The sequence below is a fragment of the Corynebacterium sp. AOP36-E1-14 genome (assembly GCF_052377495.1).
Lineage (GTDB): Bacteria > Actinomycetota > Actinomycetes > Mycobacteriales > Mycobacteriaceae > Corynebacterium.
This window is the reverse complement of record NZ_JBQSWV010000008.1, coordinates 55,124-110,863: the sequence shown is the minus strand read 5'-3', so window position 1 is coordinate 110,863 and position 55,740 is coordinate 55,124. Positions and strand designations below refer to the sequence as shown.

The 55,740-nt window shown below is 70.7% G+C and carries 50 protein-coding genes (2 of these 50 only partly in view); 22 read left to right on the top strand and 28 right to left on the bottom strand.

Going from position 1 to position 55,740, the window contains the following annotated elements; translation table 11 throughout:
- A protein-coding gene (locus ACT3TD_RS05800; RefSeq protein ID WP_444637972.1) for an aminotransferase class V-fold PLP-dependent enzyme crosses the window boundary here: on the bottom strand, positions 1-718 show its 5' portion. Its footprint begins 461 nt before the window's first position; the window shows 718 of its 1,179 coding nt (coding positions 1-718); the start codon lies at positions 716-718; the stop codon falls past the left edge of the window.
- Between the two features lie 125 nt (positions 719-843).
- Between ACT3TD_RS05800 and ACT3TD_RS05795 the strand changes: the two genes are divergently transcribed.
- The gene (locus tag ACT3TD_RS05795) at positions 844-1,596 is read left to right on the top strand and encodes an IclR family transcriptional regulator (protein ID WP_441579755.1); all 753 of its coding nucleotides are present in this window, start codon (positions 844-846) and stop codon (positions 1,594-1,596) included.
- Positions 1,597-1,638: 42 nt separating this feature from the next.
- On the opposite strand, the gene ACT3TD_RS05790 is transcribed toward ACT3TD_RS05795, so the two are convergent.
- Positions 1,639-1,815, bottom strand: coding sequence for a hypothetical protein (locus tag ACT3TD_RS05790; protein ID WP_441579756.1), 177 nt, complete (start codon positions 1,813-1,815; stop codon positions 1,639-1,641).
- Positions 1,816-1,974: 159 nt separating this feature from the next.
- Here ACT3TD_RS05790 and ACT3TD_RS05785 point away from each other — a divergent pair, with 159 nt between their 5' ends.
- The 3 genes from ACT3TD_RS05785 (at position 1,975) to ACT3TD_RS05775 (ending at position 5,391) form a co-directional block, all read left to right on the top strand.
- Positions 1,975-2,913 (top strand): alpha/beta hydrolase, encoded by a 939-nt coding sequence (locus ACT3TD_RS05785; protein ID WP_441579757.1) that lies wholly within the window; start codon positions 1,975-1,977, stop codon positions 2,911-2,913.
- A 77-nt stretch (positions 2,914-2,990) separates the two neighbouring features.
- Positions 2,991-4,253, top strand: coding sequence for an SLC13 family permease (locus tag ACT3TD_RS05780; protein WP_444614899.1), 1,263 nt, complete (start codon positions 2,991-2,993; stop codon positions 4,251-4,253).
- A 19-nt stretch (positions 4,254-4,272) separates the two neighbouring features.
- Positions 4,273-5,391 carry a PrpF domain-containing protein gene (locus ACT3TD_RS05775; protein WP_444614900.1) on the top strand — a complete coding sequence of 373 codons (1,119 nt, stop codon included), beginning with the start codon at positions 4,273-4,275 and terminating at the stop codon, positions 5,389-5,391.
- A 12-nt stretch (positions 5,392-5,403) separates the two neighbouring features.
- Here the strand turns inward: ACT3TD_RS05775 and ACT3TD_RS05770 are convergent, their stop codons facing one another.
- The gene (locus ACT3TD_RS05770; RefSeq protein ID WP_441579760.1) at positions 5,404-6,108 is read right to left on the bottom strand and encodes a TetR/AcrR family transcriptional regulator; all 705 of its coding nucleotides are present in this window, start codon (positions 6,106-6,108) and stop codon (positions 5,404-5,406) included.
- Between the two features lie 109 nt (positions 6,109-6,217).
- Here ACT3TD_RS05770 and ACT3TD_RS05765 point away from each other — a divergent pair, with 109 nt between their 5' ends.
- Positions 6,218-6,973 (top strand): SDR family oxidoreductase, encoded by a 756-nt coding sequence (locus ACT3TD_RS05765; protein ID WP_444614901.1) that lies wholly within the window; start codon positions 6,218-6,220, stop codon positions 6,971-6,973.
- Positions 6,974-7,026: 53 nt separating this feature from the next.
- The gene (locus ACT3TD_RS05760) at positions 7,027-7,341 is read left to right on the top strand and encodes a nuclear transport factor 2 family protein (protein WP_301443905.1); all 315 of its coding nucleotides are present in this window, start codon (positions 7,027-7,029) and stop codon (positions 7,339-7,341) included.
- 22 nt (positions 7,342-7,363) lie between these two features.
- Here ACT3TD_RS05760 and ACT3TD_RS05755 read toward each other — a convergent pair whose 3' ends face one another.
- The 9 genes from ACT3TD_RS05755 to ACT3TD_RS05715 all read right to left on the bottom strand — a co-directional run bounded on the left by ACT3TD_RS05755 (position 7,364) and on the right by ACT3TD_RS05715 (position 20,227).
- Positions 7,364-8,758: an aldehyde dehydrogenase family protein gene (locus ACT3TD_RS05755; RefSeq protein WP_444637971.1), complete on the bottom strand. Its 1,395-nt coding sequence runs from the start codon at positions 8,756-8,758 to the stop codon at positions 7,364-7,366.
- Positions 8,759-8,858: 100 nt separating this feature from the next.
- A complete protein-coding gene (locus ACT3TD_RS05750) occupies positions 8,859-10,223 on the bottom strand; it encodes an APC family permease (RefSeq protein ID WP_441579598.1) in 1,365 nt (454 codons plus the stop codon).
- Positions 10,216-11,862: an amidohydrolase gene (locus ACT3TD_RS05745; protein WP_441579599.1), complete on the bottom strand. Its 1,647-nt coding sequence runs from the start codon at positions 11,860-11,862 to the stop codon at positions 10,216-10,218. The genes ACT3TD_RS05750 and ACT3TD_RS05745 overlap by 8 nt, the downstream gene beginning before the upstream one ends.
- A gap of 10 nt (positions 11,863-11,872) precedes the next feature.
- Positions 11,873-13,324, bottom strand: a complete 1,452-nt coding sequence (locus ACT3TD_RS05740; RefSeq protein WP_441579600.1) for a purine-cytosine permease family protein — start codon at positions 13,322-13,324, stop codon at positions 11,873-11,875.
- Positions 13,321-15,171 (bottom strand): amidase, encoded by a 1,851-nt coding sequence (locus tag ACT3TD_RS05735; protein ID WP_441579601.1) that lies wholly within the window; start codon positions 15,169-15,171, stop codon positions 13,321-13,323. The genes ACT3TD_RS05740 and ACT3TD_RS05735 overlap by 4 nt, the downstream gene beginning before the upstream one ends.
- A gap of 1 nt (position 15,172) precedes the next feature.
- Positions 15,173-16,234, bottom strand: coding sequence for an agmatine deiminase family protein (locus tag ACT3TD_RS05730; RefSeq protein ID WP_444614903.1), 1,062 nt, complete (start codon positions 16,232-16,234; stop codon positions 15,173-15,175).
- Positions 16,231-17,808 (bottom strand): APC family permease, encoded by a 1,578-nt coding sequence (locus ACT3TD_RS05725; RefSeq protein ID WP_444614904.1) that lies wholly within the window; start codon positions 17,806-17,808, stop codon positions 16,231-16,233. Before ACT3TD_RS05725 ends, ACT3TD_RS05730 begins: the two co-directional genes overlap by 4 nt.
- Positions 17,805-18,731 (bottom strand): universal stress protein, encoded by a 927-nt coding sequence (locus ACT3TD_RS05720; protein WP_444614906.1) that lies wholly within the window; start codon positions 18,729-18,731, stop codon positions 17,805-17,807. Before ACT3TD_RS05720 ends, ACT3TD_RS05725 begins: the two co-directional genes overlap by 4 nt.
- Positions 18,732-18,736: 5 nt before the next feature.
- A complete protein-coding gene (locus tag ACT3TD_RS05715) occupies positions 18,737-20,227 on the bottom strand; it encodes a flavin monoamine oxidase family protein (RefSeq protein WP_441579604.1) in 1,491 nt (496 codons plus the stop codon).
- Between the two features lie 242 nt (positions 20,228-20,469).
- Between ACT3TD_RS05715 and ACT3TD_RS05710 the strand changes: the two genes are divergently transcribed.
- The gene (locus ACT3TD_RS05710; RefSeq protein WP_441579605.1) at positions 20,470-21,216 is read left to right on the top strand and encodes a TetR/AcrR family transcriptional regulator; all 747 of its coding nucleotides are present in this window, start codon (positions 20,470-20,472) and stop codon (positions 21,214-21,216) included.
- Between the two features lie 92 nt (positions 21,217-21,308).
- Here ACT3TD_RS05710 and speB read toward each other — a convergent pair whose 3' ends face one another.
- Together speB and ACT3TD_RS05700 are read right to left on the bottom strand one after the other, a co-directional pair.
- Complete coding sequence (speB, locus tag ACT3TD_RS05705; protein WP_301443072.1) at positions 21,309-22,322, bottom strand: agmatinase; 1,014 nt, start codon at positions 22,320-22,322, stop codon at positions 21,309-21,311.
- A 48-nt stretch (positions 22,323-22,370) separates the two neighbouring features.
- Positions 22,371-22,937 carry a helix-turn-helix domain-containing protein gene (locus tag ACT3TD_RS05700; RefSeq protein WP_301443073.1) on the bottom strand — a complete coding sequence of 189 codons (567 nt, stop codon included), beginning with the start codon at positions 22,935-22,937 and terminating at the stop codon, positions 22,371-22,373.
- A gap of 269 nt (positions 22,938-23,206) precedes the next feature.
- On the opposite strand from ACT3TD_RS05700, the gene ACT3TD_RS05695 reads away from it, so the two are divergent.
- Genes ACT3TD_RS05695 through ACT3TD_RS05685 form a run of 3 tightly spaced genes read left to right on the top strand, consistent with a single transcriptional unit; the run spans position 23,207 to position 27,359 of the window.
- Complete coding sequence (locus ACT3TD_RS05695; RefSeq protein WP_441579210.1) at positions 23,207-24,691, top strand: sodium:solute symporter; 1,485 nt, start codon at positions 23,207-23,209, stop codon at positions 24,689-24,691.
- A gap of 2 nt (positions 24,692-24,693) precedes the next feature.
- The gene (locus ACT3TD_RS05690) at positions 24,694-26,418 is read left to right on the top strand and encodes a thiamine pyrophosphate-binding protein (protein WP_444614907.1); all 1,725 of its coding nucleotides are present in this window, start codon (positions 24,694-24,696) and stop codon (positions 26,416-26,418) included.
- Positions 26,415-27,359: a C-terminal binding protein gene (locus tag ACT3TD_RS05685; RefSeq protein WP_441579207.1), complete on the top strand. Its 945-nt coding sequence runs from the start codon at positions 26,415-26,417 to the stop codon at positions 27,357-27,359. Before ACT3TD_RS05690 ends, ACT3TD_RS05685 begins: the two co-directional genes overlap by 4 nt.
- Before the next feature lie 13 nt (positions 27,360-27,372).
- Here ACT3TD_RS05685 and ACT3TD_RS05680 read toward each other — a convergent pair whose 3' ends face one another.
- The gene (locus ACT3TD_RS05680) at positions 27,373-28,254 is read right to left on the bottom strand and encodes a helix-turn-helix domain-containing protein (protein WP_441579206.1); all 882 of its coding nucleotides are present in this window, start codon (positions 28,252-28,254) and stop codon (positions 27,373-27,375) included.
- Positions 28,255-28,390: 136 nt separating this feature from the next.
- Between ACT3TD_RS05680 and ACT3TD_RS05675 the strand changes: the two genes are divergently transcribed.
- Positions 28,391-29,239 carry an NAD(P)H-binding protein gene (locus ACT3TD_RS05675; RefSeq protein WP_441579205.1) on the top strand — a complete coding sequence of 283 codons (849 nt, stop codon included), beginning with the start codon at positions 28,391-28,393 and terminating at the stop codon, positions 29,237-29,239.
- A 34-nt stretch (positions 29,240-29,273) separates the two neighbouring features.
- Here the strand turns inward: ACT3TD_RS05675 and ACT3TD_RS05670 are convergent, their stop codons facing one another.
- A complete protein-coding gene (locus ACT3TD_RS05670) occupies positions 29,274-30,818 on the bottom strand; it encodes a PucR family transcriptional regulator (RefSeq protein WP_444614909.1) in 1,545 nt (514 codons plus the stop codon).
- Between the two features lie 128 nt (positions 30,819-30,946).
- Between ACT3TD_RS05670 and gabT the strand changes: the two genes are divergently transcribed.
- From gabT to aqpZ, 3 genes are all read left to right on the top strand, one after another.
- Complete coding sequence (gene gabT / locus ACT3TD_RS05665) at positions 30,947-32,293, top strand: 4-aminobutyrate--2-oxoglutarate transaminase (RefSeq protein ID WP_444614910.1); 1,347 nt, start codon at positions 30,947-30,949, stop codon at positions 32,291-32,293.
- A 26-nt stretch (positions 32,294-32,319) separates the two neighbouring features.
- Complete coding sequence (locus ACT3TD_RS05660) at positions 32,320-33,783, top strand: NAD-dependent succinate-semialdehyde dehydrogenase (RefSeq protein ID WP_441579203.1); 1,464 nt, start codon at positions 32,320-32,322, stop codon at positions 33,781-33,783.
- Positions 33,784-34,016: 233 nt separating this feature from the next.
- A complete protein-coding gene (gene aqpZ, locus ACT3TD_RS05655; protein ID WP_301444281.1) occupies positions 34,017-34,793 on the top strand; it encodes an aquaporin Z in 777 nt (258 codons plus the stop codon).
- 28 nt (positions 34,794-34,821) lie between these two features.
- Here the strand turns inward: aqpZ and phnE are convergent, their stop codons facing one another.
- Genes phnE through ACT3TD_RS05635 form a run of 4 tightly spaced genes read right to left on the bottom strand, consistent with a single transcriptional unit; the run spans position 34,822 to position 38,505 of the window.
- Complete coding sequence (phnE, locus tag ACT3TD_RS05650; RefSeq protein WP_441579202.1) at positions 34,822-35,673, bottom strand: phosphonate ABC transporter, permease protein PhnE; 852 nt, start codon at positions 35,671-35,673, stop codon at positions 34,822-34,824.
- Positions 35,670-36,458: a phosphonate ABC transporter ATP-binding protein gene (locus tag ACT3TD_RS05645; RefSeq protein ID WP_441579201.1), complete on the bottom strand. Its 789-nt coding sequence runs from the start codon at positions 36,456-36,458 to the stop codon at positions 35,670-35,672. Before ACT3TD_RS05645 ends, phnE begins: the two co-directional genes overlap by 4 nt.
- The gene (locus ACT3TD_RS05640) at positions 36,455-37,369 is read right to left on the bottom strand and encodes a phosphate/phosphite/phosphonate ABC transporter substrate-binding protein (RefSeq protein ID WP_441579200.1); all 915 of its coding nucleotides are present in this window, start codon (positions 37,367-37,369) and stop codon (positions 36,455-36,457) included. Before ACT3TD_RS05640 ends, ACT3TD_RS05645 begins: the two co-directional genes overlap by 4 nt.
- Before the next feature lie 11 nt (positions 37,370-37,380).
- Positions 37,381-38,505: a TIGR03364 family FAD-dependent oxidoreductase gene (locus tag ACT3TD_RS05635; RefSeq protein ID WP_441579199.1), complete on the bottom strand. Its 1,125-nt coding sequence runs from the start codon at positions 38,503-38,505 to the stop codon at positions 37,381-37,383.
- 157 nt (positions 38,506-38,662) lie between these two features.
- On the opposite strand from ACT3TD_RS05635, the gene ACT3TD_RS05630 reads away from it, so the two are divergent.
- The 3 genes from ACT3TD_RS05630 (at position 38,663) to ACT3TD_RS05620 (ending at position 40,534) form a co-directional block, all read left to right on the top strand.
- On the top strand, positions 38,663-39,433 hold the full coding sequence (locus ACT3TD_RS05630) for a GntR family transcriptional regulator (protein WP_441579198.1): 771 nt from the start codon (positions 38,663-38,665) through the stop codon (positions 39,431-39,433).
- On the top strand, positions 39,430-40,173 hold the full coding sequence (locus tag ACT3TD_RS05625; protein ID WP_441579197.1) for an HAD family hydrolase: 744 nt from the start codon (positions 39,430-39,432) through the stop codon (positions 40,171-40,173). Before ACT3TD_RS05630 ends, ACT3TD_RS05625 begins: the two co-directional genes overlap by 4 nt.
- Before the next feature lie 67 nt (positions 40,174-40,240).
- On the top strand, positions 40,241-40,534 hold the full coding sequence (locus ACT3TD_RS05620; RefSeq protein ID WP_441579196.1) for a hypothetical protein: 294 nt from the start codon (positions 40,241-40,243) through the stop codon (positions 40,532-40,534).
- Between the two features lie 41 nt (positions 40,535-40,575).
- On the opposite strand, the gene ACT3TD_RS05615 is transcribed toward ACT3TD_RS05620, so the two are convergent.
- The 6 genes from ACT3TD_RS05615 to ACT3TD_RS05590 form a co-directional block, all read right to left on the bottom strand.
- Positions 40,576-41,544: a TauD/TfdA dioxygenase family protein gene (locus tag ACT3TD_RS05615; protein ID WP_441579195.1), complete on the bottom strand. Its 969-nt coding sequence runs from the start codon at positions 41,542-41,544 to the stop codon at positions 40,576-40,578.
- Between the two features lie 335 nt (positions 41,545-41,879).
- Positions 41,880-44,216 (bottom strand): sulfatase-like hydrolase/transferase, encoded by a 2,337-nt coding sequence (locus ACT3TD_RS05610; RefSeq protein WP_441579194.1) that lies wholly within the window; start codon positions 44,214-44,216, stop codon positions 41,880-41,882.
- The gene (locus ACT3TD_RS05605; RefSeq protein WP_444614911.1) at positions 44,216-45,826 is read right to left on the bottom strand and encodes a dipeptide ABC transporter ATP-binding protein; all 1,611 of its coding nucleotides are present in this window, start codon (positions 45,824-45,826) and stop codon (positions 44,216-44,218) included. The genes ACT3TD_RS05610 and ACT3TD_RS05605 overlap by 1 nt, the downstream gene beginning before the upstream one ends.
- Positions 45,827-45,853: 27 nt before the next feature.
- A complete protein-coding gene (locus ACT3TD_RS05600; protein ID WP_441579192.1) occupies positions 45,854-46,774 on the bottom strand; it encodes an ABC transporter permease in 921 nt (306 codons plus the stop codon).
- Complete coding sequence (locus tag ACT3TD_RS05595; RefSeq protein WP_444614934.1) at positions 46,771-47,727, bottom strand: ABC transporter permease; 957 nt, start codon at positions 47,725-47,727, stop codon at positions 46,771-46,773. The genes ACT3TD_RS05600 and ACT3TD_RS05595 overlap by 4 nt, the downstream gene beginning before the upstream one ends.
- A gap of 76 nt (positions 47,728-47,803) precedes the next feature.
- Entirely contained in the window at positions 47,804-49,390 is a 1,587-nt protein-coding gene (locus tag ACT3TD_RS05590) for an ABC transporter substrate-binding protein (protein WP_444614912.1), read from the bottom strand.
- A gap of 446 nt (positions 49,391-49,836) precedes the next feature.
- Here ACT3TD_RS05590 and ACT3TD_RS05585 point away from each other — a divergent pair, with 446 nt between their 5' ends.
- Genes ACT3TD_RS05585 through guaD form a run of 4 tightly spaced genes read left to right on the top strand, consistent with a single transcriptional unit; the run spans position 49,837 to position 53,488 of the window.
- On the top strand, positions 49,837-50,397 hold the full coding sequence (locus ACT3TD_RS05585) for a 2-oxo-4-hydroxy-4-carboxy-5-ureidoimidazoline decarboxylase (RefSeq protein ID WP_441579421.1): 561 nt from the start codon (positions 49,837-49,839) through the stop codon (positions 50,395-50,397).
- On the top strand, positions 50,394-50,723 hold the full coding sequence (gene uraH / locus ACT3TD_RS05580) for a hydroxyisourate hydrolase (protein ID WP_301444141.1): 330 nt from the start codon (positions 50,394-50,396) through the stop codon (positions 50,721-50,723). The genes ACT3TD_RS05585 and uraH overlap by 4 nt, the downstream gene beginning before the upstream one ends.
- A gap of 8 nt (positions 50,724-50,731) precedes the next feature.
- The gene (locus ACT3TD_RS05575; protein WP_444614913.1) at positions 50,732-52,207 is read left to right on the top strand and encodes a nucleobase:cation symporter-2 family protein; all 1,476 of its coding nucleotides are present in this window, start codon (positions 50,732-50,734) and stop codon (positions 52,205-52,207) included.
- A gap of 3 nt (positions 52,208-52,210) precedes the next feature.
- Positions 52,211-53,488 carry a guanine deaminase gene (guaD, locus tag ACT3TD_RS05570; RefSeq protein ID WP_441579418.1) on the top strand — a complete coding sequence of 426 codons (1,278 nt, stop codon included), beginning with the start codon at positions 52,211-52,213 and terminating at the stop codon, positions 53,486-53,488.
- 19 nt (positions 53,489-53,507) lie between these two features.
- On the opposite strand, the gene ACT3TD_RS05565 is transcribed toward guaD, so the two are convergent.
- The gene (locus tag ACT3TD_RS05565) at positions 53,508-54,503 is read right to left on the bottom strand and encodes a hypothetical protein (RefSeq protein ID WP_444614914.1); all 996 of its coding nucleotides are present in this window, start codon (positions 54,501-54,503) and stop codon (positions 53,508-53,510) included.
- A gap of 75 nt (positions 54,504-54,578) precedes the next feature.
- On the opposite strand from ACT3TD_RS05565, the gene ACT3TD_RS05560 reads away from it, so the two are divergent.
- Positions 54,579-55,646, top strand: a complete 1,068-nt coding sequence (locus ACT3TD_RS05560; RefSeq protein ID WP_441579416.1) for an MBL fold metallo-hydrolase — start codon at positions 54,579-54,581, stop codon at positions 55,644-55,646.
- A 6-nt stretch (positions 55,647-55,652) separates the two neighbouring features.
- Here ACT3TD_RS05560 and ACT3TD_RS05555 read toward each other — a convergent pair whose 3' ends face one another.
- On the bottom strand, positions 55,653-55,740 hold the final stretch of the coding sequence (locus tag ACT3TD_RS05555) for a glutathione peroxidase (protein WP_301442786.1). Its footprint extends 401 nt past the window's final position; only the last 88 of its 489 coding nucleotides appear in the window; its start codon lies off the right edge, out of view; the stop codon is at positions 55,653-55,655.

The window sequence follows — 55,740 nt, the reverse complement described above, 5'->3', positions numbered from 1 at the left end:
ACCATCCGGCGAGCGTCGGCCGGAGTTGTTCCACGAGGGAGGAACGTACCGCGAGGACTCCCGACCCTTCGATGCCGCGTAGCCCCTTGCGGGTGCACGCGGAGATGAAGTCGCAACTCCAGTCGTCGAATCCCAGGGGGACGATGCCGAGCGACTGTGCGGCATCGACATGGGTGAGGACTCCGCGGGCGGCGGCGACCTCGCAGATGTCGCGGACAGGCTGGACGACACCGGTCACGTTCGACAGGGACGCGAAGGTGATCAGCCGGGTGCGGTCCGTGATCGCATCGGCGATCTGCCCGGGGTCGAGGACTCCGGTGGCCCCTGCTTCCACGGTGACGACCTTGATCCCGACCTCTTGCTCGAGAAGTCGCCAGATGGCAACGTTGCTCAGCATCTCGGTGTCGGGGACGATGATCTCGTCACCCTCGACCCACTGCAATCCGCGGGCTACGAGACAGATGGCCTCGGTGCCGTTGCGGGTGAAGGCAATTTCCTCAGGTTCGGCCTGGAAGAGGGTCGCGGTCTCGGCCCGGATCTCCTCCACCCGTGCATAGATCTCGCTCCTGAACTGGGGAAGGTAGGGGCCGACCTCCCCGGTTTTCCTGAGGTAGTCCACGGCTGCGTCGACAGCCCCCTGAACGGGCGGCGCTGCGGCGGCCGTGTCGAAGTACGCGTAGTCCGTGTACGGTTCGTCGGCTGAGTTCACGTCTGTCACGGAGAACTCCTTCCTTGGTGTTGTAGGTCTCTTCCGGTAGGTAATACCGGTCTGGATCACTTCATAGCCTCCGGTACCGGTTTCGTAAGGGCAATAGGTTTCCCGCTATACGGTAAGTTGGTTACATGACCGACACACTGAAGAGCGCGGAACGTGCCCTCGCGACACTTCTGTTGTTCGACGCCGACCGGCGCGAGGTCGGTGTCTCGGAGCTGGCACGTCACCTCGGGTGCTCGACATCGACGGCGATGAGGACGATTGACACGCTCACTGCGATGGACTTCCTGCGTCGAGATCCGAGACGGAGGACCTACAGACTCAGTGGACGGGTTCTGGGGCTCGCGCGGACCTGGCATGGAACGGCATCCCTGGCTAACCAGACCAGGGCGGTTGTCGCGAAGTTGGCGGAGGACACGGGGCTCACCGCGACTTTCGCCGTCGCCGACCATGCGCACATGAGGGCTGTGGTGGCGGTCGATGGAGTGGAGGGGCCGTTGCGGAACTATCCGATGACCGGTGAACTTTTCCCTGCCCATGTGGGGGCGATCTCGAAGGCCTACTACGCGTTTCTTCCTTCGATCATGCGAAACCAGCTCACCGGTAGCCGGCCGATGGCGCACTACACGGACAAGACCAGGACCGCAGTGACGGACATTGAGGAACAGTTCGCTGAGATCCGGAGGAACGGCTATTGCGCGACGAAAGGGGAGTACGACGCGGACGTGTCCGCGCTCGCGATGCCCATCAGGGCGGCGAAGGACCCGCTCGGGTCGGTGTCCGTGGCGACGAAAGGTGACCTTGAGATCACCGAGCAATTGCTCGGGCGGGTCGCTGAGTCGGCGAAGGAGATCGGGGGGCTGCTGGGGCGGCGACAGTGACCACCGAAAAGTGGTAACACTTCCGGCCGGTGGCCTAAGGCGTCAGCCTTGGCGCCCCATCTTCTTGACCCGGAGCTTGGCGAGGATGCCCACGACCATGAGCAGCAGGCCGGCGGCAAGGAAACGCTCCGGCAGTACGCTGACCACGCCGAGGATCACGATGATCAGGCCGAGGATCTCGGCGACCCAGGCCAGCACGTTCATTCGTCCGGCGGTCATGATGGTCCTTTCGGCAGGTGCGGTCCGGCCCGCGGGCCGGGGTGACTGGACCAGGGTAGCAAGGGGGAGCGCGCACGCATCATCACCTGCGCTTATGGTCCTGGCGGGAACCTAAACACTGACGGGCACGCTGCGCGCGCGCTGGTGAGAATGAGGAGCATGATTCGACTCAAGGTTCTCCGTCGGGCAGTCGCACTGTCCCTCGCCGGGCTTCTCGTCCTGTCCGGCACCGCCCACGCTGCCCCCGCCTACGCCGACTACGCCGGGGGAGGACGATACAGCGTCTCCGAGTCCGGCCAGTGGGCGCCGCCACCCTTCGGCCCCGGCGGTGTGCCGGTGCTCCAGTTCGGCCACCGGGACTACGTCCCGCGGTCGTCCGACCCGAACCAGAAGTTCCCCTTCGTCCTGATGACCGCCGGCGTGGGCGGCGACGGGCGGTACTTCGGGGAGAGCTACGCGAAGAAGCTGGCGTCCCGCGGGTACGCGGTGCGCATCGGCTACGGCGCGGCGAACCTGACCTTCGTCACCCCGGAGGCGCACCTGAGCAGCCTCGGGCTGGAGATCACGCAGGGACGCGCCGGGGAGCTGGCGCGCCGGGCGGACTTCTCCCGCAGTGCGCTGGTCGGGTACTCCGCCGGTGCGGGGGCCTCGATGTGGGCGTCGGCGACGCAGGGTGGGGTGGCCCCGGCCCTCGGCGCGCAGATCCCCGGGTTCCGCCTGGCGGGTGCGGTGGCGATGGGGCTGCCGGCGAACTACTACGCCGCGGAGCCGCTGGTGCCGGACAACCTGCCGTTCCTGATCATGTACGGAGAGAACGACGCCTACGGTCTGGGCGGGGTGTCGCACCAGGCGATGCACGCGCTCGCCGAGAACAAGCACCAGACCATCGTCGGGGTGCGCGGCACCGACCACCTGGGCCCGGTGACCAGTGCACCGGTGGACTACCAGGGCCGGTTCTTCACGCTGATGACCGCCTGGCTGGACGGCAACCTGCGTGGCGACCAGGGTGCCCGCGAGGCTTTCCGGGTCAAGGACCGCAACCTGGTCCGCGCCGACTACTACACGGTCTACGACCAGACGGCCCGGGCGCGACGCTGACTTCCGGCCTCTCGTCGGTTTGCGTCACACGCTCAAACAAGTACAGTTAAGTATCTAAACTAGTTGTAGGAGCTCGAGTGACCTTTCCGCAGACGTTGTCCCTGGTGTTGTTGATCGTCGTCCTGCTGTTGGCGGTGTGGAAGAAGGTCAACATCGGCACGCTGTCCCTCGGGGCGGCTTTCGTGCTGGTGCTGGTCTCCGGCGCGGACACGGGTGAGATGTACGAGGCGTTCCCCGCCAGCCTCGTGGTGCTGATCATCGGGGTGTCCCTGATGTTCAGCCACCTGCAGCTCAGTGGTTCCATCCACTGGGTGATCGACGGGGCGTTCCGTGTCGTGGGCGACCGCAAGGCGCTGATCCCCTGGGTGGGGTTCCTGCTGGGCGGGTTCCTGTCCACGGTCGGTGTGTTCAGCACGGGGCCGATCGCCGTCCTCGTCCCGCTCGTCGCGTTCATCTCCGTGAGCTACCGGGGCACCTACCTGATCAACGAACTGGGTGTCATCCTGGGCGCGGTCGCGCTCGGGATGTCCCCGTTGAACCCCACGGGTGCCACGATCAGCCGGCTCGCGTCGGATGCCGGGGTGACCTACTCCGAATGGGGCCTGTGGGCCGTGGCGGTCGTCGTGACCGCGGTGGTTCTCACCGTCCTGCAGGTCGTCTTCGCCGCCCTGGGACGCAAGGGGAAGCTCCTCATCGAGCCGCAGGCCGCGCAGGTCGAGGAGGGCAAGGGTCCCGCGCAGGTGAAGAACAAGGTCTACGCCGTCAGCTCGCTGGTGGGCCTGGGTGTCTTCGTCGTCTGCGTCGTGGTGTTCGGGCTGGACGTCGGTCTCACGTCCATGGCGGTCGCCGCCGTGCTCCAGCTGGTCTTCCGGCCGTCGCAGGACGGGATGTTCGACCAGGTGCCGTGGAGTGCCGTCCTGCTGATCGGCGGTCTGCTCACGTACCTGGGGCTGCTGCAGTCGACCGGCACGATCGACGCGATCCAGGACGCCCTCGGTGGTGCGGCGGCCGGTGCGCTGCTGCTGCTGGTGCTGGCGTACCTCACCGCTCTGCTGTGCAACGTGGAGTCCTCGGCCCTCGGCGTGCTGAGCATGACGATGCCGCTGGTGTTCGGCTTCTTCGGCGATTCGCCGGCGATCTTCTGGGTCGTGGCCGCGGTCGCGATCCCCTCCGGGCTCATGGTCATGAACCCGATCCACATCGCCGGCACGCTGGTGGTGGGCAACGCCGAGGTGAAGCGGCAGAACGACGTCTTCAGGGCCTTCATGGTCACCGCCCTCTGCATGACGGCGGTGGTCCCGGGTGTGCTGTGCATCCTCCCGCTGGTCGTCGGGCTGTGACTCGTGCAGGATGAGCGCCATGGCAAACACGATGGCAAACGAGATTCGCGTGTCGGTGATGCGCGGTGGCACGAGTCGTGGCGTCTTCCTGCGTCTACGTGACCTGCCGCGGGACGCCGGCGCCCGCGACGCCCTGTGCGTGGGCCTGACCGGCGGACCGGACCCCCTGGCCGTCGACGGGCTGGGCGGCGGGGCGTCGTCGAACACGAAGGTGATGGCGGTCGGTGTGCCGGACGACCTTGCTGGCCTTGCCGACCTGCCGTGGCACGGTTCCTGCCCCGGCGACGTGGACCTCGTCAGCGTCTTCGCCCAGCCCGCGGTCGACTCCACCACCGTGGACTGGACGGGCAACTGCGGCAACCTGAGCGCCGCGGTGAGCGCCTTCGCGCTGGACGCGGGGCTCGTCGGACCCCGCGGCGACCGCACGACGCTGCGGGTCTGGAACGCCAACACCGGTGCGGTCTTCGTGCTGGACCACGCGCTGGAGGACGGGCGGCTCCCGCGCGACGGTGACTACGTGATGTCCGGCGCCGGGCGTCCCGGGCCCCGCATCGACCTGAGTTTCCTGGAGCCCGGCGGTGAGACGACCGGGTCGGTGCTCCCGCTGGGGCCGGTGACGGTGCTCGACGGCGGCGTGCGCGCCACCCTGGTGGACGTCACGAACCCGCTGGTCATCGTCGACGCCCACGAGGTCGACGTGGACGTGACGCTCAGCCGGGACGAACTCAACACCGACGCCGGGTTGCTGGAACGCATCGAGCGCCTACGGCAGGACGCCGCGCGGCGCATGGGGCTGCCCGAGAGTGCCGTCGTCCCGAAGGTCGCGTGCGTCGCACGCGGGGCGCGCGGTGCCGACGGCACCGGCGCCGCCGACGTGGTCGTGCGTGTGACCTCGATGGGCGTCGTCCACCATGCGGTTCCGGCGACGGCGGCGCTCGCCCTGGGGTCGGCGGCGGCGTTGCCGGGGACGGTGATGGACGCCGTCCTGCCGGGCGGGACGCAGGCGGAGACCACCATCCGGCACCCGAAGGGGACGGTCACCGTCCTGGCGGAGACGTCCGACGGGGTGCTGGTGTCGGCCGGGATGGCGCGCACCGCGCGCACCATCATGACGGGGACGGCGTACCTGCCGGGGTAGGTGGGCGCGCCGTCAGGCCCGGCCCGGCTGCTCGGCCCGCAACCGCTGCAGCCATTCCTGCAGCAGGCGGGTCTCGGCGGGGCCGAGGGTGTCCGGGTGGGCCGCGGCGAGTTCCGCGACCGTGGACAGTGCGTGGGAGGACGCCGCGTCGTCCTGCTCCGCAGCGCCGGTGATGGCGCTGATGACGCCTTCGCGGACCGCCGCGGAGAGCGCGGGGTCGGGAGCGTCCTGCACGATCTGGCGCAGGGTGACGCCGACGTTCGTCGCCAGGATGTGCTCCGTTGCCTGGGCCGGGGGGACGCAGAGCCGGCCCTGGTCGGCGGCCTGGGTCGCCAGTCCGAGCAGGATCTCGGTGGGTCGCGACTGCGCGGCGGGGGCGTGGCCGGGCTGCACCTCGCCGTACATCAACGCGTAGAAACCGGGGTTCCTGAGCCCGAAGGCCACGTGGGCGTCCCAGCCGGTGCGGATGTCCTGGATCGGGTCGCCGGTCCACTCCATCGCCTGTTTCTCGGCGATGTACATGTCGAAACCGTGCTCGACCACGGCATCCGCCAACCCCTGCTTCGAGCCGAAGAAGTGGTACGCGGTCGGAAGTTTCACGCCCACGGTGTCGCACACCGCCCGGAGCGAGAAACCTTCGCCGGGGGAGTTGGCGATCAGTTCCGCCGCAGCGGAGATCAGCTTCTCCCGCGTTCCCGTCGACACGTCCGTGCTCATGCTGCTACCGTAGCGCACATATCGACGATATAGGACCCTGTATCGACGATAGGCGCGGCGACGATCGTGCCACTCCGGACGTACTCGAGAACCAGGAAGGGAAGACACCATGGCAGACCACACGCTCAGGGGCAGGAACGTCCTGATCGCCGGCGGCGGCAAGAACCTCGGCGGGCTGGTGGCCCGGCAGTTCGCGGCCGAGGGCGCGAACATCGTGATCCACTACAACTCCGACTCCAGCCGCGGGGAGGCGGAGGAGACGCTGGCGGCGGTCGAGGAACAGGGCGTACGTGCCGGGCTCGTCCGCGGTGACCTCACCTCCGCCGCGAACGTCGGGACGCTGTTCGACGAGGCGGAGGGTCTGCTCGGCCCGGTCGACGTGGCGGTCAACACCGTCGGCAAGGTCCTGCGCAAGCCCATCGTGGAGACCACCGAGGACGAGTACGACGCGATGTTCGACATCAACTCCAAGGCCGCGTTCTTCTTCCTCAAGGAGGCGGGACGGCGCCTCTCCGACGACGGGAAGATCATCACCGTGGTCACCGCGCTGCTCGCCGCCTACACCGACGGCTACTCGACCTACGCCGGCGGCAAGGCCCCGGTGGAGCACTTCACCCGCGCGGCGTCCAAGGAGTTCGCCGACCGGGGGATCTCGGTGAACGCCGTGGCACCCGGACCGATGGACACACCGTTCTTCTACGGGCAGGAGACCCCGGAACGCGTGGAGTTCCACAAGTCGCAGGCGCTGGGAGGCCAGCTCACCCAGATCGGGGACATCGCACCGATCATCCGGTTCCTGGCCAGCGACGGCTGGTGGATCACCGGGCAGACCATCTTCGCCAACGGCGGATACACCACCCGCTGAGAAAGGCGTTGACGATGACGGACGTAGACAGTGGGGTGCCGGACAGGCACTGCATGCCGGAACCGATCGCGTCGTTCTTCGACTCGGTCAACGCCCATGACGGGCAGGCGTTCCTGGACGCCTTCACCGAGGACGGTGTGGTCGACGACTGGGGTCACCGTGTCGCGGGGAGGGACGGTATCGACGCCTGGAGCGCGGTGGCGTTCATCGGGTCGAGGCCGACCTTCGTCGCGGAGGACGTGCTCATCGCGGACGGGCGGGTGATCGTCGACGGTGACTGGCGCTCCGGCTACGTCAGCGGCCCGTCCCGCTTCGACTTCGAGATCACCGGAGGCAAGATCGCGAAGATGACCATCAGCGAGGGATGACCTACGGGGCTGCCCCGGGCGCCTACTTCTTCACCGAGTACAGGCGCTTGTTCACGAACTCGTCCATGCCCAGCGGGCCGAGCTCGCGGCCGTAGCCGGAGCGCTTCACCCCGCCGAAGGGCATATCCTCGGTCTCCGGGGCGGGCTGGTTCACGCCGACCATGCCGGCCTCCAGGCCCTCGGCGAACTTCTCGGCGCGTCCCTCCTCGGTGGCGTAGACCGAGGAACCCAGGCCGTACTGGGTGTCGTTGGCCAGGGTCAGCGCCTCCTCGTCCGAGGACACCTTGTACACCTGTACCACCGGTCCGAAGAACTCCTCGTAGTAGATGTCGGAGCCGACCTCGATGTCGGTGATCACCGCGGGGGACACGAAGAACCCGTCGGCGTGCCCGCCACCGACGCGCTCACCGCCGGTGCGCAGCGTCGCACCGGACTCCACGGCGGCGCCGATCTGCGAGACGATCTTGTCCGCGGCGCCCTCCGAGGACATCGGGCCGAACGCGGTCAGCACGTCGTCGACCTTCGCGGGGTCGGACGGCTTCAGCGCGCCGATGATGTGCACGGCCTCGTCGACGAACTCGTCGTAGACGTCCTCGTGCACGATGATGCGCTTGTTGGAGTTGCAGGCCTGGCCGGTGTTCTCCAGGCGGATCTCCAGGGCGTTGCGCGCCGCGGCGCGGATGTCGTCGCTGGACAGGATCACGTAGGGGTCGGAACCGCCGAGCTCCAGCACGGCCTTCTTCAACGCCGCACCCGCCTGCGCGGCGATCGCGGCGCCGGCACGCTCCGAACCGGTCAGCGAGACACCCTGAACGCGGGGGTCCTCGATGACCGTGGCGATCTGGTCGTGGGTGGCGAAGATGTTGGTGTACACGCCCTCCGGCACGCCGGCATCGTCCATGATCTTCTGGATGGCCAGGGCGGACTCCGGCACGCTCTCGGCGTGCTTGAGCAGGATCGTGTTGCCCAGCATCAGGTTCGGTGCGGCGAAACGGGCGACCTGGTAGTAGGGGTAGTTCCAGGGCATGATGCCCAGCAGCGTGCCCACCGGCCGACGCTGCACCACGCTGCGCGACTCGGCGGTGTCCTCGATCACGAGGTCCTCGGTGAGTTTCGCGGCGTGGGTGGCGTAGTAGCGGAAGATGTCGCCGCTGAACTCGGCCTCCCCGGGTGCCTCGGCGACGGGCTTGCCCATCTCGCGGGTGATGATCGCGCCCAGTTCGTCCTGCCGCTCGGCGAACAGGTCGGCGACGCGGTTGACGATCTTTGCGCGCTCCTCGAGGCTCGTCGCCGCCCAGGACGCCGCGGCGGCGTGGGCGGAGTCCAGGGCTGCGCTGATCTCGGCGTCGGTGGCGTGGTCGTGCTCGGACAGGACGGTGCCGGTGGCGACGTCGATGCTGCGGTAGGGGTTGTTCATGGTGCGGTCCTCGCTGTTCATGTCGTTTCGTGTGTTCGTGAGGTCGTTGTCGGGGACGTGGTGCCGATTGTAGGTACGATTTCGGAGAGCAGTCTCGGGGTCAGTCCATTCCCTCCAGGTCCGGCGTCGGCCGCCGGAAGCCATGGGTGATGACGGCCAGCCAGAGGACACCGATCGCGACCCAGGCGATGCCCACGGCCAGGGCGAGTCCGGAGAGACTCGTCCACAACCAGAGCGTGATGAGGAACCCCAGGGCGGGCACGATGAGGTGGTTGACCACCCCGCGGGCACCCCTCTTCTTCTCGGTGAAGAAGAAGTGCCGGATGACGGCGAGGTTGACCAGGGTGAACGCCGTGAGCGCTCCGAAGCTGATCAACGACGACACGGTGTCCAGGTCCAGCACCAGGGCCAGCACCCCGATCAGGGAGGTCAGGATGATCGCGGCGAAGGGGCTCTTGTACCGCGCACTCAACCGGCCGAAGACGGCCTTGGGCAGCACGCCGTCGCGGCCCATCGAGTAGATGATCCGCGACACCGCGGCCTGGGACGTCAGGGCCGAACCCAACGACCCGGCGACGTAGGCGGCGGTGAAGAACGCCCCGAGGAATGCGCCGCCGGCCGCGGACATGACCTCGACCGCCGCGGCGTCGACGTCGGCGAAGGTCGACTGGGGCAGGACCAGGTGGGAGACGTAGGCCAGGGCGGTGAACAGGCCTCCGGCGATGAGGGTCGTCAGCATGATGGCGCGGGGTACCGTGCGCTGCGGGTTCTTCGCGTCCTCGGAGAAGGTGCTTACCGCGTCGAACCCCAGGAAGGAGAGGCACAGGATCGCCGCTCCGGCGATGAGGGGGTCGAGGCCGGGCTCGCTGCCGTCACCCCTCAGCGGCGCGAGCAGGTCCACGGACCCGGACCCGTTGAGCGAGAAGACCGACGAGACCACGAACACCACGATGAACACCGCCTGGAGGGCGACGATCAGGTACGTCGTCCGGGCGATCGTCACGATCCCGAAGAGGTTCAACGTGGTCACCAGCACGATACCGGCGAGTGCGAAACCCCAGGCCGGGACGGCGGGGATCGCCTCGTGGGCGTAGATCCCGAGCACCAGGTAGTTGATCATCGGCAGGAACAGGTAGTCCATCATCAGCGCCCACCCGGTCAGGAATCCGACCGGTCCGCCGAAGGTCCGGCGGGAGTAGACGTAGGCGGACCCTGCCACGGGGAACGCCCGCGACAGCAGCCCGTAGGACCGGGCGGTGAACATCATCGCCACGAGCGTGACCAGGTAGGCCAACGGCAACCGGCCGCCGGTGATCTGCGTGACGATGCCGTAGGTGGTGAAGATGGTCAGCGGCACCATGTACACCAGTCCGAAGAGGACCAGTGACGACGTCCCGAGCGTGCGGGTCAGGTGCGGTGGGTCGGTGGTCGCCTGCGGTGGGGCGACGGTCGCGGTCTCAGTCACGTTCGCCCCCGTACACGCGGTCCTCGAGGACGTACGTGGCGACCACGTTCGCGTCGAGGACCTCGCGGGGTTCGACCGTCAGCGGGTCGACGTCCAGCTCGATGAAGTTGGCCTGGAAACCCTCCCGGACGTACCCGGTGGAGTCCATGTGCCCGGCGTAGGCACCGCCGGCGGTGAGCGCAGAGAGTGCCTCGGCCGGCGTGAAGGCGCGTTCCGGGTGGTACGGCGGCAGCGACGGGGACAGCGACGAACCGCCGGTCAGGGCGATGTACAGGTTCGGCAGCGCCTCGTGCGGTGCGGTGGGGGCGTCGGTCCCCAGGGTCATGGGGATGCCGGACTCCCGGATCCTGTGCCACGGGAACCCGCGCTCCTGACGCTCGTCGCCGAGCACGGCCTTCCAGTTCTCCAGGATCGCCGGGTCACTGTGCACCGGCTGCATGGACGCCACGGCGCCGAGTTCCGCCATGCGGTGGATCGTCGCGTCGGTCACGCTCTCCAGGTGCTCGATGCGGTGCCGACGGGACCGGATGTCGCTGCCGTTCTCGGCGGCACAGTGCTCGAGCACGTCGATCGCGATCTCGCTGGTGCGGTCGCCGATGGCGTGCATGGCGATCTGCAGTCCGGCGGCGTCGACCGCGGCGGCGACCGGTTTCATGCTCCCGGCGTCCCAGATGGGGTCGGCGTTGGTGCCGTCGGCGTAGGCGCAGCACATGGTGGCGGTCCTCGCGTCGATGACGCCGTCCATGATGAACTTCACCCCGGCGATGCGGAACCAGCCGGACTCGCCGCCGGTCTCGAGTTCCTCGCGCAGCGCCACCACCTGGTCGACCTGGGCGAGGTTCTCCGCGGGGTCGTCCTCGGCGATCATCAGCACGTGCCCGGTGATCGGGAACGGCAGCCGTCCGTCACGCTCGATGATGGTGCGTACGGCGGCGACCTCCGGTGCGGTCAGTGCCATGTCGGTGACACCGGTGACCCCGGACTCCAGGTAGGCGTCGAAGGCCAGCCGCAGGGAGGCGACCCGGTCGTCCAGGGTGGTGATGCTGTCGAGGAAGTCCCAGGCGTACTTGCGTCCGGCGGTCTCGTAGAGCAGCCCGGTCGCCTCGCCGGTGGCGTCGCGTGCGATCTCGCCGCCGACCGGGTCAGGGGTGTCGCGGTCGATGCCGGCCTCGCGCAGGGCCGCGGAGTTCAGCCAGGTGGAGTGCAGGTCGTTGGCGTCGAGGTAGACGGGGACGTCGGGGAGGACCTCGTCCAGCATCGCGGCGGTGGGGTGGGTGTCGCCGACGGCGTCGAAGAGCCAGCTGACGCCGAGCACCCGGGGAGCCTCCGGGTTGTCGCGGCGCCAGGCGAGCAGCCGGTCCTGGATCTCGGCCAGGGAACGGCAGTCGCGCAGCTGCGCCTTGCCCAGCGCGGTACCGAAGGACGCCAGGTGCGTGTGCGAGTCGATGACGCCCGGGGCGACGAAGCGTCCTGCGAGGTCGACCTCGGTGACCGCGGCCGTCGCGGCGGTGACGGCGTCCCGCACCTCGCCGAGGGTGCCGACCGCGGTGAACCGGCCGTCCTCGACGGCGAAGGCCTCGGCGGTCGGGGCGTCCGCCGCACCGGTGAAGACGGTGGCGTTGCGGTAGATGGTGCTCATGCTGGTGCTCCTAACGGGAGGTGGGGGCGTTGCGGTAGAGGACTGTGTAGACGAGGGCGCTGACGGCGATGCCCGCCGGGATCGACAGGTCCATGCCGGTGAGGCTGGAGACCGGGCCGACGAAGACGTCGGTGCTGATGCACAGCAGTGCGGCGACGCCGCCCACGGAGACGCTCGCCAGGCCGTTCCAGTTCCAGCCGTCGCGGAACCAGAAGGGGCTGTGCGGGGAGTCGTCGAGCAGCGTGGGACCGTCGTACCGGTTGCGCCGCAGGACCACGTCCGTGGCGAAGACGGTGATCAACGGGCCCGAGGCGATGACGATGAGCTGCAGCAGCAGCGACACCGAGGTGGTGAAGTCGTAGACGGCCACGGACACGACGGTCAGCAGCGTGCCGATCACGGTGATGATCAGGGTGGACGGGATGCGCTTCAACGGGATGCCGAGGGCCTGCAGGGACAGGCTCGCGCTGTAGGTCGTCATGCCGTTGAGGCCGATGGCCGCGACGATCACGCCGAGGGTGAAGACCGGGAAGAACCAGGACGGCATCGCCGCCTCGAAGGCCCCCAGCGGGTCGCCGATCATGTCGAAGCCCGCGCCGGTGGCGATCAGGGCACCGACCATGGTGAAGATGATCCCGGCGCTCGCCCCGCCACAGCCTGTCGCCGCGGCGGTCTTCCACTTCGGGGTGTCGCTCGGCAGGTAGCGGGCCATGTCGGGGCTGTTGAAGAAGGACAGCGGGGCGGACGCGAGGATCGTCACGCCGATGCTCATCGCGGCGGCCAGCTCGATGCCGCCGAGCTGCTCGGTGGGACGGTAGCTGAGGTCGAAGTGGGGGATCATGAACGCGGTGGCCAGCAGGAACACCACGGCCAGGGCGTTGGCGACGTACGGGTAGAGCCGGGTGATCAGCCCATGGCCGTAGATGCCGACCAGGGCGGTGACCCCGGAGATCACGATGACGACGGTGACGTCGACGGCGACGCCGGAGGGCACCCCGAATCGGTTGAGCAGGCCGACACCGTTGACCGAGGCCGCCGACCAGGTCAATGACAGGTAGACCGCGGAGAGCAGCCACCCGTAGAGCCCGACGATGATCTTGTTGCCCCGGATGCCGTACATCGCGCGGGTGATCACGGAGCCCGAGGTCCCGGCCGCCGGCCCACTGACGGCGAGGATGCCGACGAGGATCCACCCGAGGTTCGCGATGACCGTGACGGCGAGCGCCTGCCAGAGACTCAGGCCCAGTCCGGCGACGAGGACCGCGCCCAGGGTGATGGTGAGGAAGCTGATGTTGGGGGTCGCCCACACCCAGAACAGTGAACCGGGGTGACCGCCCCGTTCGTCCTCGGTGATGTACTCGATCCCGCGTGTCTCGGCACCGTGCACGGAGACGTCGGGGTCGCTCTGGGTGGTGACGGTCGGGATGTCGGTGGTGTCTGGCTTCGGTACCAGTGCGGTCATGGGAGGGACCTTTCGGTGGGGCCGGTGGTGACGGCCGCGGTGGTGGTGTCGGTGGTGGTGTTGGTGGTGGTACGTGCCGGCGGGACGCGCCGGGTGCCGGACGGGGCGGTGGCCTCGACGGCGGCGCCGAGGGCGAGCAGGCGGTTGTCGTCCCAGGCGCGTCCCGCCAGGGTCAGGCCCACCGGCACGCCGCCGGTGCTCCCCATCGGCACGGTCACCGTGGGGATCCCGAGGTGCCGCGGAACGAGGTTGCCGTTGGCGACCCACACGCCGTTGCGCCAGGCCAGTTCGGCGGAGGCGGGGTCGGTGTCGGCGTCGGACGGGCCCACGTCGGCCATGGCGGGGAAGACCACGGCATCCAGGCCGAGGTCGTCCATCCACTGCTCCAGGTCGACCCGGCGGGTCTCCTCCAGTCCGTGCACACCGTCGGCGAGCAGTGAGAACGAGGGGTTGCGGAGGAGGTCGTCCGGCCCGGTGTAGCCGAGCCCGGCGACGAGGGCGGGGTAGGTGGCGATGTCGTCGTCGAAGCCGTCGTAGCGGTCCGGAAGGGCACCGTCGGGGTGGGGGAAGATCGTCGAGCCGTCCTGCGGGTCGAGTGCGCTGAGCGAGTCCAGCGCGGGGTCGCCGTTGGCCTGCAGGAAGTCCTCCCAGGCCCAGGCGGCGAGCGCACCGACCTCCAGGTCCAGGTAGGCGGGGTCGAGCAGGCCGCGGGTGGACACCGTCGGCGCGCCGGGCCGGTCGCCCTCGTAGTTGCTGACCACGGGGAAGTCGACCTCGACCACGGTCGCGCCGGCCTCTTCGAGGTCGGCGCGCAGCGCCTCCCACGCGGCGAGGACGTCCGGGGACGTCTCGATGCGGCGTCCCATCGGACCGCCGACCCCGGTGTCGCCGGTGCGGTCGCCGCCGGTGCCGGCGGCAGCGTCGGCGTTGACGTACATCGCCGGCACGCCGAGGCGCACACCGGCGAGGTCCCCGCCGGTCGCGGAGGCGAGCGTCCGGTAGCTTTCCGGACGCACCGCGGAGGACGCCGGGACGTGGACCCAGGGTTGGGTCCTCCAGAAGTCGCCGCGGGTGGTGTGGTCGTCGGCGACGACCACGTCGAGCACCTCGGCCATGTCCGCCATGGAGCGGGTGTGCGGCACGACGACGTCCATGGTCGGCACCAGCGGCCAGTTCCCGCGCGTGGAGATCACCCCGCGCGAGGGGGTGTAGGCGCACAACGCGTTGCACGACGCCGGTGCCCGGCCGGACGACCAGGTCTCCTCGCCGAGGCCGAAGGCGGCGAACTCGGCGGTGGTCGCCGTGCCCGAACCGTTGGACGACCCGGAGGCGAACGCGCTGGTCAGGTAGGACGCGTCGTAGGGGCTCTCGGCGCGCCCGTGCAGGCCACGCTGCATGCCGCCGTTGGCCATCGGCGGCATCGTCGTCAGTCCGAGCAGGACGGCGCCGCCGCCGCGCAGCCGTTCGACGGTGAAGGCGTCGCACTGTGCGACGAGGGTGGCGAAGGCGGGGGAGCCGGCCGAGGCGGTGAGGCCACGGGCCAGGTAGGACTCCTTGGCGGTGTAGGGGATGCCGTCGAGCGGGCCGAGGAGGGTGCCGGTGCGGCGTCGTTCGTCGGAGGCGCGGGCGTCGGCCTCGGCGTCCGGGTTGTCGACGATGACGGAGTTGAGCGGCACTCCACCGTCGGCGGCGTGTGCGCCGTGTTCGCTGTTGCCGGCCGGACGGTCGTGGCGGGCGATGCGTGCGCGGTAGGCCACGACCAGGCCGACGGCGGTGGTGCTGCCGTCCTCCAGGGCGGCGCGCAGTTCGGCGATGGACCTGCCCGTGACGTCGAAACCGTCGGTCATGTCAGCCACGCTCCACCGCCGGCTGCTGCTGGGTGATGCAGTGGATGCCGCCGCCGAAGGCGAAGATGTCGCGGGCGTCCACGAGCTCCACGGTGCGCCCCGGGTAGGACGCCGCGAGGATGCCGCGGGCGCGCTCGTCGGCGACCTCGTCGCCGAAGGCGCAGAGGATGACGGCGTCGTTGCAGACCAGGTGGTTGATGTAGGAGTAGTCGACCCAGTCGCCCTCGTCGTCGCGCAGGACGGCAGGGGCGGGCAGGTCCACGATGTGCAGGGGCCGTCCGTCGGCGTCGACGGTGTCCTCGAGCACGGCGCGCAGCTGCCGGGAGACCTCGTGGTCGGGGTGGGCGGGGTCGTCCTGGCGGTGCAGCAGGACGTGGCCGGCCTCGGTGAAGCAGGCGACGATGTCGACGTGGCCGCGGGTGCCGAAACCGTCGTAGTCGCGGGTCAGTCCGCGCGGCAGCCACACCGCGTGGCGGGTGCCGAGCCGGGCGTGGACCTCTGCCTCGACCTGCTGCTTCGTCCACCCGGGGTTGCGGTCCGGGTCGAGCTGGACGGTGTCGGTGAGCAGGACGGTGCCGCGTCCGTCGACGTGCAGGCCGCCGCCCTCGGCGACGAGGGGGGAGTCGGCGACGGGGATGCCGGCAGCGCCGGCAGCGCCTGCGACGGCCGTGGCGAGGTGGGCGTCCTTCCCCCAGGCGGCCCACTGCTGGGCGCCCCAGCCGTTGAAGATCCAGTTCACCGCGCGCAGGGACCCGTCGTCGTCGAGGACGAAGGTGGGCCCGGAGTCGCGCATCCAGGCGTCGTCCAACGGTGCGGTGGTGACGGTGACGTCGGTGCCGAGCATCTCGCGGGCGACGTCCTCGTCGGACGGGTCGGCGACCACGGTGACCGGCTCGTAGCGGGCCACGGTGCGGGCGACCGTGCACCAGGCGCGGCGGGCGCGGGCCAGATCACCTGCATCACCTGATTCATCTGTACCAAAGGTGTCGTTGGCGGTGGGGAAGGACATCCACGTGCGCTCGTGCGGTGCCCACTCCGCGGGCATGGTGGTGGTCGTGGTCATGGAGCAGGCTCCTCGATCGGTTCGGCAGCAGGTTCTTCGGCGGGGTCGGCACTGTCGCTGGTGGACTCGGAGACCGGCAGGGTCTCGCCGCGGAAGAAGGCGGGGTGGCGCAGGCGCGTCCAGAACATCAGGGCCACGCCGATGAGCAGCACGCCCACGCCGAGGATGAAGACCATGCCCACCCCGGCGATCGAGTTGCCGGAACCGTAGTCCGGGTCGAGGGAGTCCACTGCGGTCTGCACGAACATGACCAGCAGGAACACCCCGCCGATCAGGGGGAACAGGAAACGGAAGATGATGCTGCGCGGGGACACGAACAGTTCGCGTCGGAAGTACCACACGCAGGCCAGGGCGGTGATGCCGTAGTAGAAGCAGATCATCAGGCCCAGTGCGGTGATCGTGTCCCACAGGGCGTTCTCACTGATCAGCCGGGTGACGGTGTAGAACACGCCGGCGGCCACCGCCGAGGCCACCGTGGCGATCGAGGGCGTGCGGTAGCGCGGACTGATCTTCGAGAACACCGGCGGCAGCGCCCGGTAGTAGCCCATCGCCAGCATGGTGCGTGACGGGGAGATCATCGTGGAGTTCAGCGAGGAGAACGAGGAGGTCAGCACGGTGATCGACATGAGGATCGCGAACGGTCCCATCACCGGGGAGGCCAGGGCGGCGAACAGCGACTCCTGGTTCTCCGGGTTGCCCGCACCCAGGCCCTCGGTGCCGGTGCCGGCCCAGGCGACCACGGCCACCGCGCACAGCGTGTACAGGGCGATGATGATCACCACGGTGATCGTGGACGCCCGGCTGGCGGTGGTCTTCGGGTCCTTGGTCTCCTCGTTCATGGTCAGGGTGGTGTCCCAGCCCCAGAACATGAAGATGGACAGCGAGATGCCGGCGGCGATCACGGAGAAGTCCTCGATGCCGGCGGGGTTGAACCACTCCAGGCTGACCGGGGTGGGGTCGAAGGAGCTGCCGTTGTTGGCCTGCACGATCGCGGACACCGCGAAGGCGGTGAGCACGACCAGCTGGATGGCGACCAGGATGTACTGCAGCATCTTCGTGGAGCCCAGCCCGCGGTAGGAGATCCAGGCGGCGATCGCGATGAACACCAGGGTGGTGGGGATGTTGACCCACAGGTTGCGGGTGAGGTTGGCGATGTCGTCGTTGCCGAGGATCTGGCCGAGCAGGATGTAGAGGAAGTCCACGGCCACGGCGGCGAGGTTGGACAGCACGATCACGGTGGCGGCGATCAGTCCCCAGCCGCCCATCCAGCCGACCCACGGGGAGAAGGCCTTCGTGGCCCAGGTGAAGGAGGTGCCGGAGTCGGGGAAGCGGGAGTTGAGCTCGCGGTAGCCGAAGGCGACGAGCAGCATCGGCAGGAAACCCAGGATCAGGACGGCAGGCACGTGCGAGCCGACCTCGGCGATGGTCGGTCCCAGCCCCGAGGTCAGGGTGTAGGCCGGTGCGATGCAGCCGATACCGATGACCACGGTGCCGAGCACCCCGATCTGGCCCTTGGCCAGGCCCTTGTCGCTGGGCAGTGTGCTGCTGGACGTTTCGTTGGTGGCGGTACTCATGGCAGCCTCCCGGTGGTCGGGTCGCCGGCGGCGCTGTAGGCGGTGTAGCCGGCGGGGATCACCACCACCGGGACGGGGGCGACGCGCAGCATCTTCTTCGCCGTGGAGCCCAGGAACATGCGGCCGTGGGCGGCCAGGCGGGAGGACGCGACGAGCACGATCTCGTCTGGGTGCCAGGACAGTTCGGCCATGGCGGCCGGGACGTCGCGTCCGGTGGCGATGTGGGTGGTGGCGTGGCCGTCCTCGACGAGTTCGGCGGCGTCCTCGGCGAGTCGCCGGGACGCGTAGGTCTGCAGGTCGTGCAGGACGCCGCTGGTCACCGCCGAAGCGTCCTGCGGTGCCGTGCGGTCGGCGATGTCCTGGGTGACCAGGGAGACCAGGCGCAGCGGGATGTGGCGTGAGCGTGCGGTGGCGATGGTCTCGCCGACGAGGTCGGTGGCGCCGCGGCGCGGGCCGAACATGGCGGTGACGTGGCCGAGCGGCCCGGGGTGGTTGTAGCCGGTGGGTGCCAGGGCCACCGGGACGTCGGCGGTGTGCAGCAGGTTGGTGGCCATGGTGCCGAGCCGGTGGCGGTGCAGGACCGCACCGGGGCGTGGGCCGACCACGATCAGGTCCCCGCCGAGGCGGTGGGTGGCCTCGAGCAGTCCCTCGGGGACGGAGGGGTGGCTGATCAGGTGGGTGGAGCACCGGACGTCGTCGGGCACGGTGGTGGCGGCCTCGTCGAGCCAGTCCTGCAGCTGCCTGTTGCGGATCTTCTCGTAGTTCCCGTCGTAGGGCAGGGAACTGGTGAAGGGGTTGTCCGCCGGGATGATCATCACCAGGTGCAGGTGGGCGTCGCGCTCGCGGGCGATGGCGGTGCCGAGGTGGAGGGCGTCGCGACCGCTGGAGGTCGCGCTGTATCCGACGACGATGTTGGTGGTCATGCCCCTCAGAGCTCCTCGAGGATGCTCGTGGCCACGGCCTCGCCGATGCGCACGGCGCCGTCGACGTGCTGGTAGCCCTCGGCGGCGATGTCGGAGCAGGCGTAGTGGATCGGGCCGGTCGGACGGTTCTGCAGGTGTCCCCAGCGGTGCAGTCCGCCGAGGTCGTAGCTGGTGGCGTAGGCGCCGCGGGTCCATTCCTCGGCGGCCATGTCGGAGAGGTAGAAGGCGATGGGCTCCATGGTCTCCGGGCCGAGGTAGTCGGCCATGGCCGACAGGATGGCCTCCTTGCGCTCGGCCTCGGACAGGGCCCACATCTGCTCGGCGTAGACGTCGGAGATGAAGCCCACGAGGGTGCCGTTGGCGTCCTCGACGGGGTTGCCGTCGGCGTCGGCCTGCACGTTGGTGTTGTCGTAGACCTCCTGGACCAGGCGTCCGCCGCCGAAGGAGGTGCCGGACAGGCCCTTGTCACGCCAGAACGGGGTCTCGTAGACGGCGTGGATCTTGATGACCAGGCCCATGGAGATGTGTTGGTGGGCGATGTGCTGCTCACGGGGCATCGGCGGCACGTACTGGATGCGGTTGTACAGGTTCGGCGGCACGGCCAGCACCACGTTGCGGGCGTGGACGGTCGCACCGTCGGCGACGACGGTGACGTCACCGGGGGCGCCGTCGGCGCCGGGCGCGCCGTTGCGGACGTCGGCGGCGATGCCGTTGGCGGCGTCCTGCGTGTCGGGGTCGACGGTGGACCAGGTCACCTCGCGCACGGGGGAGGACAGCACGATCTCGCCGCCGAGCCCGCGGATCTTCTCGGCGAGGGTGAGCGAGACCGACTGCATGCCGCCGACCACGCGGCGGTCGAGGATGAAGTCCTCGTCGACGAGGTTGGAGAAGGAGCCGGCGGAGGCTGCCATGAGCACGGCCTGCAGGGTGGAGAACGCGTAGGACGGCTTGGTGAGCATGCCGGAGGCGACGTAGATCGACACGTTGTCGATGGCCTCGGGGTCGTCGCTGTGCTGGCCGAGCCAGTCGCGGAAGGGCACGGTGTCGAGTTCCTGCGCACGCTCGGCGGCCCACGGGGCCTCGGCGCCGACCTCCTCGGTGAGGTCGTCCATGAGCTTGATGAGCTTGTCCATCTCGGCCTCGGTGTGCTCCGAGCAGGGGAGGCGGTCACCCTCGTAGGTGTGGCGGGAGCCGTCGGGGGAGACGTAGACGGACTTGCCCTCGCGGTAGCGCGGGTAGGTGTCCAGGCCGAGTTCGTCGACGAGTTCGGTGAGCCGGGTCTGGTCGGGGGAGATCCACTGGCCGCCGATCTCGATGAAGTGGGGTGCGCCGTCGGCGTCGAGGGCGGCGCCGTTCCAGGTGCGTCCACCGACCCGGTCGCGTGCCTCCAGGACGGTGACGGACCTGCCTGCCTTGGCCAGGGTGTAGGCGGCGGTGAGTCCGGCGGGACCGGCACCGATGACGACGACGTCGCTCTCACGGGTGGTGGGGCTCATGAATGTGTCCTCCTTGTTAAATGAATCACGTTCGTTTAACGAGACGGTACAGCTCTCACCGGCCGTGCGCCAGACCCCGGGACCGAAAAATATGCGCGGTGACGGGCGCTGCGGGGGCCTCTCATTTCCCATGAGTGCCCGTCACCTGGGATAATGCGGGTTTAGACGCGAATGTAAAATACCTGTGACATCGCGGGCCAGACCGGGCCCGGGCCGTGGCGCAGACGACTGGAGAGGGCGGAATGGTTGTGGAAGAGGAACAATCACCGCGGGGCAGGGGCCGCCGCGCCGGGCGTCCGTCCGCCCCGGTGCTCGACCGGGACCGCATCGCCGAGACCGCGCTCGCCCTGGTCACCGACGAGGGCCAGTCATGCCTGACGATGAAACGACTCGCCGACCGGCTCGGCGTGGCCGTCTCGGCCCTGTACAACCACATCCGCAACAAGGCTGACCTGCTGCTGCTCGTCGAGGACGCCGTGATGTCGGGGGTGGACGCCTCGGCGCTCGGCGCGCTCACGGAGGCTGACGGTGCTGCCGCCGGGCTGCCGGACGCCCTGCGGCACTGGGCGCGCTCCTACCGGGAGGTTTTCGCGGCCTTCCCCGAGCTCGTCCCCCTGATCGCCACGATGCCGGTCTCCGGCGCGCCGGCCACGCGGCGCATGTACGACACCGTGGCGTCCGGCCTGGTGGCGGCCGGTGTGCCGCGCGACCGGGTGGTGTCGGTGGTCATCGCCTTCGAGTCCTTCCTCTACGGTTCGGCGATGGACGCCAACGCACCGACCGAGATCTTCTCCTCGGCGCCGGAGGAGACCGACGCCCCGGTGTTCCAGGACGTGGTCAGCGCCTTCACCGTGCGGGTCTCCGACGACTCCGACGGGCGGGGGGCGGCGAACCCCTACGCCGACGACCCCTTCGAGTGGGGGCTCGAGGCACTCGTCGCCGGAGCCGTCGCCCTGGCGGACCCCCGCTCCGGTACCGACGTCATCTGAGCCGCGCTCCAGGCACGAAAACTGCCGAAAGATTACCTGGGCGGTGGTTCAGGTGACATGGCCCTGCCTGCCGCCCCCGACGCCCCTGCCACTCAGGCGCCCGCGGCGTCCTCGATGCTCTTGCCCGCACGCAGGTCCGCCATCAGGGTGATCAGGTCGTAGGCCACGTGGGACGCCGAGACGCCGGTGATCTCGGCGTGGTCGTAGGCGGGGGCGACCTCCACCACGTCGGCGCCGACGATGTTGAGGCCGCGCAGACCGCGCAGGATCTCCAGGAGCTCGCGACTGGTCATTCCGCCGGCCTCCGGGGTGCCGGTGCCCGGGGCGTGGGCGGGGTCGAGCACGTCGATGTCCACCGAGATGTACAGCGGGCGGTCGCCCACGCGGGTGCGCAGCCGGTCGACGATCTCGTCGACACCCTGACGGAACACGTCCGAGCTGGTCAGGATGCCGAAGCCGAAGCGACGGTCGTCCTCCAGGTCCTTGCGTCCGTAGAGCGGGCCGCGCGTGCCGACGTGGCTGATGGCCTCGGTGTCGATCACGCCCTCCTCCGCGGCACGGCGGAACGGGGTGCCGTGCGTGTAGTCCGCACCGAAGTAGCTGTCCCACGTGTCGAGGTGCGCGTCGAAGTGCAGGAACGCCACCGGCTGACCGGCCCGCTTCGTCGCCGCGCGCAGCAGGGGCAGGGCGATGGTGTGGTCGCCGCCGATGGTCATCAGCGAGCTGCCGTCGGCGGTGAGCTCCAGGGCGTCGTTCTCGACGGACTCGATGGCCTCGTCGATGTTGAAGGGGTTCACCGCCATGTCCCCGGCGTCGGCCACCTGGACCTGCGCGAACGGCGAGGTGTCCGTGGCCGGGTTGTAGGGGCGCAGCAGACGGGAGGACTGGCGGACGTGCCCGGAGCCGAACCGGGCGCCGGAGCGGTAGGACACGCCGGTGTCGAAGGGCACACCGACGACCTTGATCCCGGCCTCGCGTCCGTCCGCGACGACGTCACGGAGCCGGGGTAGCAGGGCGAAGGTCGACTCGCCGCTGTAGCGGGGGACGAGGGAGGAGTCGACGGGGCCGATGTTGCCGTTGTCGATGACGCGCGGGGTGTTCAGCATGGTGTGCCTTTCGTGGTTTTCTGGGTGCGGTCGTTCTCGTGTGGTGGTTCAGGTGTTCGCGAGGATCCAGAGCACCGTCGCCGGTTCGGCGGACGGGTTGCGCCAGGAGTGCGGTTCGGAGCCGGGCAGGGTGGCGGTGTCCCCGGTGCGCAGGTGGATCTCCTGGTCGGGGGTCTGCAGGGTGAATTCCCCGGCGATCACGTGCACGGACTCCACGGTGCAGTCCATGGTGTAGAGCTCGGACTCGCCGGAGCCGTGGCCCTCGACGACGGCGTGCAGGATGCGCAGCTCATGGCGTCCACGCGGGGTCACCAGGCGTTCGGTGATCCCCTCACCGCCGAGGTCGACCAGGGGCGCCTCGTCGAGGTGGACGACGTCGGTGTCCGGGGTGTCCAGGATCGCGCCGGGGGAGACGCCCAGTACCTCGCAGATGGTGACCAGGGAGGCCACCGAGGGGCTGGTTACGTCGCGTTCCACCCGGGAGAGGAACCCCTTGGACAGTCCGGTGGCCTGGGACACCTGGTCCAGGGTGATCCGGTTCTGCTGCCGCAGGGCGCGTAGTCGCCTGCCCGGTTGTGAGCTGTATCCGCCGGACTCGACGGGGAGTGACTTCACGACTCCGCACCTCCTGCTTGATCGGGTTCGCCGTATCGGCGATGTTGTCTCTCACGAACTTCCTGTTGCCAGTGAGGCAACTAACGATTAGCCTAGGCCCCCACAACCGATCAATCAAGGGACGTACGCCACCCCGCCTCCGTCGTGAGGTCTGCATCACAGCACATCCCACCATCGGCGACGAGGGTCCCGGTCGGCCGACCACCTCGACAGGAGAACCCCCAGTGAACTGGTTAAACACCGTCATCATCGTGCTCTATCTGGCAGTCATGCTGCTGTTCGGCTGGTGGGGGCAGCGCCGCGTCACCGACCGCTCGGACTACCTCGTGGCCGGACGCCGCCTCGGACCCGTCTTCTACGCCGGCACCATGGCCGCGGTCGTCATCGGCGGCGCCTCCGCCGTCGGTGGCGTGGGGCTGGGCTACCAGTTCGGCATCTCCGGGTTCTGGCTGGTCACGGCCATCGGTATCGGTGTGCTGATCCTCAGCCTCGCCTTCGCGCCACTACTGCAACGCCTGCGGATCTACACCGTCACCCAGATGCTCGGCCTGCGCTACGGCGGCACGACCACCCGCGTGGCCTCGGTGGTGATGCTGGGCTACACGGTGATGCTCACCGTGACCTCGACCAGCGCCTACGCCTCGATCTTCATGGTGCTCTTCGGCTGGGACCGCTGGTTGGCCCTGGTCGTCGGTGGCGGCATCGTGCTGTTCTACTCCAGCACCGGCGGCATGTTGTCGATCACCCTGGCGGACATGGTGCAGATCGTGGTCATCACCATCGCCGTGTTCGGTCTGATGCTCCCCATGTCCTTCAACCAGGTCGGCGGGTTCGCCGGCATGCGCGACCGGCTCGGCGACGAGTTCTTCGACATCGGCGGCATCGGGTTGCAGTCGATCATCACCTACTTCGTCATCTACACCCTGGGACTGCTGATCGGACAGGACATCTGGCAGCGGGTCTTCACGGCCCGGTCCCCGCAGGTCGCACGGTGGGGAGGGACGGCTGCCGCGGTGTACTGCATCCTCTTCGCCGTCGTCGGGGCGCTCGTCGGCATGGCCGCGGCGGTGCTGCTGCCGGGCATCGCCGACCGCGACGACGTCTACGCCCAGGTCGCCACGGAGATCCTCCCGGCCGGCCTCGGCGGCATCGCCCTGGCCGGCGGCCTGGCGGCGATGATGTCGACCGCCTCCGGCGGGCTCATCGCCGCGTCCACCGTCGCCCGGGAGGACGTCGTCCCGCTGATCCGTGACCTGTTCGGCCGCCCGGCGCCGGCGTCCCCGTCGGACGCGGTGGCGGACGCCGAGGCCGCCGAGGTGCGTGGAAACCGGCTGTGGGTGCTGGGACTCGGTGTCCTGACGCTGGGCATCGCCATGGTCGTGCCGGACGTGGTCGCCGCCCTGACCATCGCCTACGACCTGCTGGTCGGTGGTCTGCTCGTGGCGATCATCGGCGGCATCGTCTGGCGACGGGGCACCGGCAAGGGCGCGATGTGGTCGATGGTCGCCGGCACGGTCGGCACCCTCGTGACCATGGTCGTCATGGAGGTCAACGCAGAGGAGAGCCTCGGCGGTGTGCTGGCCAACGAACCGATCTACGTGGGGTTGGTGGCCTCCTTCGTCGTCTACGTGGCCGTCTCCCTGGCCACCCCGCCGACGGACCCGCAGGTGCTGGCGAAGTGGACGGCACGCATCAAGGGCGCGGACCACGAGAACGAGAAGAAGAACACGACCATGAAGGAGACGGTGAAGTAGCGATGACTGAAAACAAGACCGACAACCAGACCCGCATCGGCGGGGACGTGGTGCTCGAGACCCTGACCGCCCTCGGCGCCCGCGGTGTGATCGGGCTCCCCGGTCAGCACGCCCTCGGCCTGTTCGACGCGCTGCGCCGCTCGGACCTGCCGTACCTCGGCGCCCGGGTGGAGAACAACGCCGGCTTCATGGCGGACGGCTTCGCCCGGGTGACCGGTACCGTCGCACCGTTGCTGCTGTCCACCGGCCCCGGTGCGCTGACCTCCCTGGCGGCGCTGCAGGAGGCCGCGGCGTCCTCCATCCCGGTGCTCGCGCTGAGCGCGCAGGTCCCCGTCGCCGGTCTCGGCGGCGGACGCCACGGCTACCTCCACGAGCTGCCCGAGCAGTCCGACTCCTTCCGCGGGGTCGTCAAGCACGTGGTCACGGTGCGTGCCATGTCGCAGATCCCCACCGCGGTGGCGGACGCCTGGCGCATCGCCGGGTCCGCGCCGAAGGGACCGGTGCTGGTGGAGGTCCCGCAGGACATCCTGCTGGCCGACGCCGCACGTACCGTCCCCTCGTTGACGGGCGACGCACTCGCCGCCCGCGCCGAGCCGTCCTCCCTGGACCCGGTGCCCGAGATCACCGACTACGCCGCCGACCTGCTCGTGAACGCCGAGCGTCCGGTCATCTTCGCCGGCGGCGGTGTGGTGCGCGCCGGTGCGCGGGAGGAACTCGTCGCCCTGGCCGAACGCCTCGATGCGCCGGTGGTGACCACCGTCGGAGGCAAGGCCGTGCTGCCGTGGGACCACCCGCTGTCGGCCCGGTCATGGATCGAGGACATCGCCACCACCGAGTTCCTCGAGGACGCCGACGTGCTGCTCATCGTCGGCAGCGGCGTCGGCGAACTGTCCAGCAACTACCACACCTTCGCCCCGCGCGGCCGGGTCATCCAGGTCGAGGCCGACCTCGGCAAGCTCGGCTCCAACCACGACGGCGTCGGCATCCACGCCGACGCCCGCGCAGCGCTCGCCCTGCTCGACGGCTACGTCGAGGCGTCCGGAAGGACGTCCGACGCCACCCGCCGTGCCGCGGCCACCGACCGCGTCGCCGGGCTGCTGGACACCGTGGACAGGCGCATCGCCGGACAGGGTCTGGAGAAGGAACGTGCCCTGGTCAGCGGGCTGCGCGAGGCCGTGCCGGACGACACCCACGTCTACTGGGACATGACCGTGCTGGCCTACTGGGCGTGGTCGGCGTGGGACGTCCGCGACGACGACTTCGCCTCCGCCCAGGGCGCCGGCGGGCTGGGCTACGGCTTCCCCGCCGCCCTCGGCGCCGCCTTCGCCCGACGCATCACCGCGCAGGACGCCCCGGCGTCCGTGCTGGCGGTGTCCGGCGACGGCGGCGCGCTCTACGGCATCGCCGAACTCGCGGTCGCCGCGCAGAACAACCTGCCCGTCGTGTGGTTCATCGTCGACGACGGCGGCTACGGCATCCTGCGCGAGTACATGGAGGGTGCCTTCGGCACCGCCACCGCCACCGAACTCGCCCGTCCCGACTACGTGGCGTTGGCGCAGTCCTTCGGCGTCACCGCCGAGACCACCACCATCGGGGACGCGCCGGACGCCGTCGCCCGCGCGCTCGTGTCCGGCGAACCGCGGGTCGTCGTGCTGCCCGCCGTGCTCGACCTGTTCGCACCCACCCACCTCGACCGGCTCGCCGAGAGCAAGGAGAACAACTCATGACCCGACCACTGGTCCTCTTCACCGACGAGACCGACCTCGACCCCGTGCCCGGACGCACCCTGCTCGAGGACGCCGGCTGCGACACCGTGCTCGCCGACCTGCCCGTCGGCGACGGCGTACAGGAGTTGCCGGACGGTACGGAGCACGCCGTCGGCCTCGTCGTCGGCTACGCCCGGATCGACAAACCGCTGCTCGACCGGCTGCCGGACGTCGGCGTGATCGCCACCATGAGCGCCGGCACCGACATGATCGACGGGGAGGAGGCCGCCCGCCGCGGCATCCGCGTGGTCAACCTGACCTCCGCGGCCACCGAGGAGGTCGCCGCCCACGCCCTCACCCTGGCCCTGGCCGTCGAACGGCACCTGCGCGAGAGCCTCAGGGTCACCGCGGAGGGCGGCTGGACAGACGACGTGGACGCCGTACCCCGTCGTCTCAGCGGTCTGACCCTGGGCCTCTACGGGTTCGGACGCATCGCCCGCCGCCTCGCCGAGATCGCCGGCCCGCTGGTCGGTCGAGTCATCGCCCACGACCCCTACGTGGAGACCGCGCCCGACGGTGTGGAGCTCGTCGACCCGGACCGTCTCCTGGAGGAGTCCGACATCCTCTCACTGCACCTGCCGTTGACGGAGGACACCCGCGGGGTCGTCGACGCGGCGGCCCTGGCACGTATGCGCCGTGGATCCACCCTGGTCAACGTCTCACGCGGCGAACTGGTCGTGGTGGAGGACCTCGCGGCGGCGCTGGACTCCGGACAGCTGACCGGCGCGGGCCTGGACGTCCTCCTCGGCGAACCGCCGGCCGCGGACGCCCCGGAGCGCACGGACCCGCGCATCCTCGTCACCCCGCACGTCGCCTTCCTGTCGGAGGGGTCCCTGGAGCACTACGTGCTCGACCCCGCGCGCAACGTCCTCGACTGGCTGCACTCCTCCGGCCGGCTCTGACGCGGCACCGACGTCACCTGGGCAGCGGCTCAGATGACATGACGGTGTCGGTGGCCCCACCAGTGAGCGCCGCGAGCTTCCCGGCTGCCTCGGATCCGGGCGCGGCGGTGAAGATCACCAGGTGCAGCCCGGCACCGCCGCCACTGTTGACGTCCACGACGTCGCAGTCCAGCTCCACGGCCCCGACGTCCGGGTGCACCACGGTCTTGCGTTGGCCACCGTGGTCACCGACCGCGGCGGTGTCCCACATCGTGGCGAAGGTGTCGCTGTGTGCGCGCAGGGTGGCGACCAGGGTCGTGAGGTCCGGGTCGGTGGGGTGCAGGGAGTGCACCCGGCGCAGGTCGGCGGTGAGCGAGGCACGGTAGGCGTCGAGGTCGGGGTGGTGGACGCGGTCGCCGTCGCCGAGGAAGTGGCGCCACACCAGGTTGTCGTTCATCGCCGGTTCGCCGGCATTCGTCCCGTCACCTGTCCCGTCCCCGGTAAGCGCGGCCCAGGGGGCGTTGTGGTCGAGCCGGGTCCAGGTGGCGTCGAAGACGCCGACGGGTGTGTCGTCCAACCGGTCGAGCAGCCTGCGCACGCTCGGGGTGATCGTCCGGGGCACCAGGGCGCGCACGTCCCCGGTGTGCCCGGCGACGCGCAACGCCACCGCGGTCTCGTCGTCGGACGCCCGCAGCGCGCGTGCCAGGGCGCGCACCACGTCGGCGGTGGGGCGGGCGCGTCCCTGCTCGATGCGTTTGACGTAGTCGGCGGAGACCCCGGCGAGCCAGGCGACCTCCTCGCGACGGAGCCCCGGGGTGCGGGTGGAGTGGTCGCCGAAGGGCGAACCGACGTCGGAGGGTTGCAGTCGTCCCCGCCAGGCGCGCAGCAGGGCGCCGAGTACGTCGGTCCCGTTCATGGGGTTCAGAATACCGCGCGTGGGACGCGGGCGAAGGGGGGACGAACGGGGCCAGGCTGTTCCACCGCGCGGCGGGCAGTGTGGAGGAGGTACGGGGTACCGAGACACCAACATCCACCAACATCCAAGGAGCACCATGTTTCTCATCACCGGGGCCACCGGCAACGTCGGCGGCGAGCTCGCCACCATCCTCGCCGGGCAGGGCCACGCCGTGCGCGCCTACGTGCGCAACCCCGCCCGGGCGTCCCACCTGCCGGAGGAGGTGGAGCTCGCCGTCGGTGACCTGGACGACGCCGAGGCGCTGCGCGCCGCCTGCGAGGGTGTCGACACCGTCTTCTTCATGCAGGCCGCACCGTCGCCGGCCCAGGCGGAGACGCTGGTGGACGCGGCGACGGCGGCCGGGGTGACCCACGTCGTGGTGCTGTCCTCGATCGGCACGGTACTGCACCCGATGCCGGTGATCGGGGCGGCGATCAACGCCCGCGACGAGGTCCTGCGCAGCTCGTCGTTGGAGGTCACCTACCTGCGTCCCAACACGCTGACCACGAATGCGCTGTGGTGGCGCGAGGCCATCACCGCCGGACGGCCCGTCCCCGACCCGACCGGCGAGGGTCTGACCGGACCGGTCGACCCGTACGACATCGCCCGTGTCGCCGCGGTGGTGATGACCGACCCGACGCACCGCGGCCACGGCTACATCCTCAACGGCCCGGAGGCGTTGAGCACGCGTGAGCAGGTGCGGATCCTCGCCGACGTGCTCGGACGCGAGATCGCCGTCGCCGACTGCACCCCCGGCGAGCTCGCCGAGGCGTCCATCGCGGCCGGGACCCCCGAGCCGCAGGCCCGTGGCCTGCAGGACCTGCAGGAACTGTTCCGTGCAGGACGCTCCGGCGTGCTCACCGACGACGTCCGCAACGTCACCGGCGTCGCACCGCGCACCTTCCGCCGGTGGTGCGAGCTCCACCGCGACGACTTCGGGGTGTAGGCGGGACGTGGCGGTTGCTCGTTGCTCTCCGCGCCTACGCCCTGGATGACCCTGCGGTACGGGTGACGGCGACGAGCAGCAGCTCGGCCCGCACGACCGGGTCGTCGAGGTCGACCTCGCAGATCTGCGCGATGCGGTCCAGGCGGGTGCGTACCGTGTGCCGGTGTACGCCCAGGGTGTCGGCGGTGGCGGCGACCTTCCCGCCGGCGCGGAGCCAGGCCAGCAGGGTGTCCGTCAGCTCGTTGCCGGTCCCGCCGCCGGATCCCTCGCCGAGCAGGCGGTCGACGGTTTCGCCGGCACGCCGGTCCAGGGCGTCGCGTACCGCCGGCTGCTCCAGCCAGTCCGCCCCCGCCCCGTACGGGCCCACGTGGCTGCCGGGTGTCAGGGTGCGGGCGGCGGTCTCGAGGCGTCGCACACGATCCATGGTCACCTCGCCCCAGGCCACGGGTTCGCCCACGGCGACGCGGACGCGTGCGGCGGCCTGGCCGAAATCACCGGCGATGTCGGCCACACGGCGCGACCCACGGAACAGCAGCAACGCGGTCGTGGCGTCCAACCCGGTGACGAACAGGTGGCGTCCCGCCCGCTCGGAACGCCGGTCGGCCTCGGCCAGGGCGGCGTCCAGCTCCCGGGGGCGGTCGGCGGTGACCACCGTGGGGCGGACCCGCCCGTCGCCGTCGGACGCCTCGTCGAGGATGCCGCCCACCGGCCTCGTGCCGTCCTCCCCGCGCACGCCCAGCAGCAGCTGGATGGCCAGGGTGTTCAGCTCCGTGCGGCTGCGCCGCAGGTAGGCGGGGCGTTGCAGCAGGATGTCCGCCAGGCCGGCGGCGTGCTTGAGTACCGCCCGGTCGTGCGGGGAGAACGGGTGGGACGCCAGCACCGTAATCAGGTGGAAGCGTTCGCCCTGCGGCGTCATGCGTTGGGTCAGGCGCCAGGTGCCGGTGCCCGCCTCCGTACGTGCGTCCGCTCCACTGTCGCGTTGCCGGCGCGCGGTCGCGACCGCGGACAACGCCCCGGCGTCCTGCCGGCCGTGCAGCCGACCGTCGTCCTCGGTGACCGCCACCGCGGCGTCCAGGTGGCGGGAGGTCGCGGCGAGCAGGGCGTCCAGCCCGCCGTCGACCGCGGCGGTGCTCAGCTTCTCCTGCACCACGACCAGGCGTTCCTGCTCCCGGCGGCCGCGACGGGCGCGCTCCTCGAGCACGGTGTTGAGGATCGAGATGAACGCGGTGTGGCGCGGCACCTCGATCACCGCGATGCCGTGCTCGCGCGCGGTCGTGACCAGGGAGGGCGGCACGGTGGGAAAGAAGAGGCCGGTGCCGAAGCCGATGGCGGTGACCTGCGCCTCGGCGAGGCGTCGGACGTAGTCGGGGAAGGGGTCGTCCCGGCCGACGCGGTCCGGGGTGAGGGCCACGCCGACGGTGAGTACCACGGCGTGGGGCTGCAGGAACTCTCGCGGGTCGGTCAGCTCGGTCGGCTGGATCACCGAGAAGCCCGCGCCTGGTACACCCGTACCGGCGACCGGTCGCAGGTCGAGGTCGCGTTGGGCGTGCAGCCAGGCCAGGGTCAGGTCGTCGGACATGGCCATACTGTACATTCTGCAACGAGAAGTTCGACAGGTAGGCCATGTCGTCCACGTCACGTCGGCACGCATAATGGCGGCAACGGAAGAACGAGACAGACGAGACAGAAGAGACAAGGAGCCTCCCCATGCAGGACCTCACCTACCGCCTCCCGCAGGAGCGCACGACCACCACCACCGCGCCCGGCCCGCAGAGCGAGGCGCTGGCCGCCCGCCGCGACGCGGTCGTCCCGCGCGCCGTCACCCCGAACCTGCCGCACTACGTCGTCGACGCCGACGGCGGCGTCCTGCTCGACGCGGACGGCAACTCCTTCGTCGACTTCGCCTCGGGCATCGCCGTGACCACCGTCGGTGCGTCCAACCCGGCCGTCGTCGAGGCCGTCAGCGACGCCGCGGCGCACTTCACCCACACCTGCTTCATGATCTCGCCCTACGAGTCCTACATCCGCGTCGCCGAGAAGCTCGCCGAGATCACCCCGGGCGACCACGACAAGCGCGCGGTGCTGTTCAACTCCGGCTCCGAGGCCGTGGAGAACGCCGTGAAGATCGCCCGCAGCTACACCGGACGCGACGGCGTGGCCGTCTTCGACCGCGCCTACCACGGCCGTACCAACCTGACGATGGCCATGACCGCGAAGAACATGCCCTACAAGTCCGGTTTCGGGCCCTTCGCCTCCGAGGTCTACCGCGCACCGGTGTCCTACCCGCTGCGCGACCACCTCACCGGCGCCGAGGCCGCCGAGCGCGCCATCACCGCGCTGGAGCAGCAGGTCGGCGCGTCCAACCTGGCCTGCGTGGTCATCGAGCCGATCCAGGGCGAGGGCGGGTTCATCGACCCGGCCGAGGGCTTCCTGCCCGCCATCGTCGAGTGGTGCCGCGCCAACGACGTCGTCTTCGTCGCCGACGAGATCCAGGCCGGCATGTGCCGCACCGGCGACTGGTTCGCCTCCGACCACGAGGACGTCGTCCCCGACCTGGTCACCATCGCCAAGGGCGTGGCCGGCGGCATGCCGCTGTCCGCGGTCGTCGGACGCGCCGAGATCATGGACGCCCCGCACCCCGGCGGGCTCGGCGGCACCTACGGCGGCAACCCCGTCGCCTGCGCCGCCGCGCTGGCCTCCATCGACCAGATGGAGGAGCTCGACCTCAACGGCCGCGCCCGTGAGATCGAGCAGATCGTGCGCGAGGTGCTCGAGCCGCTGGTCGGCGAGTCGGCCGGTGCCGGTCTGGCCGAGGTCCGCGGCCGTGGCGCGATGATCGCCCTGGAGTTCGTCGACGCCGACGGGCGTCCGGACGCCGCGACGACCAAGGCCGTCGCCGAGGCGTGCAAGGCCCGCGGCGTCCTGATCCTGACCTGCGGGATGGACGGCAACGTCGTGCGCCTGCTGCCGCCGCTCGTCATCGGCGAGGACCTGCTGCGCGACGGGCTCGGCGTGCTCGCCGACGCCATCCGCGACAACGGTGTAGGCAAGTAGACGAGAAGAACACAGGAGGAACAACCATGAACAACCGCGTACTCCCGTCCGACCTGACCGACCTGCTCGCCACCCAGGTGAAGGACGCCGCAGCCACCTTCGACGTCGAGGACCCCGCCACCGGCGAGGTGCTCGTCACCGTGCCCGACCGCTCCGCCGACGACGCCGTCGACGCGCTGAGCAGCGCCGTCGAGGCGCAGAAGACCTGGGCGCGCGTCGCCCCGCAGCGTCGGGCGGACGTCCTGACCCGCGTCTTCGACATCGTCAACGAACGCGCCGAGGACTTCGCCACCACCATGACCCTGGAGATGGGCAAGCCCCTCACCGAGGCCCGTGGCGAGGTCACCTACGGCAACAGCTACTTCCGCTGGTTCGCCGGCGAGGCCGTGCGCATCCCCGGCCGCTTCACCCAGGCACCCGCCGGCAACGGCCACATCCTGGTGTCCAAGCACCCGGTCGGCCCCGTCCTGGCGATCACCCCGTGGAACTTCCCGCTGGCCATGGCCACCCGCAAGATCGCCCCGGCGCTCGCCGCGGGCTGCCCCGTGGTGGTCAAGCCCGCCAAGGAGACCCCGCTGACGATGATCCTCGTCGGCGAGGTCATCAAGCAGGCCCTCGCCGAGGTCGCCGGTGACCTGGGCGACTTGTCCGGGCTGGTCACGATCGTGCCGTCCACCCACTCCGGGGCGATCTCCGAGACGCTGATGGCCGACGACCGGCTGCGCAAGGTCACCTTCACCGGCTCCACGCCGGTGGGTGCCACCCTGGTGCGCCAGTCCGCCGACCAGCTGCTGCGTACCTCCATGGAGCTCGGCGGCAACGCGCCGTTCGTCATCGCCGCCGACGCCGACCTGGACCTCGCGCTGACCGGCGCGATGGCCGCGAAGATGCGCAACGGCGGCGAGGCCTGCATCGCCGCGAACCGTTTCCTCGTCGACGCCTCCGTCGCCGGGGAGTTCACCCGCCGGCTCACCGAGTCGATGTCGCAGGTCACGATGGGCCACGGCATGGACGAGGGCACCACGCTGGGGCCGATGATCACCGCCAAGCAGCGCGACGGCATCGCCGCCCTGGTCGACGAGGCCGTCGCCGCCGGCGCGACCGTCACCACCGGTGGGCAGGTGCCGGACGGCCCGGGCCACTTCTACCCGGCCACCGTCCTCACCGACGTCCCGGCGGACACGCGCATCATGCACGAGGAGATCTTCGGCCCCGTCGCCACGGTCACCACCTTCTCCACCCTGGAGGAGGGCGTGGCGATGGCCAACGACACCGAGTTCGGCCTCGCCGCCTACGGTTTCGCCGCCTCGCTGGAGAACGCGCAGTACCTGGCCACGAACCTCGAGGCCGGCATGGTCGGCATCAACCGGGGCGCGATCTCGGACGCCGCCGCCCCCTTCGGCGGTGTGAAGCAGTCCGGCTTCGGCCGTGAGGGCGGCACCGAGGGCATCGAGGAGTACCTCGAGGCCAAGTACGTGGCCCTGAACTGAGGTCCGGTCCCGTAGAGGGGCGAAGATCGAGCGTGGGATGGTTGAATCACCGGATTCAACCATCCCATGCTCGATTTCCGCCCCTGCGCCTTCCGCTGCGTCGGGCAAGCCAGTAGCAACACCTCTGGCCCGAGAGAAATATTGATGCCGGGTATTCCTTTTCCCCTGGGCACGGTGTTAGTTAGTAGAACTACCGACCGACACCGGTCCCACAACTGAAAAAAGGAGTCACCATGCCCACCCCTCCCATGTCCAAGCGCCTCTGGGCCGAGTTCCTCGGCACCTTCTGGCTCGTCTTCGGCGGCTGCGGTTCCGCCGTGCTCGCCGCGAAGGTCCTCTCCGACGAGTCGGGCAGCACGATCAACATGGGCATCGGCTTCGTCGGTGTCGCACTCGCCTTCGGCCTGACCGTGGTGACCGCGGCCTACGCCGTCGGCCACATCTCCGGCGGCCACTTCAACCCGGCCGTCACCCTGGGTTGTGCGGTCGCCAAGCGCGTCGAGTGGTCCGCCGTGGTGCCGTACTGGGTCACGCAGGTCGTCGGCGCCACCGTCGCCGGCGGCGTCCTGTGGGTCATCGCCGACGGGAAGGACGGCTTCAGCGCCAGCGGTTCCGGGTTCGCGACGAACGGTTACGGCGAGTTCTCGCCGGACGGCTACTCGATGCTCGCGGTGCTGGTCACCGAGGTCGTGCTCACCGCCGTGTTCCTCTGGGTGATCCTCGGGGTGACCTCGAAGAAGGCCCCGGCCGGTTTCGCCCCGCTGGCGATCGGTCTCACGCTCACGCTGATCCACCTGATCTCGATCCCGGTGTCCAACACCTCGGTGAACCCGGCCCGTTCGTTGGGTGTGGCGTGGTTCGCCGGCGGCGACGCGCTCGGCCAGGTGTGGCTGTTCATCCTCGCACCGCTGGTGGGTGCGGCGATCGCGGGCGTGAGCTACGCCTTCCTCACCGGTGACGAGGACGACGAGCACGCCGAGGAGGAGGCCCGCGTCGGCGCGGGTGCCTGATCCGTTCCGGCGGTAGCAGTCACAGCAGCTACAGCCGCCGGCGGAGCCAGGCGGAGAACTGGTCGACGACGACCACCAGGACGAGCACCATGATGATGTAGGTGAACATCTCGTCGAACTGGAAGGTCTTGATCGACCGGTTGATCAGCAGCCCGATGCCGCCGGCGCCGACGAGTCCGAGCACCAGGGAGCTGCGCACGTTCACGTCGAAGCGGTAGAGCAGCAGGCCGGTGAGCTGGGGCAGGGACATCGGCAGGGTGGCGTGCGCGATCTGCTGCAGGCGGGACGCCCCGGCGGTGCGTAGCGCGGTCTGCGGCCCCTGGTCGGTCTCCTCGACGGCCTCGGCCCAGAGTTTCCCCATCACCCCGGTGTTGTGCAGGATCAGCGCCATCACGCCGGCGAAGGGCCCCAGGCCCACGGCGGTGACGAGGATCAGGGCGAAGACGATGTCCGGGACCGCGCGCAGGAAGGACAGGACGCTGCGGCACGCCTGGTAGACCGCCCGGTTGGACGTCACGGTGCGTGCGGCCCCCATGGCGAGCACGAAGGCGAAGGGGATGGAGAAGGTCGTGCCGAGCAGGCCGATCCACAGGGTGGTGAGCAGGCCCTGCAGGCCGGGGAGCACCACGGAGTCCCAGGAGAGGTCCGGGGGCACGGCCTCGACGAAGAAGTCGACGATGTTCGACCAGCCGGCGACGAGCCGTTCGAGGTAGAACTCGGTGCTGTCCACCGCGATCCAGTGCACGGCGACGAGGGCGGCGATCGCCGCGGCCCAGGTGAGCGTCCTGCGGCGGGTGTCGCGCGGCGGGACGGGGGACGGCGCGACGAGCGCGGGGGGCGGGGAGGAGGGGGCGGACGGGGGCGGGGAGGTGACGGTCATGCGGGGGCCTCTGTCGTGTCGGTGTCGGCGGTGTCGGTGGCGTAGAGCCGTGAGATGGTCGCCAGGTCGGTCTGCGTGGCGGGACGGTTGAAGGCGACGCGCCCCCGGCGCAGTCCGACGACGGTGTCGCAGTAGTCCAGGGCGAGTTCGGGCTGGTGGACCACGCACACGCAGGTGATGCCGGCGCTGCGGGCGATGTCGCGCAGCAGGGCCATGACCTGGTGGGCGGCGGTGGGGTCGAGGGCGGAGGTCGGTTCGTCGGCGAGGATCACCGTGGCGCGCTGGCACAGGGCGCGGGCGACGGCCACGCGTTGCTGCTGGCCGCCGGACAGTGAGCCGGCCCGGTCGTGGGCGCGGTCGGCCAGGCCCACGCGCCGCAGGCAGCCCATCGCCTCCTCGCGCAGGGCGGTGGGGAAGGTCAGGGTGCTCAGTCCGCGCCAGCGCGGGACGTGGGCCAGGCCGCCGGCGCAGACGTTGTCGAGCACGCTGCGCCGGGGCACGAGGTGGACCTTCTGGAAGATCATGGCCGTGCCCACGCCGGAGCCCACGCCGGAAGGCACGGACACCTCGCCGCGGCCGTGGGTCTCCAGGCCGGCGATGATGCGCAGGGCGGTGGACTTGCCGCTGCCGTTGGCGCCGAGCAGGGCGACGGTCTCGCCGCGGTGGGCGTCCAGCGAGACGTCGTGCAGGACGTGGTTGTCGCCGAAGCTCTTGGAGATGTGGGTGACGCGCACGAGCCGGTCGGCGGCGACGTCGGGTGGGGTGCTGGTGTCGGTGGGGGTCATTCGACGTCCTCGGGGGTCATGCCGAGCTCGTCGGCGAGGTGGAAGAGGGAGCGGTAGTCGTCCTTGGCCACCGCGACGAGCGGGCCGGGCGGGTCGATGTCCAGGAATCCGGCGACGGCGGTGAGGGTCTCGGGGTCCAGGCTGGTCAGCGCCTCGCGCAGGTTCTCCTTGAGTTCCGGGTTGGCGTCGCCGGCGATGGTGATCGGGTCGTTGGGGATGGGGTCGGACGACCAGATCTGCCGGAAGTCGTCCGGGTCGAAGGTGCCCTCGGCGCTGGCGCTGCCGACGGTCTGGGAGTTGATCTGGGCGGCGTCGACCGCACCGTTCTTCAGTGCGAGCAGGGCCTCGGGGTGGCCGCCGGCGTAGTCCATGGTGAGGTCGTCCTCGGTGAGCCCGGCGTCGGAGACGGCCATGCGGGGCAGGGCGTCGCCGGAGGTGGAGCCCACGCCGCCGAGGGCGAGCTGGCGTCCGCGCAGGTCCTCGACGGTCTTCACGGGGGAGTCCTCGGCGACCCAGATGCCGGCGGTGTAGGTGGAGAGCTCGCCGTCGGCGTCGCCGAAGGAGACCACGGGTTCGGCGTCGGCGATGCGGTCGGCGAAGACGTAGCCCAGGGGGCCGAACTGGCCGAGGGTGAGCGAGCCGTTGCGCATGGCCAGCACCTCGGCGGAGTAGTCCTCGACGATCTGCACGTCGACCTCGCAGTCGAGCGTCTCGCCGAGGTCGTCGGCGATGACCTGGTAGGCGGGTTCGAGTTTGTCGGGTGCCTCGTAGGGTTCGATGCCGAAGGCGATCTTGCCGTTGGGGCAGGTGGGGTCGTCGGGTCCGTGCCCGCCGGGCGCGCAGGCGGTGGTCGCGGCGAGCAGGACGGCGCAGGACGCGGCGAGCGCCGCGCGGTGCGCGGTGGTGGGCATCAGGTGGCCCTTCACAGCGCCGCGGGGACGGGCGAGCCGCCGAGGATGCGCTCGGCGAGGCCGAAGGACAGGGTCATGCCGATGCCGGAGGTGACGACGGCGACGGTGGTGCGCTCGTCCGGGTGGTGCAGGACGAGGTTGGTGGTGGGGGAGTCGGCGTAGCGGCCCTGCCAGCGTTGGCGCACCACCGGCTCGTTGATGCCCAGGTAGGCGGTGGTGCGGTCGAGCAGGAGCTGGGACTGGGCGGCGTCGATGAAGGGTTCGGGGCTGTCGTCGTAGTCGTGGGAGTCGCCGACGAGGATGCCGCCGGGCACGGCGGTGGCCATGACGTTGGCGACGGCCTCGGTGAGGGCGGGCTCGCGCGCGGCGAGTTCGGCGCGCAGGGCGTCCACCCCGGGCATCGCGGCGATGCCGTCGTAGCGGGTCATGGAGGTGCCGGTGAGCATCGCCAGGTCGTCCGGCGTGCCTGCGGGCCGGTCGATGAGCGCCATGGTGAGCGTGCAGGTGCGGATCTGCCTGTCGGTGACGAGCTCGGGGAGGATGTCGTTGACGTCGTTGCCGGGGCAGACGACCACGCGGGGGGCGCGGAAGGTGCCGCGGCTGGTGTGGACCTTGCCGTCGGCGACGGTGTGCACGAAGGTGCGCCAGATGAAGCGGACGCCGCGTCCGGCGAGGTACTGGGCGAGGGCGGGGGCGGCCTCGCGCGGGTCGACGCGCATGTCGCGCGGCAGGTGCGCGCCGCCGAGGCAGGCCAGGTGCGGGTTGCCGAGGCGGGCACGGACCTCCTCACGGTCGATGAGCCGGACGTCCTGCGCGCCGCGGTGGGCGTGGAACTCCCGCAGGACCTGCATCTCCGCCCCGGTGACGGCGGGAAGGACGGTGCCGGGGCGGGTGGCGCGGAAGCCGGCGTCGGCGGCGGCCGCCGTCCAGCCGGCGGCGGAGGTGGCGGCGAGGTCCTGGAGGGTGTCGTCCTGCGCGGTGAAGCAGGCGTGGCCGAAGTTCTGGACGGAGGCGCCGACTGGTCGGTCGGAGCGGTCGATGACGTGGACGGTGAGGCCCTGGCGGTGGGCGCGCCAGGCGGTGGCGAGGCCGAGGATCCCGGAGCCCACGACGATGAGGTCGGCGGTGTAGGTCATGGTGCTCATTGTGGGGCGGGTCCGCCGACCTGTCCACACTTGTACGGACAAGTTCATGAACAGTTCACGTGTTCACGGCGCGTTCAGCACATGTTGGCGTGCTGTTCCGCTGGCGGAGCAGACAAACACCAGGTGGATGCTGCTAGTATCCGTGGACATGAAACCCGACCCCGCGCCGAACCTGCACGTACAACTTCAGGACTACCTGCGCGAGATGATCACCTCCGGCGAACTGCGCCCCGGCGACGCGATCCCCAGCGAGGCAGAGCTGTGCCGCCGCTTCAACTCCTCGCGCAGCCCCGTGCGCCAGGCCGTCACCGCGCTGCGCACCGAGGGGCTGATCTCCGGCGGGCAGGGCCGACGCTCCATCGTGCAGTCCCCGGCCAGCTCGCAGAGCTTCACCACCCTGCTGTCCTTCACCGAGTGGTGCCGCTCCCTCGGCGCGGTCGCCGGGCAGCGCACCCTGGAACTGGCCCAACGTCCCGGCACCGACGAGGTCACGGAGGCCTTCGGCCTGGAGCCCGGCACACGCGTGGTGGAGGTCCTGCGCCTGCGCAGCATGGACGGCGAGCCGGCGATGCTGGAACGCGCGGTCTTCCCGCCGGACGTCGGACGCCACCTCTTCGACTTCGACACCGACGCCGGCTCCATCTACGAGCACCTCACCGCCGCCGGCGTCGAGCTCTACCGCGCGGAGAACCGGATCGACGCCCTCGCCGCCCCGGACGTCGACGCCGCGCACCTCGGCGTGGCGTCCGGCGCCCCGCTGCTGCGCGTGCAGCGGCGCACCAGCGACCCGCGCGGACGCCTGCTCGAGATCGCCGACGACCGCTACCTCCCCGACCGCGCCGCGTTCACCGTGGTCAACACCCGTTCCGGCGCCGCCGGGCTCTCCCGACTCCCCACCCACGACAGGACCGCATCATGACCCTCATCGTCTGCGACATCGCCGGAACCACCGTCAACGAGGACGGCATCGTCTACCGCCAGCTGCGCGAGTGTGTGGAACGACGCGGCGTGTCCGTCACCGCCGCGCAGGTCAACGCCGTGAAGGGGACGGAGAAGCGCTCCGCGATCGCCACGCTGCTCGGCGGTGCGGGGGACGTGGCCGACGTGGACGACGCCGTGGTGGACGCCGTCTTCGCCGACTTCATGGAGGGGCTGCGCCGCGAGTACGCCGCGCACCCGCCGCGTCCGATTGATGGAGTGGAGGAGGCCCTGTCACGGCTGCGGGAGGACGGCGCGGGCATCGTGCTGACCACCGGTTTCCAGCGCCCCATCGCCGACATCGTGCTCGCCGCCTGCGGCTGGAGCGTCCGTGACCGCGCGAGGGACGCAGCGCAGGACGCCGGGGACGCCGGCGCGTCCGGCTTCGTGGTGGACGCCCTGGTCACCTCGGACACGGTCGCCGCGGGGCGTCCGGCACCGTACCTGATCCACCACGCCATGGAGATTACCGGCGTGACCTCGGTCGACGACGTGGTCTCCGTCGGCGACACCGTGGCTGACCTGCGCGCTGCGGCGAACGCGGGGGTGCGCGGCGTCGGCGTGCTGACCGGCTCGGTGGACCGGGCGGTGCTCGCCGCCGAACCCCACGCGCTGATCCTCGACAGTCTCGCCGACATCCCGGCGCTGCACGAGGTGCCCGCCACCCGTCGTGCCGACTGATAGCCTGCCGCCAGAAGCCCCGCCAGTCCCCGCCCGATCTCGGGCGCCCGCGACCAGGAAGGACGCCATGAGCGAGCGCACCCGTCAACGAGACTCCCTGCTCTTCCCGTGGGTTCTCCTCGCCCTCTCCGTGCTCCTCCTGGTGTCCGGACTCTCCTTCATGTTCCCCGTGCCGGCGCTGCTCGGCGCATGGGCGCTCTGGCGCGCGCGTAAGACGCCGGACGACCGGCGCCCGGTGGTGCTCGCCGTCCTGTCGTTCGCGGTGGCCGCGCTGATGATCGTCGTGCTGACGGTCCTGACCCCCGTGAACTACGTGGACACGGAGGAGTTCCCGTCGACCGGCTGGGTGGAGCAGGAGTAGCGGGTCTGCCGAAAGCGGCCCCTTGTCCGTGAGGTGTGGGGTCAGAGGTCGGCGGCGTCGCCGAGGTAACCGACCAGCGGGCGCGGTTCGTCGATGACGGAGAAGTCCGTGGCGTCGCCTGTGATGATGCGTGACCTCTCGCCGCCGACCGCGGTCGGCACCGCGCCGGCCAGCGTCACGCGCCGGATCTTGCGGTGGTGGTCGCCGAAGTCCTTCACCCCGTAGTGCTGGGTGGCGTGGTTGTCCCAGAGCACCACGTCGCCGTCGTTCCAGTTCCAGCGGAAGGTGTTGTCCTCCTTGGTGATGCGGTCCTGGAAGGCGGAGAAGAGGTCCTGGAACTCGCGGGGCTTCAGCCCGGTGAAGCCCTTCACGAAGTGGCCCAGCAGCAGGGAACGCTCGCCGGTCTCCGGGTGGACGTGGACGACCGGGTGCTCGGTCTCGAAGACGTTGCGGGTGAACTCGCGGCGGTGCTCGGAGTCGTCCTCGGACTGGTGGCCGGCGGCGTAGTCGTACTCGTTGGAGTGCGTGGCCCAGAGGTTGTCGGCGAGGATGCGCAGGGGTTCGGGCAGTGCCTTGTAGGCGGCGGTGGTGTTCGCCCAGATCGTCGCCCCGCCGTAGGGAGGCAGGTCGATGGCGCGCAGGATCGAGATCTTCGGGATGCGGTCGACGAAGGTCACGTCGGTGTGCCAGGAGTTCGCCGCGCCCTCGAGCGTGAGACGTTCCAGGCCGGTGGAGTGCACGGTGGGGTGCGCCTGGGTGGGCGTGCCGAGTCGTTGGGCGAAGGCGTACTGGGACTCGTCGGTGAGGTTCTGGTCCCGGAAGACCACGGCCTTGTGGGTGGCCAGGGCGGTGCGGATGAACTCGACCTCGTCGTCGGTGATGTCGCCGCCGAGCCGGATGCCGTCGACCCGGGCGCCGATGTTCTGGCCGAGGCGGGTGACGGACGGGGTGGGTGCTGTATTCCGGACGGCTTCTGCGTTCTCGGTGGGTGCGGTGAGCGTGCTGGTCATGGTGGTTCCTTCTTTCCGTGGTGGACTCGAATAGACTGCTCTGTCTATTCCGGTACGCTACGGAAGCGCCACCACGCGCGGCCAGCCTTCGCCTCACCCTGAACGGAAGTGCCGGGGGCCGAAATCGAGCGTGGGATGTCTGAATCACCGTGTTCAGGCATCCCACGCTCGATCTTCGCCCCTCTCCCCGGACATGAGGGGTACCAAGTTGGACCTGGGAGCGTTGAGTCGGCGAACTCAACGCTCCCAGGTCCAACTTGGTACCCCCTGGCACCGCGTCCCCGCCTCGCCGCGGTGCGCGCAACGGCCTGCGCCCCGTCGACCGGCTGGGCGGCTCAGTCGAAGGCGTCGGCGGCGTCGCGCGCCAGCTCGGCGAGGACGGCGGGGCTGTACGGTGCGCGTTCGCCGGGCACGTAGCGCACCGAGTGCAGGTCACCGCTGTACCGGTGGGAGCCGTGCGCCTCGTAGAGTCCCCAGTGCACCGGCCCGCCACGGTTCACGCCCACGTCGATGCCGCTGAACGGTGCCATGCCCACGAACGCCCACAACCCCGCCAACGTGCCGGACGTGCCGGACGCGCTGCGCTCCGCCTCCAGCGTCCACGTCGTGCGGAAGTCGGGCAGCGCCGTCGAGCGCAGCAGGACGCTCCGGCGTCCCTCCCGCAGGACGCCGGCGGCGACCTCGTGCAGCCGCCCGTACTCGTTGACCGCCAGGCGCACCTCGCCGGACCCGCCGTCGACGTAGACCACGTACCCGCCGCCCTGGTCGCCGTGGGCGACCAGCACCCCGGCGTCCCCCGGCGTGTACGTCACGTCGATGACCACCTCGAAGGAGCGCAGCTGGGTCAGCGCCGAGGAGCGGTAGCGCTCGAGTTTCGGGGTGCCGGGCAGCAGCGTCACCGGGGCCGACAGGCGGGTCTCGGCGGGACGGCGCAGCGACGCACGCGGGTCGCTGTGGTCGTTGAGCGGGAAGACCGTGTTCTCCCACGCGGCCTTCTCCCAGCGTGCGGCGAGGTCGCGCAGCACGTCCGGGTGTCCGGCGGCCACGTCGTAGAGCTCGTTGGGGTCGGACGCCACGTCGTAGAGTTCCCATTCGCCGTCGTCGAAGGAGGTGCCGGGGCGGTGGTCGGCGACGATCTTCCAGCCGTCGGCGTAGTAGCCGCGGTTGCCGCCGAGTTCGGCGTACTGCTCCGGGTGGGTGGACGGGTGCGCGGCGCCGCGCAGCACCGGGGCGAAGCTCACGCCGTCCGGCGTCTTCGCCGGACGCCCGCCGCGGGTGCCCGGGTGGGCCACGCCGGCGAGGTCGAGGATGGTGGGGGTCAGGTCGGTGACGTACTGGTACTGGTCGCGCAGTGCGGCACCGTCGGAGCGTCCCAGGCCTCCCGGCCACGACACCAGCAGCGGCACCCGTACGCCGCCGGCGTAGGTCTGCCCCTTGTAGAACCGGAAGGGCGTGTTCGACGCGTGCCCCCAGCCCTCCGGGTAGTGCGCCATCGAGCGCGGCCCGCCGATGAAGGACGGGTCGACGTCCACGTCGCCGTCCCAGTCGGACGGCAGCCCGGCGACGTGGGCGAAGCGGCTGAAGTAGGAGCGTGTGCCCTCCGGCCCGCCCTCGGCGGTGCCGCCGTTGTCGGAGGTGAACACCACGATGGTGTTGTCGCGTTCGCCCAGCTCGTCGAGCAGGTCGAGGACGCGGCCGAGGCTCTGGTCCACCGAGTCGACCATCGCGGCGTAGACCTCCTGGTAGCGCGCGTAGATCGACCTGGTCTCCTCGTCGAGGGAGTCCCAGGCGGGGATCTCGCGGCCGAGCTTGCCCTCGCGTTCGGGCAGCGGCGTGCCGGCCGGGATCACGCCGAGCTCGACCTGCCGGGCGTGACGGTCCTGCCGGACGCGGTCCCAGCCCACGTCGTAGCGTCCGCGGTGGTTCCCGATGTCGGAGTCCTTCGCCCCCAGCGGGCCGTGCATGGCGGTGTGCGCGAAGTAGAGGAGGAAGGGTTTGTCCGCGTCCGAGGCGCGCAGCGCCTTGATCGAGCCCAACGCCTCCTCGGTGTAGTCGTCGGTGAGGTAGTAGCCGTCCGGGGTCTGCTCGTGCTGGACGACGGTGTTGTCGCGCACCAGCTGGTTGGGGTGGAAGAAGGAGTTCAGCGCCTCCATGGAGCCGTAGTAGTGGTCGAAGCCGCGCTGCACCGGCCAGGACGACTGGTCCGCCGCGGCGTTCAGCAGGGCGTCGCGGGTGAGGTGCCACTTGCCCACGCCGAGGGTGGCGTAGCCGGCGTCGCGCAGGATCTCCGGGAGCGTGGCCACGTCGTCGCCGAGTTCCAGGCGGACGCCGGGGAAGCCGGGGTCGGAGTTGGCGACGTGGGCGAAGCCCGCCCGGTGCGGGTTCAGCCCGGTCAGCACCGCCGCGCGCGCCGGGGAGCACACCGGGGTGGTGTGGTAGTTGGTAAGCACGCGTCCCTCGTCGGCGAGGCGGTCGAGGTTCGGGGTGGGGATCTCGGAGCCGAAGGGGCCGATGTCGGAGTAGCCCATGTCGTCGACGAGCACGACGACCACGTTCGGTGCCCCGGGTGCGGCGCGGTTCTCCGCAGGCCAGGACGGTTCGGAGTCGGACAGGGTGCGTCCCACGCGGCCGTCGAAGTGCTCGTAGCCGCGGGCGTTTGCTGGTGCTCCCATCACGCACCCACCGTCGCGGGCCGCACGCGGGCGTCGCCGATGGATGGCACGGCCGCCAGCAGCTCACGGGTGTAGTCGGCGTCCGGGTGGGCGAACACGGCGTCGGTGTCGCCGTACTCGACCAGCCGGCCGCGGCGCAGCACGGCGACGGTGTCGCTGACCTGTGAGACCACCGCCAGGTCGTGGCTGATGAACACCATGGCGAACCCGAGGCGACGCTGGGTCTCGCGCAGCAGCCCGATCACCTCCGCCTGCACGCTGACGTCCAGCGCACTGGTCGGTTCGTCGGCGATGACCAGCGTCGGGTCCAGCGCCAGGGCGCGGGCGATCGCCACGCGCTGACGTTGCCCGCCGGAGAGCTCGGCCGGGTGACGCTCGGCGGTCCCGGGCGGCAGGTGCACGGCGCGCAGCAGTTCCTCGACGCGGTCGCGCCGGGCGGCCCGCGTGCCGACCCGGTGGATGTCCAGTGGCTCGCGCACGCTCCACCCCACGCTGTGGCGCGGGTCCAGGGAGGACGCCGGGTCCTGCGGCACCACGGCGACGAGCGCGTCCGTGGTCACCGTGCCGCCGGTGGGCTGCTGGATCCCGGCGATCACACGGCCCAGGGTGGACTTGCCGGAACCGGACTCGCCGACCAGCCCGAGCGTGGCCCCGGGGGCCACGGACAGCGTCACCGCGTCGAGTGCGGGGGAGGACGCCCGGGGGTCGTAGACCACGGTGACGTCCTGCACCGCCGCCGCCGGCGGCACTGCGCCGGACGCACCGGACGTGCCGGACGTGCCGGCGTCGGGGCGTCCTGCGGCGAAGCGGGGGACCGCGGCGATGAGCGCGCGGGTGTAGGGCTCGCGCGGGGCGTCGATGATGCGGCGGGTGGGGCCCTGTTCCACGACCTCGCCGTGGCGCAGCACCACCACCCGGTCGGCGTGCTCGGCGACCACGCCCATGTCGTGGGTGATCAGCAGGACGCTCAGCCCGCGGGTCTCGCGCAGCCGGTCGAGCAGGGTGAGGATCCCGGCCTGCACGGTGACGTCCAGCGCGGTCGTCGGCTCGTCGGCGAGCAGGACGTCCGGCTCTCCGGCGAGCGCCAGGGCGATGGCCACGCGTTGACGCTGCCCGCCGGAGAGCTGGTGCGGGTAGGCGTCGAGCCGGGCGGCGGCGTCGGGGATCTCGACGGTCTCGAGCAGCTCCACGGCGCGGCGCCGCACGGCGGCCCGCTGCGTCCTGCCGTGTTTTCGGCCCTGTTTCCGGCCCTGCGTGTGCGCGGTGATCGCCTCGGCGAGCTGCCAGCCGACGGTGCGCACCGGGTTCAGCGCGGACTGCGGCTCCTGGAAGACCAGGCCCACCCTCGTGCCGCGCACGGCCAGCAGGTCGGACTCGTTGGCGTTGAGGATCTCGGTGCCGTCGAGCGTCACCGAGCCGGACGCCCGGGCGCCGGCGGGCAGCAGGCCCAGCACCGCACGCGCGGTCATCGACTTGCCCGAGCCGGACTCGCCGACCAGGGCGAGCAGTTCGCCACGGCCCAGGTCGAAGGACACCGAGACCACCGCCGGACGCGGGTGGGAGAAGGAGATGGACAGGTCACGGACGGAGAGGACGGGGGAGTTGTTCATGGTCGCCTTTCGGGACATTTCAGGACGTCAGGGGTTGCGGGTGGCGCCGGACAGCGCCCGGGAGATGAGCAGCAGGCCGAGGATGAGCACCACGACCACGGCCAACGGGCCGACGGCGAAGAAGGGCGCGTGGTAGGCGTAGGCCACGCCCTCCTGGATCAACGTGCCCAGCGACGGGGTCGGCGGGACCACGCCCAGGCCGAGGAAACTCATCGCACCCTCGATGAACACGCCCACCGACATCGCCAACGCCAACTGCACGACCAGCGGCTCCAGACTGTTCGGCAGCACGTGGTGGCGCAGGATCCACGTCTCCGAGGCGCCCGCGGTCCGGGCGGACTCCACGTAGCCGCGCTCGCGCACGGACAGCGCCACCGAGCGGGCCAGACGCCCGAAGACCGGCACCTCTGCCAGGGCGACCACGATGAACACGGTGGTCAGCCCCGGGCCCAGCACCATCGTCAGCGCGATGGCCAGGATGATCGTGGGGAACGCCAGCACCAGGTCGAAGGAACGCTGCAGCACCGTGTCCGCCCAGGGGCGACGCCGGGCCCACTGCGCGCCGGCGAGGCCGGCCAGCGTGCCCGTCGCCGCACCCAGCGGGACGGCGAGCACGATGATCAGCAGGTTCACCCGGATGCCGTACAGGGTGCGCGAGAGGATGTCCTGGTTGGCGGTGTCCGTGCCGAACCAGTGCGCGGAGGACGGGCCGAGCAGGTTCGCGCCGGGGATCTGCTCGTCGGGGGCGTACGGGGCGATCAGCGGGGCGAGTAGCCCGGCGAGCACCACGGCGCCGGTCAGGAGCACGCCGACGAGTCCGCGGCCGTGCGTGAGCGCGCGCAGGAGGGGACGGTCGGCGCGTCCGGCACGGCTGGTGCGGCGCGCGAGTGCCGGGTCGTCCGGCGTGAGGTCGGGGCGGTTGAGCGTGGTGGTCGGGGTGACGGTCATCGTGCGCCCTCCAGTCGGATGCGGGGGTCGAGGTTGGCGTGGATCAGGTCGGTGACCAGCTGGATCACCACGAACAGCACCACGGAGAGCAGCAGCAGGACCTGCACCACCGGGTAGTCGCGCACGGCCACGGCCTGGTGGATGAGGTGGCCCAGGCCAGGCCAGGCGAACAGGGCCTCGACGATCACCGCGCCGCCGAGCAGCTGGCCGATCTGCAGGCCCAGCACGGTGACCGCCGGGGGCAGGGCGTTGGGCAGGACCTGGGTGAGCAGGATGCGCCGCCGCGGGATGCCCAGGGCGCGGGCGGTGGTGGCGTAGGGCTGGCCGAGTTCGGTGCGCACCGACTCGTCGAGGAAGCGGGTCAGTGCCGCTGCGGACGGCAACGCCAGGCACACGGCGGGCAGCAGGAGGTACTGGGCGGTGATGTCGGGGCGGTCGAGCAGCCCGTCGCGCGGCACGCCGCCGGCGGGCAGGACGACGAACACCACGCCGAAGACGATGATCGCCAGCGCACCGGTGACGAACGTCGGCAGGGCCACGCCGAGGGTGGCGAAGGCGGTCGCGGCGGAGCGCGCCCACCGTCGGTCGACGAGTTCGGCGCCGACGCTGACCACCAGGGCGAGGACGACGGCCAGCAGGACGGCGGTGGTGGTGAGCAGCAGGGTGCGTCCTGCGGCCTCCCCGACGAGGGTGGCGATGTCACCGCCGATGACCAGCGAGCGCCCCGGGTGCAGGGTCAGCAGGGAGCCGATCCAGGAGAGGTACTGGCTGACGGGGGAGGCGGTCAGCCCGAGGTCGTCGCGCAGGGCGGCGACGGCCTCCGGCGGGGCGTCGGACCCCGCGAGGGCCTCGGCCGGGTCGCCGGGGATCAGCCGGAGCAGGGCGAAGACCACCACGGACCCGGCGGCGACGACGGCGATGGCGGAGGGCAGGCGGCGCAGGAGGAAGGGCAGGACGGTCGGGCGGGTTCTGGTCGGAGTCGTGGTTGCGGTTGTGGTTGCGGTTGTCACGGTGGTGTTCCTCACGGGGTCAGGAGGTGAAGGTGGCGTGGGCGAAGACGGGTTCGGAGCGTTTGGTCCAGGTCACGCCCTTGAGGTTGGAGGCGGTGACCAGCGGGGCGTCGGGCCGGATGAGTTCGACGAGGAAGGCCTCGTCGAGCAGGATGTCGTTGAGCCGGCGGCAGGCGGCCTGCGCCGCGGGGGAGGACGGGGCGCCGGCGAGCCAGGCGTCGGCGGCCGCGGCGGAGTATGCGTCGCTGCGGAAGTTGGAGGTGTTGTGCTCGGAGTTGAAGGGGAAGGCGCTCACGGTCAGGGTGGCCGGGGTGTACTGCACGAAGTCGTGGCTGAGCAGCCACATGCCGTCGAAGCCGGCGTTGCGCAGCTTCTCGCCGTGCACGCCGGCCTCCAGGGGCTGCAGGTCCACGGTCACGCCGATCTCGGCGAGGTCGGCGCGGATGATCTGGGCGGTGTTCTGCTCGGTGGGGTCCGCCCCGCGGTAGGACAGGGTCGCGTCCGGCAGCGGGCCGTCCTCCTCCTCGACCTGCCCGACGAGCTCGCGGGCACGGTCGAGGTCGCGCTGGTAGGTGTCGTTGCGTTCCTCGTCGTAGGCGGCGGAGTCGGCGGGCCACGGCAACGACTGGGTGTAGCCGCGGCCCTGGTAGACCTCGTCGAGGATGCGGTCACGGTCCACGGCGTAGGCCACGGCCTGGCGCACACGCCGGTCGCGGAAGGTCGGGGCCTGCACGTTCATGCCCGTGTAGTAGGTGGCCCCGGTGCCGGACTTCTCGGTGACGTCGAAGAGGTCGTTGTCCTCCAGGGCCTCGGCGTCGCGGGGTTCGACGGCGGGCAGGACGTCGAGCTGCCCGGAGCGCAGCTGGGCGAACTGCGTCTGGCTGTCGGGGACGACCACGACCTCGATGCCGTCGATCGCGGGCGCGCCGGTGCGGTATCCCTCGTAGGCGCCGAGGCTGAGGTGGCTGCCGCGCTGCCAGTCGTCGAAGCTGAAGGGGCCGGTGCCGACGAAGGCGGTGCCGTCGTTGAAGGCGTCGACCGTGGAGTCCTCGATGACCGGCACGAACTCGAAGAGGTCGAAGACGTTGTTCACCGCCCGGGCGAACGTGAAGTCCACGGTGAGGGGGTCGGGGGTGTCGATGCGCTCGATCTGCTGGGCGGTGCGGGCGAGCTGTCCGGAGCGCGCCGGGTCGGAGTAGTTCTCGAAACTGGCCTTGACGTCGCCGGAGTCCAGGTCGGCGCCGTTGTGGAAGGTGACGTCGTCGCGCAGGTGCACGGTCACGTCCGTGCCGTCGTCGCTGACGTCCCAGGACTCGGCGAGGACGGGCTGCGGCTCGAGGTCACCGTCGTCGTCCTCCTCCTCGGCGTCGTACTTGGTGAGGGTCTCGAAGACGTTGCCGGTCACGGTGAGTTCGGCGATGCCGCCGCCGGAGTACAGCGTCTTCGGGCTGAGGTCGTTGGGCGTGCCGACGCGGGCGGTGCCGCCGTCGACGGGTTCGCCGTCGGCCGCGGCGAGGCGTTCGCCGACCGCGGAGGTGCAGCCGGCGAGCACGGCGAGGACGGTGACGCCGGTGAGGAGCGTCAGGACGGGGGAGTGGCGGGTCACGGCGGGTGGCCTCATTTCATTCCGGTCAGAGCGGATCGGTTGCAGGCGGGGCCTGCGGGAGGGGTGTGCTGAGCCAGAAGTAGACCATGCTGTCTAGGTGGGTTCACACCGTTCCATTCCCGGTGAGCCGATCGGGCCCGCCGTCGCGGCGGCGTGTGCAGACGGCGAGGGGCGGAAATCGAGCGTGAGATGTTTGAATCCCCGGGTTCGGACATCCCACGCTCGATTTCCGCCCCTCTCCCCGAACCCGTAGGGGTACCAGGTCCAACGTGGTCCCCCGGGGCCCGGCGGTCGGCCCGGAAGCGGCCCGAAGCAGGACGCCGCGGGGGGGGGCAGGTGCGCTCAGCGGCGGCGTCGGCGTCCGGCGGGGGTGGTCGCGGGGAAGTTCTCGACCGGGAAATTGCGGTTTAACCCGCGAGAAACAGAAAACGTCGACACTGTTACCTATGACAACATCAGTGACACCTATACCGGCCACCGTCACGCCCGAGGTCTTCAACACGGCACCCGCCGCCGCCCTCGTCGACCGGGTGGCGGAACTGTTCGCCAGCAGGACGCTCGCCGCGTCCGTCGTCGACGCACGCCCGTTCGCCTCCGTCGACGCGCTCTGCGCGGCGGCGTCCGACCTGCTGCGCGCGCAGGACGACGCGGGCGTCCTGGAGTCCGTCAACGCCCACCCGCCGATCGGCGGCACCGTCGCCGCCGGCAGCCTGTCCGCCGCCGAACAGGCCACCGCGCAGGACGGGGCGCAGGACGGCGACAGCGAACTCCAGGCGCTGCGCAACCTGCAGCCCACCTACCGGGAGAAGTTCGGCTGGAACTTCCTCATCCGCGCCGCCGGACGCGACAGCCGCCAGATCCTCGACAACCTCGTCGAGCGCCTGGCCCGGGAGCCGCAGGACGAGTGGCCGACCGTGGTCGACAACCTCGACGCCATCAACCAGCTGCGCCTGCGCGGCTTCGTCACCGAAGCAGATTCCGAGAACACGAAGGAGGCCCAGGCATGAGCCTGTCCACCCACGTCCTGAACACCACGACCGGTCTGCCCGCCGCGGGCCTGGACATCGCCCTGGTCACCGACCAGGGCGCACCGGTGGAGTCGGGCGCGACCGACGCCGACGGCCGTCACCGGTTCACCACCCCGCTGGAGCCGGGCACCTACCGCCTGCGCTTCGACACCGGCGCCTACCTGGACGCCTCGCAGACCGCTTCGTTGTACCCCTTCGTGGACATCACCTTCCACGTCACCGCGCAGCGCGGCGGGGCGGACGGGCACCTGCACGTCCCGCTGCTGCTGTCGCCGTTCGGCTACTCGACCTACCAGGGGAGTTGAGGCGTTAGATGAGCACCACCGACGAGTACATCCCCGGCACCATCGGCGCCGTCGCCCCGGACGGCACGCACCCGGTCGACCAGAAACCACCGCTGGCGCGCACGTTCATCTTGGGCCTGCAGCACGTCCTGGCGATGTACGCCGGGGCGATCGCCGTGCCGCTGATCGTCGGTGGTGCACTCGTCGCCGCCGGCGAGTTCGAGGCGGAGCACATGCACCACCTCATCGTCGCCGACCTCTTCGTCGCCGGCATCGCCTCGGTGATCCAGTCGCTGGGTTTCTGGCGCTTCGGGTCGAGGCTGCCGTTGATCCAGGGTGTGTCGTTCGTGTCGGTCGCCCCGATGATCTCCATCGGGTCCGAGCACGGCATCACCGCGATCTACGGGTCGGTCATCGCCACGGGTGTGCTGATGATGCTCATCGCGCCGTTCTTCGCCAAGGTGGTGCGGTACTTCCCGCCGCTGGTCATCGGCACGGTGATCACGGTGGTGGGGCTGTCCCTGCTGTCGGTGGCGGCGGGGTGGCTGTTCAACCAGAACGGTCCGGCGAGCGAGCAGGGTACGGGGCAGAACTTCCTGCTGGCCCTGGGCACGCTGGTCGTGGTGGTGTGCATCCACCGTTTCGCCCCGGCGGCGTGGAAGTCGATGGCGGTTCTGGGCGGCATCGTGGTCGGCACGGTCGCGGGCGTGTTCGTCGGCGCCAGCGACTTCTCGGCGGTGGGCGAGGCCGACTGGGTGGGTGTGCCCATGCCGTTCCAGTTCGGCACCCCGACGTTCGACATCGCCTCGATCCTCACGATGCTGCTCGTCGGCCTGGTGATCATGACGGAGACCAGCGGTGACATCGTCGCCGTCGGCGAAATCACCGGACGCCGCGCCACACCGCGCAGCCTCGCCGACGGCCTGCGCGCCGACGGTCTGGCGACGCTGCTCGGCGGCGTCTTCAACACCTTCCCGTACTCCGCGTTCGCGCAGAACGTCGGGTTGGTGTCGTTGTCGCGGGTGGCGAGCCGGTACGTGGTCACCGCCGCGGGCCTGATCCTGGTGGTCCTCGGCCTGCTGCCGAAGGTCGGCGAGATCGCCACGGGCATCCCGTCGCCGGTGCTCGGCGGCGCGGGCGTGGCGTTGTTCGGCATGGTCGCGGCGTCCGGCATCAGGACGCTGGCCACGGTGACGTGGACGGAGACGCGCGCGCTGATCGTGGGCGTCTCCGTGGCGCTGGCGATGCTGCCGGCCGTGTTCGACGGCCTCTACGCCAACCTGCCGGACAGCCTGGAGATGATCCTGGACAGCGGCATCACGGTGGGCGCGGTGTCGGTGATCCTGCTGAACCTGCTGCTCAACCGGGAGGGCGGCGGCCACCTCGCCGAGGACACGCTCGAGGAGGAACTGCAGGACGAACTGCAGGACGAACTGCAGGACGCCCCGGCCGCGCCGTCCGGCCTGCGCGCGGTGCCCGCGCCCGCCTCGTCCAGCGAGGTCTGAGCGGTGAACGCGCGCCCCACCGTCGTGCTCGGCCACGTCGTGACGCCGACGGCGGACGGCACCACGCTGGACGTCGCGTCCGGCGCGGTCGCCCACGCGGGCGGACGCATCCTCGACGTCGGCGCGGCCCGCGACGTCCTGCCGCGTCACCGCGGCGCGCTCGTCGAGGACCACGGCGACGCCCTGCTCGTCCCCGGTTTCGTCGACGCCCACGTGCACTTCCCGCAGGTCGGCATGATCGCCTCGCCGGGACTGCAGCTGCTCGGGTGGCTCGACAACTACACCTTCCCGGCCGAGGCCCGGTTCGCCGACGACGCCCACGCCGACGCCGTCGCGGACTTCTTCACCGACCAGCTCGTCGACAACGGGGTGACCACCGCCTGCGTGTACGCCACCGTGCACCCGGGCAGCGCGGAGGCGCTGTTCCGTCACGCGCGGCGCAGGAACCTGCGCGTCATCACCGGCAAGGTCTGCATGGACCGCAACGCCCCCGACGGCCTGCTCGACACCCCCGACTCCGCCGTGGCGGACAGCGCGGCACTGCTGGAGCGCTGGCACGGCGTGGGACGCCTCGAGTACGCCATCACCCCGCGGTTCGCGCCGACGTCCTCGGACGCGCAGCTCGCCGCGCTCGGCGAACTCGCCGCGTCCCACCCGGACGTGGTGGTGCAGACCCACCTGTCGGAGAACACCGGCGAGATCGACTGGGTGCGCTCCCTGTTCCCCGACGCGCTCGACTACACCGACGTCTACGACCGGGCCGGGCTGGTGCGCCGGCGTGCCGTGTTCGGCCACGGCGTACACCTGGGCGACCGCGAACTCACCCGGCTGGGGCAGGCGCAGGCCTCCGTGGCGCACTGCCCCACGTCGAACTTCTTCCTCGGCTCGGGCATGTTCGGCGTGACCCGGGCGCAGTCCTTCGAGGGCCTGCGCGTGGGGCTGGGCTCCGACGTCGGCGCGGGGACCAGCCTGTCGCCACTGGTCACGCTGGGTTCTGCCTATACCGCGTCGCGCATGCTGGACGCCCCGCTGGACGTCGCCGCGCTGCTGCGACTGGCCACGCTGGGCGGGGCGGAGGCCCTGGGCGTGGAGGCGTCCGTCGGGTCCCTGGAGACCGGGAAGGACGCCGACCTGGTCGTCCTCGACCCCTGCGCGGGCGCCAACTCCGACGTCCTGCGCCGACGCGCCGAGGCGGCCACCACCACCGACGAACTGCTCTTCGCCACGATGGTGCTCGGCGACGAGCGCGCCGTGGTCCGCACCGTCGTCGCCGGGGTGTGAGGGGTGGGGTCGGCGCCGGTCAGGACGGCAACGCCGAGTCGAAGACGCGGTTGAGGGTCTCGGCCTGGGGGAAGTCCAGGTGAGCGACACCGGGGAGGACCTCGAGTGTCACGTCCGACGCACCGTGGCCGCGGTACCAGGCTGCACCCTCCCGGGCGGCGGTGAGGGCGTCGAACCGGTCGTACCCGCGGGTGCCGTCGTCGAGGTCGCCGACGGACCACCGCAGCGGTACGTCACGGACGCCGGAGGACGGCCCGTCGGGCGCGTCCACCTCGTCGGGGGCGCCGCCGCCGGCCATCATCAGCGCACCTCCGGTGACGAGCCCGCGGGTGCGGCACAGGATCCCGTAGCTGATCATCTCGGCGCCGCCGGAGTAGCCGGACCACCAGATGTTGCCCGTGTCCAGGCCGGGATCGTCCCTCACCCGGTCCGCCACCAGCGCACTGAGCCAGTCGGTGTTGCTGTCGAGCCGGCGCCACCAGGTCGACCCACGACGATGGTCGGGGGTGCGCGGTGCGATGAGGACCATGTTGCGGGCGGCGGCGACCCGGGCGAGTTCAGCCAGGGTCGGTTCGGCGTCCGTGCCGCGGTCGAACTCGTCGGCACCGTCGCCGTGCAGGTGGATCAGCACGCCCTTCGGGGGCGTCCTGCCGCCGGTGCTGCTGCCGCTACTGCCGCTACTGCCTAAGCTGCCGAAACTGCTGCTGCCGCCGACGCTGCTGCCGCTGCTGCCGCTGCTGCCGCTGCTGCCGCTACTGCCAGCACCTGGGCTGGTGCTGCCGCCTGCGCAGTCGAAGGTGTAGACCTGGCTGCTCCTGCCGTCGTGGCGGAACTCGCTGACCTGCGGCGGGCAGGTGGCGGTGTCCGAACCGTCGCCCCGGTCACGCGGCAGGGCGGGGGCCACGATCCCGAACGCGACCCCGACCGTGACCCCGACGCCGACGGCCGCGAACGCCACGGCGGTGGCCCCTCGGGTCCACCATCCGTGCCGTCTCTGCGTGGGTTGTCTGCTCACACCACCAAGCCTAACCGTCCCGGGCGGACGGCCGGACGGTTCAGCCCGGCTGCGGTGCGGGTACGCTGACTGCACATGGCGACACGTTCAGACAGCCGCATCACCCCCGTCTTCCGCGCCCAGCACCAGGCCGCGACGGCCGGCAAGGTCCCCTCGCCGGTGCGCGTGAGCACCGTCGACGGGGAACTGTGGGTACGCGCGGTGCCGATGCCGGGCGCGGGCGTGATGAACAGCGTGCTGTCCACCGTCCACCTCGGCGACGGCGGCGTCACCGTCGTCGACCCGGGGTGGGCCGGCGGCAAGGCGCAGGACGCCGCGGCGAACGTCCTGCGCCCGCTGGACGCGTTCCTGCGCGAGCACGGCCGACGTCTCGAGGACGTCACCGACGTCGTCGTCACGCACGCGCACCCCGACCACGTCGGCGCGGCCGCGGAGATGCTGGGCGCCACCGGCGCGCGCTACCACCTCGGCGCGGTGGAGCAGCGCAGCGTCGACGCCGCACGCACCGGCACCTCGCAGGACGACTACGCCGTCGAGCACCACGCGGTCGGCGCGCCGGACGGCGTGCTGGAGAAGTTCCCCTTCTCGGAGAAGGAGCGGCGGCTGCCGCCGTTCATCCCGCGGCAGCGTCCGGACGTCCTGCTGCAGGACGGTGACCTGCTGCCCGACCACGGGGTGACCGGGGAACTGGGCTGGCGGGCGGTGCTCACACCCGGGCACACCCCAGGGCACCTGTGCTTCGCCGACGACGCCCGCGGACTGCTGATCGCCGCCGACCAGGTGCTGCCCGAGATCTTCCCCGGCATCGGCCTGGGGGTGGGCTCGCTGGGCGGCAACCCGGTGAAGGACTACCTGGCGTCCGTGGAACGCCTGGCGGAGTTCGACGACTACACCGTGATCCCCGGGCACGGGTTCTGCTTCACCGGGCTGGCCGAGCGGCGCGCGGAGACCACCGCGCACGTCATGGAACGTGCCGAGGAGGTGTCGCGTGTGCTCGAGTGGAACCCGGGCATCAGCGTGTGGCGTCTGGCGGGACGGCTCACCTGGAGCGGCGGCTGGGACTCGCTGGCGGACTCGCCGATGGTGTGGTCGGCCATCCGGCAGACGATGATGTACCGCGACCTGGTGCTGGAGAAGGCGTAGCTGCTCCTACAGCGCCGCCTCGACGGCGGCGACGACCTCGGGGGCGTCCGGCACGGTGGCGGGGCGGAAGCGGGCGAGCACCGCGCCGTCCTTG

Bases quoted from the DNA above. Each gene is read 5' to 3' on its own strand.
- ACT3TD_RS05795 (WP_441579755.1), top strand. From the start codon at position 844: ATGACCGACACACTGAAGAGCGCGGAACGTGCCCTCGCGACACTTCTG.
- ACT3TD_RS05790 (WP_441579756.1), bottom strand. From the start codon at position 1,815: ATGACCGCCGGACGAATGAACGTGCTGGCCTGGGTCGCCGAGATCCTC.
- ACT3TD_RS05785 (WP_441579757.1), top strand. From the start codon at position 1,975: ATGATTCGACTCAAGGTTCTCCGTCGGGCAGTCGCACTGTCCCTCGCC.
- ACT3TD_RS05775 (WP_444614900.1), top strand. From the start codon at position 4,273: ATGGCAAACACGATGGCAAACGAGATTCGCGTGTCGGTGATGCGCGGT.
- ACT3TD_RS05770 (WP_441579760.1), bottom strand. From the start codon at position 6,108: ATGAGCACGGACGTGTCGACGGGAACGCGGGAGAAGCTGATCTCCGCT.
- ACT3TD_RS05765 (WP_444614901.1), top strand. From the start codon at position 6,218: ATGGCAGACCACACGCTCAGGGGCAGGAACGTCCTGATCGCCGGCGGC.
- ACT3TD_RS05760 (WP_301443905.1), top strand. From the start codon at position 7,027: ATGCCGGAACCGATCGCGTCGTTCTTCGACTCGGTCAACGCCCATGAC.
- ACT3TD_RS05755 (WP_444637971.1), bottom strand. From the start codon at position 8,758: ATGAACAACCCCTACCGCAGCATCGACGTCGCCACCGGCACCGTCCTG.
- ACT3TD_RS05745 (WP_441579599.1), bottom strand. From the start codon at position 11,862: ATGAGCACCATCTACCGCAACGCCACCGTCTTCACCGGTGCGGCGGAC.
- ACT3TD_RS05740 (WP_441579600.1), bottom strand. From the start codon at position 13,324: ATGACCGCACTGGTACCGAAGCCAGACACCACCGACATCCCGACCGTC.
- ACT3TD_RS05735 (WP_441579601.1), bottom strand. From the start codon at position 15,171: ATGACCGACGGTTTCGACGTCACGGGCAGGTCCATCGCCGAACTGCGC.
- ACT3TD_RS05730 (WP_444614903.1), bottom strand. From the start codon at position 16,234: ATGACCACGACCACCACCATGCCCGCGGAGTGGGCACCGCACGAGCGC.
- ACT3TD_RS05725 (WP_444614904.1), bottom strand. From the start codon at position 17,808: ATGAGTACCGCCACCAACGAAACGTCCAGCAGCACACTGCCCAGCGAC.
- ACT3TD_RS05720 (WP_444614906.1), bottom strand. From the start codon at position 18,731: ATGACCACCAACATCGTCGTCGGATACAGCGCGACCTCCAGCGGTCGC.
- ACT3TD_RS05715 (WP_441579604.1), bottom strand. From the start codon at position 20,227: ATGAGCCCCACCACCCGTGAGAGCGACGTCGTCGTCATCGGTGCCGGT.
- ACT3TD_RS05710 (WP_441579605.1), top strand. From the start codon at position 20,470: ATGGTTGTGGAAGAGGAACAATCACCGCGGGGCAGGGGCCGCCGCGCC.
- speB (WP_301443072.1), bottom strand. From the start codon at position 22,322: ATGCTGAACACCCCGCGCGTCATCGACAACGGCAACATCGGCCCCGTC.
- ACT3TD_RS05695 (WP_441579210.1), top strand. From the start codon at position 23,207: ATGCTGCTGTTCGGCTGGTGGGGGCAGCGCCGCGTCACCGACCGCTCG.
- ACT3TD_RS05690 (WP_444614907.1), top strand. From the start codon at position 24,694: ATGACTGAAAACAAGACCGACAACCAGACCCGCATCGGCGGGGACGTG.
- ACT3TD_RS05685 (WP_441579207.1), top strand. From the start codon at position 26,415: ATGACCCGACCACTGGTCCTCTTCACCGACGAGACCGACCTCGACCCC.
- ACT3TD_RS05680 (WP_441579206.1), bottom strand. From the start codon at position 28,254: ATGAACGGGACCGACGTACTCGGCGCCCTGCTGCGCGCCTGGCGGGGA.
- ACT3TD_RS05675 (WP_441579205.1), top strand. From the start codon at position 28,391: ATGTTTCTCATCACCGGGGCCACCGGCAACGTCGGCGGCGAGCTCGCC.
- ACT3TD_RS05670 (WP_444614909.1), bottom strand. From the start codon at position 30,818: ATGTCCGACGACCTGACCCTGGCCTGGCTGCACGCCCAACGCGACCTC.
- gabT (WP_444614910.1), top strand. From the start codon at position 30,947: ATGCAGGACCTCACCTACCGCCTCCCGCAGGAGCGCACGACCACCACC.
- ACT3TD_RS05660 (WP_441579203.1), top strand. From the start codon at position 32,320: ATGAACAACCGCGTACTCCCGTCCGACCTGACCGACCTGCTCGCCACC.
- aqpZ (WP_301444281.1), top strand. From the start codon at position 34,017: ATGCCCACCCCTCCCATGTCCAAGCGCCTCTGGGCCGAGTTCCTCGGC.
- phnE (WP_441579202.1), bottom strand. From the start codon at position 35,673: ATGACCGTCACCTCCCCGCCCCCGTCCGCCCCCTCCTCCCCGCCCCCC.
- ACT3TD_RS05645 (WP_441579201.1), bottom strand. From the start codon at position 36,458: ATGACCCCCACCGACACCAGCACCCCACCCGACGTCGCCGCCGACCGG.
- ACT3TD_RS05640 (WP_441579200.1), bottom strand. From the start codon at position 37,369: ATGCCCACCACCGCGCACCGCGCGGCGCTCGCCGCGTCCTGCGCCGTC.
- ACT3TD_RS05635 (WP_441579199.1), bottom strand. From the start codon at position 38,505: ATGACCTACACCGCCGACCTCATCGTCGTGGGCTCCGGGATCCTCGGC.
- ACT3TD_RS05630 (WP_441579198.1), top strand. From the start codon at position 38,663: ATGAAACCCGACCCCGCGCCGAACCTGCACGTACAACTTCAGGACTAC.
- ACT3TD_RS05625 (WP_441579197.1), top strand. From the start codon at position 39,430: ATGACCCTCATCGTCTGCGACATCGCCGGAACCACCGTCAACGAGGAC.
- ACT3TD_RS05620 (WP_441579196.1), top strand. From the start codon at position 40,241: ATGAGCGAGCGCACCCGTCAACGAGACTCCCTGCTCTTCCCGTGGGTT.
- ACT3TD_RS05615 (WP_441579195.1), bottom strand. From the start codon at position 41,544: ATGACCAGCACGCTCACCGCACCCACCGAGAACGCAGAAGCCGTCCGG.
- ACT3TD_RS05610 (WP_441579194.1), bottom strand. From the start codon at position 44,216: ATGGGAGCACCAGCAAACGCCCGCGGCTACGAGCACTTCGACGGCCGC.
- ACT3TD_RS05605 (WP_444614911.1), bottom strand. From the start codon at position 45,826: ATGAACAACTCCCCCGTCCTCTCCGTCCGTGACCTGTCCATCTCCTTC.
- ACT3TD_RS05600 (WP_441579192.1), bottom strand. From the start codon at position 46,774: ATGACCGTCACCCCGACCACCACGCTCAACCGCCCCGACCTCACGCCG.
- ACT3TD_RS05585 (WP_441579421.1), top strand. From the start codon at position 49,837: ATGACAACATCAGTGACACCTATACCGGCCACCGTCACGCCCGAGGTC.
- uraH (WP_301444141.1), top strand. From the start codon at position 50,394: ATGAGCCTGTCCACCCACGTCCTGAACACCACGACCGGTCTGCCCGCC.
- ACT3TD_RS05575 (WP_444614913.1), top strand. From the start codon at position 50,732: ATGAGCACCACCGACGAGTACATCCCCGGCACCATCGGCGCCGTCGCC.
- ACT3TD_RS05560 (WP_441579416.1), top strand. From the start codon at position 54,579: ATGGCGACACGTTCAGACAGCCGCATCACCCCCGTCTTCCGCGCCCAG.